This is a genomic window from Acinetobacter sp. SFA (genome assembly GCF_001647535.1).
Taxonomy (GTDB): domain Bacteria; phylum Pseudomonadota; class Gammaproteobacteria; order Pseudomonadales; family Moraxellaceae; genus Acinetobacter; species Acinetobacter pecorum.
The window spans coordinates 1-57,671 of the sequence record NZ_LSZI01000001.1; the positions used below are offsets into that span (position 1 = coordinate 1).

Annotated in this window: 48 protein-coding genes and 1 tRNA gene (1 of these 49 running past the window's edge); 26 read left to right on the forward strand and 23 right to left on the reverse strand. The window is 42.0% G+C overall.

Annotation, left to right across the window (positions count from 1 at the left end):
- On the reverse strand, positions 1-409 hold a 409-nt coding region (locus AY607_RS00005), incomplete at its 3' end, for an acyl-CoA dehydrogenase family protein (protein ID WP_171255249.1).
- Positions 410-654: 245 nt separating this feature from the next.
- On the opposite strand from AY607_RS00005, the gene AY607_RS00010 reads away from it, so the two are divergent.
- The 8 genes from AY607_RS00010 to AY607_RS00045 all read left to right on the forward strand — a co-directional run bounded on the left by AY607_RS00010 (position 655) and on the right by AY607_RS00045 (position 12,272).
- Positions 655-1,605, forward strand: coding sequence for a LysR substrate-binding domain-containing protein (locus tag AY607_RS00010; RefSeq protein ID WP_064101371.1), 951 nt, complete (start codon positions 655-657; stop codon positions 1,603-1,605).
- Between the two features lie 543 nt (positions 1,606-2,148).
- Positions 2,149-3,351, forward strand: coding sequence for an SfnB family sulfur acquisition oxidoreductase (locus tag AY607_RS00015; RefSeq protein ID WP_064101372.1), 1,203 nt, complete (start codon positions 2,149-2,151; stop codon positions 3,349-3,351).
- 10 nt (positions 3,352-3,361) lie between these two features.
- Positions 3,362-4,579, forward strand: a complete 1,218-nt coding sequence (locus AY607_RS00020) for an SfnB family sulfur acquisition oxidoreductase (protein WP_064101373.1) — start codon at positions 3,362-3,364, stop codon at positions 4,577-4,579.
- Complete coding sequence (locus AY607_RS00025; protein ID WP_064101374.1) at positions 4,579-5,985, forward strand: LLM class flavin-dependent oxidoreductase; 1,407 nt, start codon at positions 4,579-4,581, stop codon at positions 5,983-5,985. Before AY607_RS00020 ends, AY607_RS00025 begins: the two co-directional genes overlap by 1 nt.
- Positions 5,986-6,032: 47 nt before the next feature.
- On the forward strand, positions 6,033-6,863 hold the full coding sequence (locus AY607_RS00030) for a MetQ/NlpA family ABC transporter substrate-binding protein (protein ID WP_064101375.1): 831 nt from the start codon (positions 6,033-6,035) through the stop codon (positions 6,861-6,863).
- A gap of 10 nt (positions 6,864-6,873) precedes the next feature.
- Positions 6,874-7,944, forward strand: a complete 1,071-nt coding sequence (locus AY607_RS00035; protein ID WP_064101376.1) for a methionine ABC transporter ATP-binding protein — start codon at positions 6,874-6,876, stop codon at positions 7,942-7,944.
- Positions 7,925-8,584: a methionine ABC transporter permease gene (locus AY607_RS00040; protein WP_064101377.1), complete on the forward strand. Its 660-nt coding sequence runs from the start codon at positions 7,925-7,927 to the stop codon at positions 8,582-8,584. The genes AY607_RS00035 and AY607_RS00040 overlap by 20 nt, the downstream gene beginning before the upstream one ends.
- A 622-nt stretch (positions 8,585-9,206) precedes the next feature.
- On the forward strand, positions 9,207-12,272 hold the full coding sequence (locus AY607_RS00045; RefSeq protein ID WP_064101378.1) for a tyrosine-type recombinase/integrase: 3,066 nt from the start codon (positions 9,207-9,209) through the stop codon (positions 12,270-12,272).
- 665 nt (positions 12,273-12,937) lie between these two features.
- Here AY607_RS00045 and AY607_RS00055 read toward each other — a convergent pair.
- From AY607_RS00055 to efp, 9 genes are all read right to left on the reverse strand, one after another.
- Positions 12,938-14,134 (reverse strand): tyrosine-type recombinase/integrase, encoded by a 1,197-nt coding sequence (locus AY607_RS00055; protein ID WP_064101558.1) that lies wholly within the window; start codon positions 14,132-14,134, stop codon positions 12,938-12,940.
- 103 nt (positions 14,135-14,237) lie between these two features.
- A complete protein-coding gene (locus AY607_RS00060; RefSeq protein WP_064101380.1) occupies positions 14,238-15,437 on the reverse strand; it encodes a tyrosine-type recombinase/integrase in 1,200 nt (399 codons plus the stop codon).
- Positions 15,438-15,617: 180 nt separating this feature from the next.
- Positions 15,618-15,694, reverse strand: a tRNA-Val gene (locus AY607_RS00065).
- Positions 15,695-15,741: 47 nt separating this feature from the next.
- On the reverse strand, positions 15,742-17,733 hold the full coding sequence (locus tag AY607_RS00070) for a transglutaminaseTgpA domain-containing protein (RefSeq protein WP_064095805.1): 1,992 nt from the start codon (positions 17,731-17,733) through the stop codon (positions 15,742-15,744).
- Positions 17,734-17,749: 16 nt separating this feature from the next.
- Positions 17,750-18,655, reverse strand: coding sequence for a DUF58 domain-containing protein (locus AY607_RS00075; protein WP_064095458.1), 906 nt, complete (start codon positions 18,653-18,655; stop codon positions 17,750-17,752).
- Positions 18,656-18,667: 12 nt separating this feature from the next.
- Positions 18,668-19,630, reverse strand: coding sequence for an AAA family ATPase (locus AY607_RS00080; RefSeq protein ID WP_171255250.1), 963 nt, complete (start codon positions 19,628-19,630; stop codon positions 18,668-18,670).
- Between the two features lie 398 nt (positions 19,631-20,028).
- Complete coding sequence (locus tag AY607_RS00085) at positions 20,029-20,331, reverse strand: YbdD/YjiX family protein (RefSeq protein WP_171255254.1); 303 nt, start codon at positions 20,329-20,331, stop codon at positions 20,029-20,031.
- A 7-nt stretch (positions 20,332-20,338) separates the two neighbouring features.
- On the reverse strand, positions 20,339-22,438 hold the full coding sequence (locus AY607_RS00090) for a carbon starvation CstA family protein (protein WP_064095460.1): 2,100 nt from the start codon (positions 22,436-22,438) through the stop codon (positions 20,339-20,341).
- 171 nt (positions 22,439-22,609) lie between these two features.
- A complete protein-coding gene (gene efp / locus AY607_RS00095; protein ID WP_064095461.1) occupies positions 22,610-23,179 on the reverse strand; it encodes an elongation factor P in 570 nt (189 codons plus the stop codon).
- Between the two features lie 381 nt (positions 23,180-23,560).
- Between efp and epmB the strand changes: the two genes are divergently transcribed.
- The 3 genes from epmB to AY607_RS00110 are packed head-to-tail and all read left to right on the forward strand — an operon-like array spanning position 23,561 to position 28,485.
- Positions 23,561-24,583 (forward strand): EF-P beta-lysylation protein EpmB, encoded by a 1,023-nt coding sequence (gene epmB, locus AY607_RS00100; RefSeq protein ID WP_064101382.1) that lies wholly within the window; start codon positions 23,561-23,563, stop codon positions 24,581-24,583.
- Between the two features lie 9 nt (positions 24,584-24,592).
- A complete protein-coding gene (locus tag AY607_RS00105; protein WP_064101383.1) occupies positions 24,593-26,338 on the forward strand; it encodes a hypothetical protein in 1,746 nt (581 codons plus the stop codon).
- On the forward strand, positions 26,320-28,485 hold the full coding sequence (locus tag AY607_RS00110) for an EAL domain-containing protein (protein ID WP_064101384.1): 2,166 nt from the start codon (positions 26,320-26,322) through the stop codon (positions 28,483-28,485). The genes AY607_RS00105 and AY607_RS00110 overlap by 19 nt, the downstream gene beginning before the upstream one ends.
- Positions 28,486-28,584: 99 nt before the next feature.
- On the opposite strand, the gene rpmE is transcribed toward AY607_RS00110, so the two are convergent.
- The 4 genes from rpmE to AY607_RS00125 all read right to left on the reverse strand — a co-directional run bounded on the left by rpmE (position 28,585) and on the right by AY607_RS00125 (position 32,720).
- The gene (rpmE, locus tag AY607_RS14745) at positions 28,585-28,809 is read right to left on the reverse strand and encodes a 50S ribosomal protein L31 (protein ID WP_081406336.1); all 225 of its coding nucleotides are present in this window, start codon (positions 28,807-28,809) and stop codon (positions 28,585-28,587) included.
- A 195-nt stretch (positions 28,810-29,004) separates the two neighbouring features.
- Positions 29,005-29,997, reverse strand: a complete 993-nt coding sequence (locus tag AY607_RS00115; protein WP_064095465.1) for a bile acid:sodium symporter family protein — start codon at positions 29,995-29,997, stop codon at positions 29,005-29,007.
- Positions 29,998-30,148: 151 nt separating this feature from the next.
- The gene (gene gloA / locus AY607_RS00120; RefSeq protein ID WP_064095466.1) at positions 30,149-30,550 is read right to left on the reverse strand and encodes a lactoylglutathione lyase; all 402 of its coding nucleotides are present in this window, start codon (positions 30,548-30,550) and stop codon (positions 30,149-30,151) included.
- Between the two features lies 1 nt (position 30,551).
- Positions 30,552-32,720: an AmpG family muropeptide MFS transporter gene (locus tag AY607_RS00125; protein ID WP_064101385.1), complete on the reverse strand. Its 2,169-nt coding sequence runs from the start codon at positions 32,718-32,720 to the stop codon at positions 30,552-30,554.
- A 197-nt stretch (positions 32,721-32,917) separates the two neighbouring features.
- Here AY607_RS00125 and AY607_RS00130 point away from each other — a divergent pair, with 197 nt between their 5' ends.
- Entirely contained in the window at positions 32,918-35,572 is a 2,655-nt protein-coding gene (locus AY607_RS00130) for a Lon protease family protein (RefSeq protein WP_064095468.1), read from the forward strand.
- Between the two features lie 89 nt (positions 35,573-35,661).
- Here AY607_RS00130 and grxD read toward each other — a convergent pair whose 3' ends face one another.
- Complete coding sequence (grxD, locus tag AY607_RS00135) at positions 35,662-36,003, reverse strand: Grx4 family monothiol glutaredoxin (protein ID WP_064095469.1); 342 nt, start codon at positions 36,001-36,003, stop codon at positions 35,662-35,664.
- Between the two features lie 160 nt (positions 36,004-36,163).
- Here grxD and AY607_RS00140 point away from each other — a divergent pair, with 160 nt between their 5' ends.
- The gene (locus tag AY607_RS00140) at positions 36,164-37,375 is read left to right on the forward strand and encodes an aspartate aminotransferase family protein (RefSeq protein WP_064095470.1); all 1,212 of its coding nucleotides are present in this window, start codon (positions 36,164-36,166) and stop codon (positions 37,373-37,375) included.
- A gap of 58 nt (positions 37,376-37,433) precedes the next feature.
- On the opposite strand, the gene AY607_RS00145 is transcribed toward AY607_RS00140, so the two are convergent.
- The 3 genes from AY607_RS00145 to surE all read right to left on the reverse strand — a co-directional run bounded on the left by AY607_RS00145 (position 37,434) and on the right by surE (position 40,168).
- Positions 37,434-38,363, reverse strand: a complete 930-nt coding sequence (locus tag AY607_RS00145) for a LysR family transcriptional regulator (protein ID WP_064095471.1) — start codon at positions 38,361-38,363, stop codon at positions 37,434-37,436.
- Positions 38,364-38,454: 91 nt separating this feature from the next.
- On the reverse strand, positions 38,455-39,285 hold the full coding sequence (locus tag AY607_RS00150; RefSeq protein ID WP_064101386.1) for a peptidoglycan DD-metalloendopeptidase family protein: 831 nt from the start codon (positions 39,283-39,285) through the stop codon (positions 38,455-38,457).
- A gap of 94 nt (positions 39,286-39,379) precedes the next feature.
- Complete coding sequence (gene surE, locus AY607_RS00155) at positions 39,380-40,168, reverse strand: 5'/3'-nucleotidase SurE (RefSeq protein WP_064095473.1); 789 nt, start codon at positions 40,166-40,168, stop codon at positions 39,380-39,382.
- 112 nt (positions 40,169-40,280) lie between these two features.
- Here surE and AY607_RS00160 point away from each other — a divergent pair, with 112 nt between their 5' ends.
- From AY607_RS00160 to AY607_RS00220, 13 genes are all read left to right on the forward strand, one after another.
- Entirely contained in the window at positions 40,281-40,652 is a 372-nt protein-coding gene (locus AY607_RS00160; protein WP_064095474.1) for an MCR_0457 family protein, read from the forward strand.
- A 162-nt stretch (positions 40,653-40,814) separates the two neighbouring features.
- Positions 40,815-41,189, forward strand: a complete 375-nt coding sequence (locus tag AY607_RS00165; RefSeq protein WP_064095475.1) for an MCR_0457 family protein — start codon at positions 40,815-40,817, stop codon at positions 41,187-41,189.
- A gap of 134 nt (positions 41,190-41,323) precedes the next feature.
- Positions 41,324-42,472, forward strand: a complete 1,149-nt coding sequence (gene dacC, locus AY607_RS00170; RefSeq protein ID WP_064095476.1) for a D-alanyl-D-alanine carboxypeptidase PBP5/6 — start codon at positions 41,324-41,326, stop codon at positions 42,470-42,472.
- Positions 42,473-42,577: 105 nt separating this feature from the next.
- Positions 42,578-43,111 (forward strand): gamma carbonic anhydrase family protein, encoded by a 534-nt coding sequence (locus AY607_RS00175; RefSeq protein ID WP_064095477.1) that lies wholly within the window; start codon positions 42,578-42,580, stop codon positions 43,109-43,111.
- A gap of 51 nt (positions 43,112-43,162) precedes the next feature.
- Positions 43,163-43,444 carry an antibiotic biosynthesis monooxygenase gene (locus AY607_RS00180; protein ID WP_081406337.1) on the forward strand — a complete coding sequence of 94 codons (282 nt, stop codon included), beginning with the start codon at positions 43,163-43,165 and terminating at the stop codon, positions 43,442-43,444.
- A gap of 305 nt (positions 43,445-43,749) precedes the next feature.
- Complete coding sequence (hdeA, locus tag AY607_RS00185) at positions 43,750-44,058, forward strand: acid-activated periplasmic chaperone HdeA (protein ID WP_064095478.1); 309 nt, start codon at positions 43,750-43,752, stop codon at positions 44,056-44,058.
- A gap of 449 nt (positions 44,059-44,507) precedes the next feature.
- Entirely contained in the window at positions 44,508-45,713 is a 1,206-nt protein-coding gene (locus AY607_RS00190) for an alpha/beta hydrolase family protein (RefSeq protein WP_064095479.1), read from the forward strand.
- A 293-nt stretch (positions 45,714-46,006) separates the two neighbouring features.
- Positions 46,007-46,492 (forward strand): NUDIX hydrolase, encoded by a 486-nt coding sequence (locus tag AY607_RS00195; protein ID WP_064095480.1) that lies wholly within the window; start codon positions 46,007-46,009, stop codon positions 46,490-46,492.
- A 4-nt stretch (positions 46,493-46,496) separates the two neighbouring features.
- Complete coding sequence (gene mnmA, locus AY607_RS00200; RefSeq protein ID WP_064095481.1) at positions 46,497-47,636, forward strand: tRNA 2-thiouridine(34) synthase MnmA; 1,140 nt, start codon at positions 46,497-46,499, stop codon at positions 47,634-47,636.
- A 7-nt stretch (positions 47,637-47,643) separates the two neighbouring features.
- Positions 47,644-48,375: a high frequency lysogenization protein HflD gene (gene hflD / locus AY607_RS00205; protein WP_064101387.1), complete on the forward strand. Its 732-nt coding sequence runs from the start codon at positions 47,644-47,646 to the stop codon at positions 48,373-48,375.
- 54 nt (positions 48,376-48,429) lie between these two features.
- On the forward strand, positions 48,430-49,818 hold the full coding sequence (gene purB / locus AY607_RS00210) for an adenylosuccinate lyase (protein ID WP_064101388.1): 1,389 nt from the start codon (positions 48,430-48,432) through the stop codon (positions 49,816-49,818).
- Positions 49,819-49,906: 88 nt separating this feature from the next.
- Complete coding sequence (locus tag AY607_RS00215; RefSeq protein ID WP_064101389.1) at positions 49,907-50,542, forward strand: DUF2238 domain-containing protein; 636 nt, start codon at positions 49,907-49,909, stop codon at positions 50,540-50,542.
- A 345-nt stretch (positions 50,543-50,887) separates the two neighbouring features.
- Entirely contained in the window at positions 50,888-51,484 is a 597-nt protein-coding gene (locus AY607_RS00220) for a DUF1269 domain-containing protein (protein ID WP_064101390.1), read from the forward strand.
- Positions 51,485-51,616: 132 nt separating this feature from the next.
- Here AY607_RS00220 and sohB read toward each other — a convergent pair whose 3' ends face one another.
- The 5 genes from sohB to AY607_RS00245 form a co-directional block, all read right to left on the reverse strand.
- On the reverse strand, positions 51,617-52,579 hold the full coding sequence (gene sohB, locus AY607_RS00225; RefSeq protein WP_064095486.1) for a protease SohB: 963 nt from the start codon (positions 52,577-52,579) through the stop codon (positions 51,617-51,619).
- Between the two features lie 545 nt (positions 52,580-53,124).
- Complete coding sequence (gene pstB, locus AY607_RS00230; RefSeq protein ID WP_064095487.1) at positions 53,125-54,036, reverse strand: phosphate ABC transporter ATP-binding protein PstB; 912 nt, start codon at positions 54,034-54,036, stop codon at positions 53,125-53,127.
- 14 nt (positions 54,037-54,050) lie between these two features.
- Entirely contained in the window at positions 54,051-55,442 is a 1,392-nt protein-coding gene (gene pstA, locus AY607_RS00235) for a phosphate ABC transporter permease PstA (protein WP_064101391.1), read from the reverse strand.
- Positions 55,442-56,821 (reverse strand): phosphate ABC transporter permease subunit PstC, encoded by a 1,380-nt coding sequence (gene pstC, locus AY607_RS00240; RefSeq protein WP_064101392.1) that lies wholly within the window; start codon positions 56,819-56,821, stop codon positions 55,442-55,444. Before pstC ends, pstA begins: the two co-directional genes overlap by 1 nt.
- Before the next feature lie 104 nt (positions 56,822-56,925).
- Positions 56,926-57,671, reverse strand: partial view of a substrate-binding domain-containing protein gene (locus AY607_RS00245; RefSeq protein WP_064095490.1) — the 3' portion only. Its footprint extends 286 nt past the window's final position; the window shows 746 of its 1,032 coding nt (coding positions 287-1,032); its start codon lies off the right edge, out of view; it ends in the stop codon at positions 56,926-56,928.

Here is a 57,671-nt window from a genome sequence, read left to right on the forward strand (position 1 = left end):
CTAATTTTGGTAAATACTTCTGCTTTTGCTCTTCAGAACCAAATTCATTAATAGGCACCATCACCAGAGAGCTTTGTACGCTGGCCATTGAGCGATAACCTGAATCGACACGCTCGACTTCACGGGCAATCAGACCATAACTGACATAATTTAAACCTGCACCGCCGTACTGTTCAGGAATGGTTGGACCGAGTAAACCCAGTTCACCCATTTCACGGAAAATAGCCGGATCGGTTTTTTCATGACGGAACTGTTCCAGTACACGCGGCATCAGTTTATCTTGACAGTACGCTGCCGCTGCATTGCGAATCATGCGCTCTTCTGACGTCAGTTGCTGTTCGATTAAAAACGGGTCTTGCCAATTAAAATTTGATTGATTTACTTTCTTTGTATTTACCATCTGATTCATAGTGTCCTACCAGTCCCTTGTATCCATACGTTGTATTATTCTGGAACTGACTGTATGCGTGAATAATCTTTCTTTCAAACAATAAATATGCATGCAGTTATGCAAAAACCGCATATCTTATTAAAATTAACAACTCTCAAATATAAATGACTGACCTATTGGGGCATTTTTAACACTAATGTCTTATAGTCAAAAAATACTCATATGTAATTTATTAATATCTTAATATTTTCAAGGATGAATTTATGCGCCGTAAAATTCCGCCTCTACAAGCACTTTTATGCTTTGAATCAGCAGCACGGCATGCGAGTTATACCCACGCATCACAAGAACTATTTCTAAGTCAAAGTGCGGTTTCTCGACAAATACAACAATTAGAAAGTTATTTAAATGCTCTCTTATTTACCCGCACTCGTCATGGCGTAGAATTGACTTATGTAGGAAAACAATATTACAAAAGTATCACTCCTTATTTAAAGGGATTGGAACAAACCACTCTGGATGTCATTGCGCATAAAGGACAAGGAGGTACTCTAAAATTAGGTGTGGTACCAACATTCGCTACCCGGTGGTTATTACCCAAATTACCAAGCTTTAACCAGCTTTATCCTGAAATCACGATCCATCTAGAAACGAGCACACGACCTTTTTTATTTAATGACCATATTTTAGATGCTGCTATTTATGCAGGCACCCCTCAACAAGTTGAACAATGGCCTGGTACACATAGTCACTTTTTAATGTATGAAGATGTGGTTGCCGTATGCGCACCTAGACTAATCAAACACTACTTTCCGGATGCGACTATGATCAATACCAATAGCTTTGATTTAAGTGCACAACAATTAATAGAGCTCCCTTTATTACAACAAACGACAAGACCACATATTTGGGAGGAATGGTTTAATCTCTATCCCATAAAACATCCAAACCCTAATCATGGTCAACGACATGAATTATTTTCAATGTTAGCGGTTGCTGCCAATCATGGTATGGGAATGGCATTAATTCCACAGATGCTGATTGAAAAAGAGTTACAGAAAGGTGAACTGGTTATGGTTTCCACCAAGAAACTGGAAAAAAAGCGCGCTTATTATTTAATGCATTCCAATCAGGAAAATTCACCACTGATAGAAAAATTTGTAGAGTGGATTCAGAAAGAATTAACTAATGAATATGCTCTGGACCTAAGATAACCTAGGAACTCTGTAGTCAAAATCCGGGGTGTTTACACAGTAAATCGGTTAAAATAGTGGCTGAAATTATGGCAATATTTAATATCTCCCCAACATCTCAACCACTCATTTTTAAAGCAATATCAATTCATTGAAAACAATACACCACCGAATTCAAATCGTTCGACTAAATATCTGGACTTAAGCCTATTGACGTATAAATCTTCAAAGAAACATGAGAGATTGCACAAAGCTCATTCATAATCCATAAACCAATACGATGACAATCCCCTTTGTACCCGCACCCATATAATTAAAAATAGATTTATTTATTGAGGCACTATGCTTTTTATATTCCAAAAATATCTAAAATATTGCTATATAACACATTTAAAAAAATAATAAAATAAATACATATATTTCAAATATTTATATTATGAAAAAATAGACTAAATTTAGCTCATTTTTTATTAAATACTTATCTTCATATTCTTCTCAGAATTCATTCCTTATTTATACATAGCTTTCAACGTAACTTAAAGACATTCGTTTAGAGGTGTCTTTATGTCTTATCTCATTGCCAAACATACACATGTCATTGAACACGATCATGAAGCTATTCATGCAGCCTATCATGTTGCTGATTTTGCACTGAGCGGTCGTAACCAACGTGATCAGAATCGTGAGTTACCTTATGCAGAAGTAGATCTATTTAGTCAAAAAGGTTTGGGTGGAATTCGCATTCCACGAGAATTTGGCGGTGCATTTGTGTCCAATAAAACCTTGGCACAAGTATTTCGTATCATTAACAAAGCTGATTCAAGCTTAGGACAAATTCCGCAAAATCAAATTGCCCTATTAAACATGATAAATATCATGGGCACACAACAACAAAAAACCTTTGTCTTTAATGAAATATTACATGGCAAACGTCTTGCCAATGGCGGCCCTGAGCGTAATACCAAAGATACTAAAACCCTCAACACGCAATTATCGATCGAAGATGGGCGTTACTTTGTCACGGGTGAGAAATTCTACTCGACCGGCAGTAGTTTTGCAGACTGGCTTGCGATTAAAGCCATCCATCCTGAAGGACATGTTGTCCTCACTTTGGTAGAACGAGAACGCCAAGGGGTTGAGGTAATTGATAACTGGAATGGTTTTGGTCAGCGCACCACCTCAAGTGGCACTGTCAAATTGGACCATGTCGAAGTTAATCCTTTATTAATTTTTGACGAACGTTTATTGGCAAATCAACCGAATTACCGCGGTGCATTTTCTCAGTTGATGCAAGTGGCTATTGATGTGGGGATTGCGGAAGCTGCACTTGAAGATACGATTTCTGCGGTTAAACAGGCACGTCCCATCATTGATTCGGGTCTAGACAAAGCCAGCTTCGAACACTACACCCTGCAAGAGGTGGGTAAATCAATCGTGCTACTCGATGCCGCGATTCTATTACTTGATGAAGCGGCAGAATATTTAGATGAGCTTGATCAACTTAAAGAAGCCAATGCAGAACAAGCCGCTCTAGCCTCGATTCGTGTCGCAGAAGCCAAAGTCTATGCCAATGATGCAGCTCTACACATTTCAGAAAAACTATTAGAACTGGGTGGCAGCCGCGCAAGTTTGCAGCAGCACAATTATGACCAGCACTGGCGTAATGCACGTGTACATACCTTACATGATCCGATTCGTTGGAAATTGCATGCCCTAGGTGACTACTACCTCAACAACACCCTTCCTGCCCGCCATGCTTGGATTTAAGGATCGCGTCATGACATCGTATCAAAAAAATATTTACTTACAGAAAAATCAGCCTATCCATGTGATTCATTCGGATGCAGAAGCATTAGCGATTGCAGAAAAACTGGCTGCACAGTTTAAAGAAAATACCATTCAACGTGATGCAGAGCGGATTTTGCCGTTTAAGGAAATTGGAGCCTATAGCCAGTCAGGTTTATGGGCGATTACTGTACCGAAAGAATTTGGCGGTGCAGATGTTTCCAGCTATACCGTTGCCCAAGTCATTGCACTGATGAGCGGTGTCGATGGTTCGATTGGACAGATTCCTCAAAACCATTTTTATGCCTTAGAAGTGTTACGTAATACCGGTACGCTAGCGCAAAAACAAAAGTTATATGGCGAAGTCTTAAAAGGTGCACGTTTTGGCAATGCGCTTGCAGAATTCAAAACTAAAAATTCCACGCAAAAACAGACGATATTACGCAAAACCGAACACGGCTATGAAATCTCTGGTGAAAAGTTTTATTGCACCGGCAGTTTGTTTGCACACCGCATTCCAACATTAGTAAAAGACGAGCACAATCGTGAATTTTTGGTCTTTGTACCACGCGATAGCCAAGGGCTAGACATTACGGATGACTGGACTGGTTTTGGCCAAAAAACCACAGGCAGTGGTTCAGTAAAATTTAATCGTGTCAAAGTGGCTGAAGAGGATATTGTTCCTTTTGATGTAGCATTTTCTTCACCCACACTGGTTGGCCCTTTTGCACAAATTATGCATGCTGCCATTGAAACAGGAATTGCACGTGCAGCTTTTGAAGAAACCTTAATTCGTGTCCGCCAAGCACGCCCTTGGATTGACTCTAAAGTCGATGCCGCAACCGATGATCCTCTAACTAAGTTCGAACTAGGCCGTTTAATTGCCGATGTTCGTGCCAGTGAAGTCCTACTGAAACAAGCAGCGCGTTCGATTGATTCAGCCAAACCTGCACCAACAGAGGAAAACATTGCAACGGCTTCTTTAGATGTTGCCAAAGTACGTGCACATAGTACTGAAACGGCGTTAAAGGTGTCTTCTAAACTGATCGAGCTTGCCGGTAGTCGTGGCAGCCAACGAGAAGATGGCTTGGATCGTTTTTGGCGTAATGCACGAGTACACACTCTGCATGATGCATCACGTTGGAAATATTACTTTATTGCCAATTATGCCGTGAATGCCATTCTGCCACCACGCCGAGGAACACTATAATGCCGCATCATTCATCTTCAATCCCAACTAAAAAAATACTGCTCAATGCCTTTGACATGAACTGTGTCGGTCATATTAACCATGGTTTATGGGCACACCCCAATGATGAGTCACATCGTTTTAATGAACTCAGTTATTGGACAGATTTAGCCAAAACTCTCGAAAATGGTTTATTTGACGGGTTGTTTATTGCAGACATCACAGGCAGCTATGATGTCTATCAAAATAATTTGGACCTTACTTTAAAAGAGTCAATTCAACTACCGAGCCACGATCCAACCACACTGGTCTCAGCCATGGCAGCAGTAACGCAGCATTTAGGCTTTGGCATTACCGTCAATTTAAGCTATGAATCGCCTTATCAATTTGCACGTCGTTTTGCCAGTCTCGATCATTTAAGCCAAGGTCGCATAGGTTGGAACATCGTCACAGGCTATTTAGACAGTGCCGCACGCCTAGTGGGTCAAAAGAATTTGCAAGAACATGACACCCGTTATGAACAAGCCGAAGAATTCTTACAACTGTGCTATCAGTTTTGGGAAGGCTCCTGGGAAGATGATGCGATTCGAAAAGATAAAATCAATCGTATTTTTACCGACCCAAGCAAAGTGCATATGATTAATCACCAAGGCAAATTTTATCAAAGCCAAGGTGTATTCCAAGTTGCTCCATCTATTCAACGTACGCCTGTCTTATTCCAGGCAGGTGCATCACCTCGTGGTTTAGCTTTTGCGACTCAGCATGCTGAAGCGATGTTTATTGGTGCCGATACTGCTGAAAAAGTCAAAGCGCAAGTCACAAAAATTCGTGCCTTAGCTGCACAACAAGGATGTGATCCTGAAGCGTTAAAACTGTTCGTTGGCATCACCGTGGTCTGTGCTGAAACCGATGTACTCGCTGAAGAAAAATTGGCGGAATATATTCGCTATGCCAGTCCTGAAGCGGGTCTTGCACATTATTCAAGTTCCGTGGGTATCGACCTTTCTCAATATGCCCCGGATGAAGCTATTCCTTATCAAAAGAGCAATAGTATTGTTTCAGTCAATGAAAAGTTTAAACAGCTAAAAATCACCCCTAATGATTTAAGCAAACAACATATTTTAGGTGGTCGTTATCCCCTATTTGTAGGTAGCGGTAGAAAAGTTGCTGAGCAACTCATTCAGTTTCTTGATGAAACTGGAATTGATGGTTTTAACTTGACACGTACCGTTGCTCCTGAATCACATCATGATTTTATCCGTTATGTCATTCCTGAATTGCAACAGCGTGGTCGTTATAAAACGGCTTATCAAGATGGCAGTTTGCGCCACAAGCTGTTCCAAAACGGTGATCGACTGCCTGAGCAGCATCCTGTGCAGCAATTCCGCTACGGTACAAAGACAACCGCACAAAAACAACGTGCTTAAAAATGAATCTCAATAAAAACTGACTTAATAAAATATAGAGGTGTGCAATGGCACAAACAGCAAAAACAAAATGGACACTGATTGGTGTGGTGGCTGCGGTCATCGTGATTGTTTTAATCATCTGGAATCAACAAAAATCAAACCCTTCCAATGAATTGGTGATTGGTCTAAGCCCTTCCTTTGCTAAACCTTTACAAGTCGCGGCAGAAGAAGCCAAGGTGCAAGGATTAAATGTTAAATTGGTTGAATTTTCAGATTGGAATACGCCGAACATTACCTTGAATCATGGTGATATCGATGCCAACTTCTTCCAGCATCAACCTTTCTTAGATAACGCAAAAAAAGAAACTGATTTTAAAATTAAAGCCTTCGATGTTGGTGCTGCAACTCATGTCGGTCTGTATTCAAAAAAATACAAAAGCTTTGCAGAACTACCTGATCAAGCAAAAGTGGTGATTCCAAATGACCCTGTCAATCAAGGTCGTGCGCTGCAACTGTTACAACAAGCAGAGCTGATTAGCCTGCAACAACCGGATAATTTTCTATCAAATCTAAAAGACATCGCAACTAACCCGAAAAAATTGCAATTCATTGAAGTGGAAGGTCCACAAACCGCACGTGCCATTGATGAAGCGGATCTTGCATTTGGCTATCCACATTACCTACGCCTTGCAAAAACGGCAGATCCTGAAGGTGCTTTATTGTTCGATTCAAATACCGATAAACGTTTTGCGATTTTATTTGCCGTGCGTGAAGACTATGAAGACGTCGATGGAAAATTGCGTAAGTTTGTCGATATTTACCAAAATTCACCGAAAGTAAAAGCTGCTTTAGATGCTGACTTTGGTTCGAAACTTTGGTTCCCGGGCTGGAAATAAGGAAAATACGATGGTTAGTTTCGGTTCATCGGTTGAGTTTGCCATTCCGCATATCAAAATTCATCAACTGAATAAATATTACAATGTGCAAGGCAAACAAGTACATGCTCTCAAAAACATTAATCTAGACATTCCGGAAGGCAAAATTTTCGGCATTATCGGTAAAAGTGGTGCAGGAAAATCCTCTTTAATCCGGACCTTAAATGGTCTAGAGGGCATTTCTGATGGGCATATTCATATCCATCAGCAAGATTTAGCCAGCTTAAATCATGAGCAATTAATCCAACTGCGCCAATGTATTGGCATGATTTTCCAGCACTTCAATTTGATGTCGGCAAAAACCGTACGTGAGAATGTTGCCCTACCGCTCAAAATTGCCAAATATCCTGCTGCTGAAATCGATGCACGTGTCACCGAGGTTTTACAACTGGTTGGCTTAGAAAATAAAGCGGAGCACTACCCCTCACAACTTTCAGGCGGGCAAAAACAACGTGTCGGTATTGCACGTGCCTTGGTTCATCATCCTGAAATTCTACTTTGCGATGAAGCAACCTCAGCTTTAGACCCAGAAAGCACCTCCGTCGTGCTTGCGCTGTTAAAAGAGATCAATCAAAAATTAGGTATCACCATTGTTCTGATTACCCACGAGATGCAAGTGATCCGTGAAATTTGCGACCAAGTCGTGGTGATTGATCAAGGGGAAATTGTCGAGTCAGGACAAGTGTGGTCGGTGTTTTCTAATCCACAGCAAAAAATTACCCAAGAGTTGCTGAACTTGGAACAGCTCGAATTACCGATTGAACTTTCTGCTGACAAAACTGAAGCCACAACACACAGCGTTTTAAAGCTGCGATATGAAACTACATTGGCGAGTGCACCGAATTTAACCGATTTAACCGCAGCATTTGGTCAGCCGGTGTATTTATATCAAAGCCATGTCGACAGTATTCAAGGTCATTTAATTGGTTCCTTTATTGTGGTGGTGGAAAACACCCAACTCGACCTGGCGGCACTTACAAGCCTACTGCAACAACACATTGTAAACATTGAGATTCTCGGCTATGCAAAATCAACTCATTGATCTTCTGATTACCGGAACAACAGATACCTTGTTGATGGTGGGTGTTTCGGCATTTTTGGCTTTTTTAATTGGTTTACCTTTGGCGGTGATTTTGGTGTGTTCATCCGAACATGGGATTTACCCATCCAAAAAAATTAATCATAGCTTGGGCTGGATCGTCAATATTACCCGCTCGATTCCATTCTTAATTTTGATGGTAGCTTTAATTCCGATTACTCGTTTTATCGTCGGCACTAGTTATGGGGTTTGGGCAGCAGTTGTACCTTTAACCCTTGCAGCAACACCTTTTTTTGCCCGTATTGCTGAAGTGAGTTTACGTGAAGTCGATCAGGGCTTGATTGAAGCAGCACAGGCAATTGGCTGTAACCGAAAACAAATTATCTGGCATGTGCTGTTACCTGAAGCACTGCCTGGCATCGTGGCTGGATTTACCGTCACGATCGTCACCATGATCAACTCATCGGCAATTGCAGGTGCCATTGGCGCCGGTGGCTTAGGTGATATTGCTTATCGTTATGGGTATCAACGCTTTGATATGCAAATTATGCTTGCAGTGATTGTTGTGCTCATTATCATTGTCATGCTGGTACAAGCATGTGGTGACATGCTTGCCCAGAATCTTGATAAACGTAAAATTTAAATTGAATTATATAAATGAGGAAAAGATTTTAATTCAAAGTGTTTCCTTGATTGGTCTAGGTGCCAGAGGATGGCATATGGCCTCACATTTATCCAAACTCGGCATGGAGGCTAGACATCTTGCAACGAGTTCAACAGCAGTTTAATTGCATTGAAAAGCATCAAGTACAGCAGCTTTATGTTTCAACAGCCATACAAACTTTGGAACAAGATACAAGGCTCATACTTCACGTTTAAGCTCAAAAACCGAAGCTGATGCTTCGGTAATTTATATTTATTTAAAAATACAATACGGCTTAGAACCAATAAGTTTTATGAGTTTAAAACATATTTTTTTTCATAATATTAATTGGTTTTCATAAAAAAAATCTTCTTATTTACCTATAAAAACCATGATTTTTTCAACAAAAACCCGTCCCTTTATTCCCAAGTTTTTGAACATACGGTCATAAAGACAATTTCAGTTTTATCATAGAGACAGGTCATAAAAATAATGAAGATACCTCTATGTACAAAAGAATAAGATCTGCGTCTCATCCTCTAGTGTTATCTCAAGCGATAAAGATTGGCGTGACAGACATAGTGCAAGGTACTGCTCTCTTTTTAATTGACGGGATGTGACGATGTCAAAAATTGCTAAATTCGCCAGTGAGCGCCGTCATACAGAACGAAAACAGGTCATACAAAAGGAGATGCAGCAGGCTCAAAGCTTTATCCAAACACATCTGCCTTTAGATGATTTGTTTGAGGCTTACCAGAATCATCAACACATAGGACTGTTAGAAAAACTCGAAGCTGCCATTGAACGTGAAGCCTCCTCGGTCCGTTATAAAAAAATGCTGTATCACTGCTACCGCAAGCAGATCATGCTGTTTAACCATACCCATGAAATCGAACTGGATCTACCCTCCCGCCAATTCCTGAGCATTGAACGGGAGACCATAGAATTCAATCGGGAATGGTTAGAACGATCCAAGTATGTTCAAATGATCCATCAAAAGCTGTGGCGTTACTGGAACACTGCACAGCAATTCACAGATATAGAAGTCATTGGTAATATCCTGATCTCTAGCATTCTCTTTGCAGGAATCTCTACACGCAATACCTTGGATGCGTTTCTCGATCAGGTACAACAGGGACTGATAATCCAGCATCTTGGCGCTGTGGATCTCCATTTCATCTTTCTTGAACCCTTATCTCCGGGTTATGGCGATATCTACCATCCAGAAGCACCGCTGAGAAAATCACGCACACTGGTTTTAGATCGCATCACCCAGCTCTGGCTGGCGCGTTACCTTATGCAGCCCCCGCCTGTACACATGAATGCCTTCGACTATCTAAGTATCATCTTCAGAAAAATGGGGTTTACCGGTCAATATTCTGAGATCTCGAAACTTCTAGCTTCGGCAAGTAGTCACTGGATGCAACTGGATAATGTCACACTGGATCCCGCCTTAAGTCACTGCCTGGAAGAAAAAAATGAGACCTGTGGTTTAAACATAGAATCATTCAAAAACTACTTGGATCCCCAACTGTTTTCAGCACAGCTAAATGATGGTCTTATCTCGAATAAACCTTCAGTAAAATACTCTACTGCAGTGAAGAATGAACAATCACTGGCCAACATTAAAAAACTGCACAGGTACTTACTTAAGACCATTCGGCATCATCAAGACGGTTTGACTGAACTCATCGATTACATGAACCAGGAACATGCGGTTCTGTCTGAAGCCTCGATCCGGATCTGCCTGTGGCTGATCAGTCTGTTCCATCCTGGTAAAGCGCAAGTACAGCACTTGAGCCAGCTTTTTAACCTGGACGCAGAGGCATGGCTCAAATATTTAGGCTATCAACAGAAATTAAGGCGATCCTCGATATATAGCTACTATGCCAAATTTGCAGAAGCTTGGTGGTTGCATACGCTTCCCTATATGGAAGATCCTGATTTCAATGCACACCTTGAGAATATCTATAGCAGGATTATGGGAGAAAATACCAGGTCCTCGCATCAGAAGTTTGATTTGTTAAGACGATTTCATCATTTCCAGAAAATTCTGTTTAAAACAGAAGATTTTCCTTTATACCGTGATATCCAGGCATCCTCCCATCCCAAAACACAAATCATCTCTGCCAAAGTGTTTTGCGCTGTACTTGATCTTCTTCCTGCCTATGCAGAACGTGGCAGCTATGATCAGCATGATGCCGAGATGCTGAAACTTATTTTTACCCTCGCCTTTCGAACCGGTATGCGGATTAATGAAATTTTAGGCCTGCGAATTAAAGATCTCGAAGGCCCATCATGCACATCTCTCTGGATCAGGCCCTACCGCTCCAGCCAGCAGGAACATACACTGAAAACGGACAGCGCTGAACGCAATATTCCAGTCAGTACGTTGTTATGTTCCAAGGAACATGATGCTTTTAAGGACTACTGTTTATCCAGACGGCTCAGCTTAAACAAAGATGACTATCTGTTTACCCTTTGGAATAGCAGTGAACGTTTATCCTCTCATTTTGTCTCCCAGATTTTCTCGAATCTGACCAGTAGCGTATTACCAGGTCATCCCTATTCTTTTCATACCCTCAGACATTCTGCTGCAAATCATTTAGCCCTTGTCCTGAATATGCCCTATGAGCTGGTTAAGGTCTTTAGCAATTACAGTCAGCAAGATTATGACCGTATACGCAGCGATCTACTACGTTCCACTGCTGCTCAGGACATCTGGTATATCCTCGCCCATTTACTTGGACATATCACCCCCAAAGAGACCTTTAAAAGCTATCTGCACTTATGTTTTATCATAGCGGGTTATCAGCTCATACAATATGACCCACCAATCCCAGCCCAGACCCTTAAAACCATTCATCCTGGCCTTTCGATCAAACCTACCTCGAAAAACATTCATACAAGTAGTTTAAGTCCGATGCTTAGGCTAAGCCTGGCATCCGAACGCTTAAAACATAGTTCCTCCTCTAGGAGAAACGCTAAAAAGCCCAATCCATCAATTCGCCTGAAAACAGACCGTGGTAACGAGAACAGTTATCCGGGTACAGTTCAATCCAGTATCTCCGTCCATATGGCCGTCCAGGTGATCAGACACTGTGAACGCTTTGACGACATTGATTACATCGCTAGAAAACTGAATCTACCACCTGCGCTCATTCAAGGATGTAAAGACAACATCTGCAAATTACAGATGCTGAAAAATCAGAAAGGCAGATCACGTTTTATGCTGGACCCTGACAAAGGTGGACGCATATTGCCCTGCGTAGAAACCTTTGAAGAAAAGAAATTGATCACTTATTTTTTTAAACAACTCGCTAATTATTCTAAAGAGAATAAAAATCTCATCAGGGCTTTAAAAATATTTATTCACAAGGTAAATACATCGGAGTCTGGATTAATTTTCAACATTAAAGAATGGGATCAACTTAATACTTTCCTAGAGGGGATCCACCCTCTTTTCCCATCTCAATATTGGGCTATTGAGATGCCTCATATAATCAAAAACAAGGATTTAGGCCAAGTGTTATGGCTAAATAAGATTAATCAAAGCAATCCTATATATGGAAACTTTAAAAATTCTTTCCGTATATGTTTAAAATCTAAAAAATCTGATAAATCATTAAGTTTTCTCAAGTACAGTCTTATCCTTTTATGCATATTTAATCAAAAAGTATTTATTTAGAATAAATACTTTTTATCGTTAAACTTCAGTTACACATTTGAATTAGACAAGGCATTATTTTTATATTAAAAAGAAGAATAAGTCCTAAAATAAGAGAAATAGAAATGTTTAACCGACCAAAGATCAGTAGAATATTAAGCACATTGATTCATGAATACCAAATCCGTGATGAATATAATATTGGTATTTTTTTTGGAGATGATGGAACAAATAAAGATCATAGAGTGATCTATTTATGGCTTGAAAAGTTGATAGATAACACCCCTGACATCAGTTTTGATGAAATTAGAACTACTTTTATACAACATATACCTGAGTGTTATTTCAACTAAAAATTAATCATTAATAATTCTTAAATAGAATATTTAAGAGAGAACATCTTGCCTAGTTATGTCCATTTCGAATGACTTTTGAAAGGCCGGATGCAACTTCATTAGTTTCTGTGAAGCATGGCTTTACACTCCTAATATTTCATAAACTTAATTGAGCGTAATGTGTATAGTATGTAGGTCTTGAATATATTTACTATTTTACCCTCACTCAATACATGATTATCTTTATTCATTTTAAAATACATAGAACCTCTATCTTAATTTAGTCTCGCCGAATAAATAAAATCAAAATTTCAAATATATAAACTCGTAAAAAATAAAAAGTATCCTTTATCAAGAATAATATTCATTATATAAGATATCTATATAGTTTCCCCACCACTGCATCAACTCCTCCCTTTCCTCAAAGTGTTCAGCTCGATCATATATACCTTTTGTTCCTTTTTTAACATGTGATAATGCTGCTTCGATGGCTTGGACCCTACTACTAAAGACTTTATTAAGTGCAGTAGATGATAGATGGCGAAACCCATGTGCATGTTGTTTTTTTTGATACCCCAAACGCTTTAAGGCTGTATTAAAAGTTGAATCACAGATTGGTTTATTGGGATCATTCCTCGCTGGAAAAAGATAGTCCGATTGTCTTTGTATTTTCTTCAATTTATATAAAAGATTTATCGCCTGATCAGATAACGGTACTTTATGGATTCTTCGGTTTTTCATCAGTTCCGCTGGTTTGGTCCATATTCTCTTGTCTAAATCGAAATGCTCCCATTTAGCTACGCTCAACTCACCAGGCCGAGGAAAAAGTAATAACATTAGTTCAAGCCCAATACCTGTTGTTTTATTAGAATAGGATCGTATGCTTTTTAAAAGCATTGGCAGTTCATGTATTTCAACAGAGCAGAAATTATTACCTTTGTGGTTATCTAAAAACTTTTTCACCTTAGTGAGAGGATTGATTTTTATTCCATGAGAAATTTCTGCCCATTCATATACTTCAATCATATAAGAAAGTAACTTATTCACCTGCGTCATGATTTTCAAATTACGCTGTAAACCTTGGAAAAATTTGAACCATTCTCCCGCTGTAATATCTCGAAAATCCCGCGCTCCAAATTTCTGACAAATATGCTTCTGAATGGATTTAACAGCCTTCTCATAAGTCTTATCAGACCATTTTTTTATTTTGGTATCAAGCCATTCCTCGATCAGTGAACTTAATCGATATTTTTGGTATTCCGTCTCTCTATTAGTAAAAAAAGTATTGTTCTCTATTTCATTCTGATAAGTACGTGCAATTTTTTTAGCCTGACTAATATTGACTAAGGGGTATGCTCCAAGTCCTTTCCAAGTCCATACCCCGATAATATTTTTATACCTTAATTGCCAGCTTTTATGACCTGTGCTTTTTACAAAAAAATAAAGCTGGTCTTCAACAACAATGCGGTAGTCTTTACCCTCAGGTTCAAGCCCCATGAGCTTTTTATCATTCAGCTTTGGTCTGCTATAAAGATTGTTTCGTTTCATGTGATTTATCACGTGCATTGAAATTACACAGAGAAATATCACAAGAAAAAAAATGGCATCTCCAAACATATAAAACGAAGAAAAAAATGCTAAATTTTTTTCATTAGGCCCTTAACTGGTTCAAATAGTCTGCCCACCACTGCATTAGCACACGGCGCTCATCTAAATGCTGTGATTTATCATAGACACCCTTCACACCCTTTTTCTTATGAGCCAGACAAACTTCAATGACCTGTTCCTTATCACTGAATCGATCATTCATCGTGGTACTTGCCAAATGTCGGAACCCATGGGGATTCTGCTTTCCTTCATAACCTAGACGGTTTAAAGCTAAGTTAAAGGTCATATCACTAATAGTTTTGTGTACTGATAGGCGGCTTGGAAACAAAAACTCAGATTCGGGCTGAATCTCCTTGAGTTCTTTTAGAAGTGTGATTGCTTGATTAGGCAAAGGTACTTGATGCTCCAGACGGGTTTTAGTCGATGCAGCGGGTTTGCTCCACAATGCGTTCTTAAGATCGAACTGTTCCCACTTAGCACACCTTAATTCACCAGGGCGTGGAAAAAGTAGAATCATTAACTCTAAACCAATTCCAATAGCACGTTTTTTATTGTCGCCGATTCTTTGCAATAAAACTGGAAGATCTTCAATACTAATAAAATTCATATTTCCCGATTGATATGTATCTAAATGCTTAGTGATACCTTCCAGCGGGTTGGAACTAATTTTTCCTTGAAATTTGGCCCAGTCATAACAGCCTCGAACATAGGACACCAGTTTCTCAATTTGTGTATGAATGCCTAAATTACGCTGTAAGCCCTGGAAGAAATCAAACCACTCTTTCGCACTAATATCGGTATAACTACGCTTTCCAAAGCTGGGGATGATATGTTTATAGATCGATTTCTCTGCTTTCGTATATGTTGCTTCTCCCCATTTCGTCGACTTGGTATCTAGCCAATCCCGCATGAGATTCTGAAAATACAAACTCTCTAGTTCTCTTTTCTCATTCAGCAATATTTTCTTTGGTTTTAATTCTTCGCCTTTTGACAAGGCTACATTATATTCCTGTGCTTTTTGACGAGCGAGTTTTGCACTGACTTTAGGGTATGCGCCAATGCCGATCCATGCCCATTTCCCTTCAGCATTTTTATATCGAAACTGCCAAGACTTCGTACCAGGTTTCTTCACCACAAAATACAAACCAGCGCCGTCAAGTTCACGGTAGTCTTTGTCCTCAGGTACTAAAGTAGCGAGAACTTTTTCACTAAGAGGCCGTTTTTTTATGTCTTTCCGAAACATGCGCTTCACCTTGTATCACGAGTTAGATTATTAGACAGTGATACACGTGGTGATACAAGATAGCGTCAGTTTTGGAGAAACATACCAAACCACCAGAAACAAAAAAACCTTCTAAATTGTTGAATTTAGAAGGTTTTCTGCTTTATACAACCCTATAGAAAGCTGTATAAAAAGTAATCTTGGTAGGTATATCCAGACTCGAACTGGAGACCTCTACGATGTCAACGTAGCGCTCTAACCAACTGAGCTATACACCTAGAATGCTTGGCATATTATAAATTTTTTCTCATGAAGACAAGCCTTTTCATTTAGTTTTTAAAACATCCGCGCAAGTTTTAAGCAAATCCTTGAATTTTTTCATTTCTTGCTCCGTCATTGTTATTCCTGAATACAGATTTTTTTCAAAAACCTTTATGGCTTGAATAAAGGCAGTCTGGTTTTCAACCTGAACCTGCTGGGATAAACGTAACATCCACTGATGAAAGGTTTCAGCTGGCTGTTTTTTGAAATCGTCAGCTAAAGATTGATTCAACTGTTGAATCATACGATCATATGGAGCTTGAGCTTGTCTTGCCTTCAAATAAATTCTCAAGATGTAGAGGAATATTAGTATGCTGATACCAGATATTAGTATAACGACGCTGGAATAGATTGAATCTAGGCCCAATTTCGCTAACCAGCCCTGTTGTGATTCTGCATTATAACCCACCACCTTACTTTGCCATTGGTAGCTGGCATAATCGCTCCAAACGCGCATCTTCGTCATCCACTGATTATTCTGTGATGCCCAGGTTAAATTATTTGCCGATACACGTTCATCTTGAGACATTAGATTTTGCATTCCGTTGTCTATACGCTGTGGAGCAATCTTAGCGGTTGGATCAAAGCGCTGCCATTTCTGATCAATCCAAACCTCTGTCCAAGCATGGGCATCCATTTGCCGAACCTCCCAACTCATCCGATCCGGGGCCAACTCTCCCCCTTGATAACCTGTGACCACCCGTGCAGGAATTCCAACATAACGCATCAACATTACGAAACTCGATGCATAGTGTTCACAAAATCCCTGACGGGAATTAAACAGGAATTCATCAATCCGGTTTTGTCCCAATTGACCCGGTTTTAAGGTATAAACAAAATTATTCTGCTGATACCAGTTCAAGACTTGTTGCACATAACGACGTGGCTCTTTAGCACTTTGTTCATATAGATGTAATGCCAATTTCTGTGCTCGAGGGTCTAGGCTACGCTGCACTTGAGTATTCATTCGCTCGATATATTGGCTTGGCAGTGTTTGAGGCTCGTATTTTGTACCGACCCATTGTAATGTAATCGGTTCAACGCGTTGCGTAAGCCGTCGCGGTACAATACTCCAGTCCTGACGGTTATAATAACGGCGTTCCACAGGTATCGATTTTTCCAGCCCCATGATCCAGAACACCGAAGGATCTGCAGCCAGATATTGATAATTCCAGCCTGTAGACACTGCAGATGTATCCATCGATGGTTGCATTAAAGGCTGTTGATTGCTGAAATTGCTGGTCCAGCGCTGCCCATCATATTCATCTAGTACCAGGGCTCGCCAATACAACTCTGAACGTGATGGGAGCTTGCTCACATCACCGATAATCCGGAAAGCAAGGGCACTGGATTGGGACAATTCGGCAATATCACCGGGCGACATGCTGTCGCTAATGCCTGTTACACCTTTGTTTTCTGGAATAGGAATATACCAAAGCGGAGGCAAGCGCGGGAAGAAAATAAATAACAGTATGAAAAATGGAACGGCGTAGAAGACAAACTGGCCCACATGTTTGGCATCCTGTTGCAATGCTGTGCCCAGAGTGGTCTGTTCCTGTTCAAATTCGCTGGTCTGAATCCGGTACAGGCCAATCAGACAGCTGATTAAACACAGTACAATCACGATTGCCATCCCAAATGACTGACTGTATAAGAATGAACTTGCAGCGACAAACAGGGCAAAATTAAACAGGATAATCAGGTCTCGTTTATTTTTGCTTTCCAGTGATTTGGCAAATAAAAATGTAGATAAAACAGCCACTCCTGCATCTACGCCAATAAAACTTTGATAATTCAAATAAATACTGCCCAGTGCCAACGCCGTCAGCAGAAAAGTACCGATTTTTGGAAATGGCTGCTGACGCTTCTGATAAATCCAGATACACAGAATACTGATGGCAAAAATTATACTGAGTAGCACAGGAATAAATGCCATTTGGGCGATGAGAATCAGCCCCAGAGTCAGTACAATCGAGGTACAGATTTTTGCGTTCATCGTTTCTTTATCCACTTTAGGCCTGCGCCAACAATTGTTTGGCTTTCCGTAGTTGTTCTTCCCCTGCTCCCTGTGGCAACTCAGCCTGTGGCAAATGCAGGCTATAGGCACATTGCTGCTGCTCGCACTGCTCGACCAGCCCCATTACAAATTCAAGTTTTTCTTCATGTGACTGGCTTGGCATATGCTCATAATGAATCTCGATACTGTGTTCATCCTGATATTGTTCAAAGACTTTGACATACAGGCCTTGCCCACGCGCAAACTGCTTCCAGGAGACAGCCTGCAAGGAATCCCCAGACTGATAATTGCGTAATTCACGAAATTCATCCATATCCGGTTCAAAGCGGTTAAAGTAATATTTATTTTCAGCCGTAAAAGCTTCAGCCTTAGGAGCAATCCAAGCAGAATGCTGATGATAAAGATAGGTCCAGGCTCGAACCAGACCAAAGGGATAAACCGAATAAATCTGAATGATCGGGTAATCAAACTTGCCACGTTGCTCTGTGTAAAATGGCAGGATAAATTGCTGCTTTGCTGCATTCAGATAAAATTTTGCTATCTGATCTCCTGCCTTGATATATACATATCGTGGACGAAGCTGCTGCTGTTGAAAATAAAAATGTAGATTCAGGCTATTCCCTACCTGACCAATATCATCTGCAATTAATTCAATTTTCAGGTCATGCAATTGTTTGAAAGTCAGATAGAAACTAACACACAGCACGGCACTGATTAAAAAACAAAAACCTAAAATCAGGTTATTGGCATAATTCACTCCGGCCACAAAGGTGATCAAGATCAAAACAAGATACAGATAACCCTGCCGATAAATAAATACCAGAACATCTTTCTGTGAGAGCTGTTTCTGCTGTGAAAATTGAAAGCGTTTGGCCAGCCATTTTTGCCAGGTTCTATCCAAGAGAAAACTCCTTTAGCTGACCGCAACCTGTTGCATGACATTAAAGGCTTCTGCCTCACTTAAACCCAGACGATGTGAAGTCACCGCAACAAATACGGCCTGTACATCATCGGGCGTGACAAAGGCACGTTGCTGAATCAGGGCATGTGCTTGTGCTGCACGCTTCAGGGCCAATAAGCCACGTGTGGAAAGTCCATGTCGTTTTTTACGGGTTTCTTCTGCCAGATCGAGCAGATATTCCTGAATGGCTTCACTGATAAATACCTGATGCGTCAGGCTTTGTAGTTCCAGTATCTCATCTTCAGTGAAAATATGGGTCAGGCTCGCAATCAGGGCAAAACGGGATTCCTGCTGTAATAAAAGTTTTTCTGCATGGCGCGATGGATAACCCAAGGATAAACGCATCAGAAAACGGTCAAGCTGGGATTCAGGTAAAGCATAAGTACCACTTTGAAACAGCGGGTTTTGTGTTGCAAGCACCCAGAAGGGTTTGGGCAAGGCATAGCGCACGCCATCAATGGTGGCATAGCCTTCTTCCATGGCTTCAAGTAAGGCACTCTGGGTTTTGGGACTGCAACGGTTAATTTCATCTGCCAGTAAAATCTGGGTAAAAATCGGCCCTTGTTTAAACTCAAACCGGTGTTCTTTCTGATTAAACATATTAATGCCGATCACATCACTGGCCAGCATGTCATTGGTAAACTGGATCCGTTGGAACTTCAATCCTGCCAGATGTGCCAGACTGCTGGCTAATGTGGTTTTTCCCAGCCCGGGTAAATCTTCAAACAGGACATGTCCACCCGCAATCAGGCAACAGAGTGCCAGTTTGGTCTGAGCCTGCTTGTCCAGCACAATGGCATTAACTTCTTCAAAAAAATGCTGGATCTTGGGTGAATAACTTGCAATCTTTTGTTCAAGCCCTGTATTGATGTATGCAATGTCGTTATTTTCCTTTTGTTTCATGCCCCAGATCACAGTAAATTCCTTAATAAAACATGGTCTAGGATTAACATACACTGAAATTTAAATTTTCCCAAAAGATCAATCATCTGTCTATGTAACTGAATAAATACACTCACTAGAAAATACCGGAATAGAAAGAACATACAGAAATGAGATCTAGAAAATAAAAATGACTGCTACAGACAGAGATATTTTTTGATCAAATATCAAAATACTTATAGGACTTTGCCGTCTCTTGAAAAGACTTATACATAAAAATTCATACTTAAAAGGTATATACACCCAGATCATTTTTTTGATTTTTATAATTTTTTTGGAAATAGCTCAACTCATGCAATCAGGGTTATTAGGTGGCCTATTCTTTTAGAGAAAAAAAAGCGCCCCGAAAGGCGCTTGCTGTTACTTAACCATTAACATGGACATTTCTTCATACCACCTGCGGATGGATAACGCGAATCTACACAGTGGCGATAGAAAGTCTTAGGATCCATGGGTTCCAGATCCGGGTGATGCTTGCGCATATGCTCCACATAGGTCTGATAATCAGGTACACCGACCATCAAACGGAAACTTTGCTGCAAACGTTGCCACAAGGTCGCAATCCGTGACCAGTTTTTCGGATTCAGGATCAAATCCTTCTGCGACATCACGGTCATCTTGATGATTTTATAAATCATCGTTTTCCCGCTTTTGGCAAACTTCAGATTCATAATATTCTCCTTAATGACCTTTCGCTGGCTGAATCTCTTCAGGATCGCGATAAATCGCTTCTGCCTCATGCACGGTCGGTACCGGACTTGCCAAGGCACGGCGAATCACACCAATCGCAGCGAACAACATCACAAAGGCTACAATCATGAAGAAAGCACAAAGTGCAGCATTGATCTGGTTCGACATCGCTACCGTCTGCATTTCAGCCATGGTTTTCGCTGGCGCCAGGATTTCATTATTGGCAATTGCCGTGTTGAAACGGTCAGCTTGCGCAAGGAAACCAATCTTTGGATTTTCGTGGAAAATCTTCTGCCAGCCTGCTGTCATGGAAGTAATGAACAGGAACACTGTCGGGATAATTGTCACCCAGACATATTTCTGTTTTTTCATCTTGAACAGAATGACGGTACCGAGAATGAGCGCCATCGCAGCCAGAATCTGGTTACCGATACCAAACAGTGGCCATAAGCTGTTAATCCCGCCCAGTGGATCGACTACGCCCTGATAGACGAAGAATCCCCAGCCTGCCACTGCAACCGCAGTACCCAACAGGTTTCCGAAGAAGTTATGCGACTGTTTCACCGCAGGAATCACGATACCTACGGTATCCTGCACCATAAAGCGACAGGCACGGGTACCAGCATCTACAGCAGTCAGGATAAACAATGCTTCAAACAGAATCGCAAAGTGATACCAGAATGCCATCATTTCACGACTGTTGAAAATTTCGGTGATGATATGTGCCATACCAATTGCAAAGGTAGGCGCACCACCAGTACGTGACAAAATCGAGTTTTCACCAACTTCTTGTGCCAGTAAGGTCAAAGCTTCAGGCGTTACCACAAAACCAAGGGTTCGTACTGCTTCTGCTGCACTTTCGGCTGTAGTACCGAGTAATGCGGCTGGCGAGTTAATGGCAAAGTAAATTCCTGGATCCAGAATTGCAGCACAGATCAAGGCCATGATCGCCACAAAAGATTCCATCAACATACCGCCGTAACCGATCATGCGGATATCGCGTTCATTGTTGACCAGTTTTGGTGTCGTTCCTGAAGACACCAAAGCATGGAAACCGGAAATCGCACCACAGGCAATGGTAATAAACAGGAATGGGAACATAGAACCTGCAAATACAGGACCAGTACCATCAACGAATTTGGTAATTGCTGGCAGTTTCATTTCAGGCATGGCAAACAGGATACCCACAGCCAGACCTGCAATCACGCCAATTTTCAGGAAGGTCGACAGATAATCACGTGGAGCAAGCAATAGCCAGACTGGCAGTACCGATGCAATGAATCCATAAATGATCAATGCCCAAGTCAGCTCAGTGCCAGAAAGCGTAAAGAATGGGCCCCAATATGGATGTTGTGCGATGTTTTCGCCGTAGATAATGCCCAGCATCATCAGGACAAAACCAATAATCGAGACTTCAGCAATTTTACCTGGTCGGATAAAACGCATGTAGATGCCCATAAAGATCGCAATCGGAATGGTCGCTGCGATACTGAATACACCCCAAGGACTGTTGGTCAGTGCTTTTACCACCACCAGTGCCAGTACTGCCAGAATGATAATCATCACGCCTAAGGCACCGAGCATGACCACAATCCCGGCAAAAGTACCCAGTTCCTGCTTGGCCATTTCACCGAGTGATCGACCGTCACGACGGGTGGAAATAAACAGCACCAGAAAATCCTGGACTGCACCGGCAAGTACCACACCGACCAGTAGCCAGATCGTGCCCGGCAGATAACCCATCTGCGCTGCCAGGATTGGACCTACTAGCGGACCTGCACCGGCAATCGCTGCAAAGTGATGGCCAAACAGCACGCTTTTATTGGTCGGCACATAGTCCAGACCATCAGCCAGACGATGCGCAGGCGTTAAACGGCGTTCATCCAGCTCAAATACTTTATTGGCAATAAATAAACTGTAAAAACGGTAAGCAATGCTATAGACGCAGGCGGCGGCAAGTACCAGCCAGACTGCATTGACATGCTCACCCCGACTCAGTGCCAGCACTCCAAAGGAGACTGCACCCACAATGGCTACCAAAAGCCAAATCATTTTCGAAGTCAGCGTGGACTTCTTCTGTAAAGTTTCCATTCAATCCCTCATATTGTGATGCATACAAATCAGCGTGATTGTTGTTGTTCGAGGTACTGCTGTTTTCCCTTGCGACTTTACGCCTGTTCTTTTGCTTTTCCTCTAAGACTTTGGCATAAAAAAAGGGATGATCTAAATCATCCCTCTCGATAATAGTCTATTTTCAAACCATTATGCACGTTCTAAATAGTCACCAGTACGGGTATCTACACGAACGCTTTCTTCTTGCTGTACGAATAATGGAACACGTACTACAGCACCTGTTTCAAGTTTCGCCGGCTTACCACCACCGCCAGAAGTATCACCACGAACACCTGGATCAGTTTCAACGATTTTTAATACCACGAAGTTTGGTGGGCTCACACTAAGAGGCACGCCATTCCACAACATGATGGTACATTTTTCGTTAGAATCGTCTTTTAACCATTTTGCAGCATCGCTCATTGCTGTTTTATCAGCTGCGATCTGTTCAAAGGTAACAGGATCCATGAAGTTCCACATTTCGCCATCGTTGTACAAGTATTCCATTTCTACTTCAACGATATCAGCAGCTTCTAGTGAGTCACCAGACTTAAATGTTTTTTCTAACACTTTGCCTGATTTAAGGTTACGTAATTTTACGCGGTTAAAAGCTTGGCCTTTACCTGGTTTTACGTATTCATTTTCCATGATTGAACATGGGTTGCCATCAAGCATAACCTTAAGGCCTGACTTGAAATCATTCGTAGAATAATAGGCCATGACTGGCGCACTCCAAACTTACTAACTTTAATCTATAGATGCTATGGGCTGTTGCGATGTCATTTAGCAAGTCTGACACGAACATGATTTGCCACATGCACATTCATTTAATGTTGCGTATTCTAAATGAGCAATACGTCTTGCCGCAATGAAAAAATCCGCTTTTACCTGCTCAGGCTGTCTAAGTTACAATCAGATATGAAAATCCTTTGTTTATTCATGTCTTGCTCAACGTTAGACTGTCATCAGCTTATCATGAAGATCAGCATATCTGAATCGCACCCTATATTAGAGCACAGCGAGTCATTCTGCTTTCTTACAAACTGTTAAACTGTTTCCATCAGGATGTGTCCTCCCACTTAATATTGTTAATCTTCCAGCATGACGAACTATCTATATCAAGAACAAAACTGGCAATCACAACTCAGCGACCTGATCACTGATCCACGCGAACTACTTGAAGTACTGCAGCTTGCACCGGAGCAACTGCTCTCAGGCGCTATCTTGGCTTCCAAGCAGTTTAAATTACGCGTACCACGTGCTTTTGTGGGCAAAATGCAGACCGGAAACCCTTTAGACCCCCTGCTTTTACAAGTGCTGCCCCATCATCTGGAACTGGAAGAGCATCCGGGATTTGTCACTGATCCCTTGGGCGAAGAACAGGCCAATCAGCAACCTGGCGTACTGCACAAATATAAATCCCGTTTCTTGCTGACACTGACTGGTGCCTGTGCTGTCCATTGCCGTTATTGTTTCCGTCGGCATTTTCCCTATCAGGAAAATCTGCCTAAAAATGAAGACTGGATAAATATCAAGCAATATCTGGAAAGCCAACCCGATATTAATGAAGTGATTTTGAGTGGTGGTGATCCACTGACCTTATCGAACCAAAAATTAAAAACCTGGATTGAACGACTGGAATCAGTACCACATCTCAAATTCTTAAGAATACATTCACGAGTTCCTATTGTGATCCCCAACCGAGTCGACGAAGAGTTACTTAGCATGTTAAAAAACAGTAGGCTACGTATTATTCTGGTGGTACACTCAAACCATGCATCGGAGTTGGACGACTTCACTTGCACGCGTTTAAACCAGCTGGTTCAACACCAGATTACTGTATTGAATCAGGCGGTTTTATTAAATGGGGTTAATAATTCTGCTCAGGTTTTAGTAGATTTAAGCTATCGCTTGTTCGATGCCGGGGTCATGCCTTATTATTTACATGTACTTGATAAAGTAAAAGGTGCCCATCATTTTGATTTGGCATCTGACCATATTAATGAGATTTATACAGAAGTTTTAGCGAGCCTACCGGGGTATCTGGTTCCTAAACTGGTTCGAGAAATAGCGGGCGAGAAGAATAAGACACCGCTTTTTGGGGTTTCAACATTTTTGAGTTAAATAATAAAGATGAGCACGCATACTTCAGACATTTTTCAGACACCGACTGAACTAAAACGAGAGCAGTTGAGCTTTTGCCCAACCACTGCCAAAGCTTTACAGGAATGGGTTGCAGGAATTTCAATTCTACAACTGGGGAATTCATCCAAATCCCTGTTTAATGCCCTATTGGAAGTTTCTGAGCTAAAATGTACAGAAACCCAGCGCTTTGACCTGATTCAGATTTTACATCCAACTCTTGAAAATGTTCTGACCAGCCTGGAAAAGCATTTCGTCAATCAGGGACTGATAACATCGGATCGTAATGACCAGATTATTGAGCTGGCCATGCTGCTGCGCAGTCATTTTGCCAAAATTTATATCGATATCGTTAAGCGCTGCAATCATCAGCTGACGCATCAGAAGTTTTCGCTGTTCTCTCTGGGTAAAAAGAAAAGCATTCAAACTGCCCGGATGGTCTCGATTTATTATGCACTGCAGCAACTTACACTTCTGTTATATCAACAGCATATGCTTTATAGCACGCCAGGACTGGGACAATGGCTGGCCGCTCACCAACTGCTTGAATGTGCCATAGATAATAATTTCTATCAAACCAATATCAATCAGGTATTGGGCACCCAGCATGAGATCCAGAATATTGCACATGCCTATTCACAACTGATTTTACTGGATATTTTCAATACTCATCAAATCCGGCCTGCAGAAATCCAGGGGCTGTATTTGTGTAGTTTTGACTGGGCCAAACTGGTACAGATCCTGCCAAAGGAAACCACATTATCCCGTTATGTGGTTGATGCCAGCAAAGATCATCCGCCGATCTTTAATTCCCATCAGGAAGCCCAGTTTCAGCCAAGCTTCTATATTTCCACCCAGAATCTGATGGATCATTTAACCGGCACCCAAAGCAAAAATGCCCAGTATCTGTCACGTAATGAAAAACTGTTTCTGACCCCTGCTCTGCATTTTCATATCTATAACCTGCTTTCCAATAATGTCGAACGTCGTCATGAACGTTATGAGTATTCAGCGCAGATCAATATCTGCTTTGGCTTAACGGTAGCGCATTTTTACCTGTCTAAAGGCAAAAATTTTAACGAAACACTCGAACTTGGTGCCAATTACAATTTCCAGAGCGAAAGTAGTTTTGTCAGCTCGTTGGAAAATGCCATTCCAAGTGGTTTTAGCAGCATTAAGGCGCTCGATCGTGAAACCAAACAGATCCATAGTGCTGAAGTTCTGGATATTAGTGTCAATGGTTACCGGATTAAATGGACCGACGTTACCCCTGCCAACCTGAAAACCGGTGAATTCATCCTGGTTCAGGAAAAAACCCAGAGCCAGTGGCGTGGCGGTGTGATTCGCTGGATCAAGCAGTCAACGGATAAAAGCCTGGAAATTGGCCTGGAAATTCTGGCACAAGAGCTCTTCCCTTGTGCTGCCTATACCCGTACCGAACGCCATCATGTCAATTATCAACCGGCACTCCTGGTGAAAATGACGCAACTAGATGAGGTTTCGACCAGTCTTATTGTTTCTGGCTCACAGATGTTTAGGGAAAAACAAACCATTCATTTACGTCTCGGTCAGGAAGAAATCAAAATCTATCTGACCAAAGCACAACTGATTACACAAAGTTTCATCCGTTTCGATTATGAATTACTCAATGATCAGGAAGAAGAAATGATCGAAAACTTTATCGATCAGCATATGAATGAAAGCAGAAATCATGATTTATGGGAAGCATTGAAGTGAGAAATCCATTATTGTCTAAAAAGTTAAAACGTACTGAAACACGTTTACTCATTATTGATGATAATCAAATTAGATATAACCAAATCTGTGATCTTCTGACGAATAATGATTATCAGGTCAATGCTGTTCTGCTAGATGACCTGAAATCTTTTGAAAAGCAGTTAAATTTCAACTGGGATCTGATTATTTTTGGCCGTGCATATGACCTTAAATATGAACAGGCCTTAAGTCTGGTGCGTCTTTCGCAGCAACCCAATCTGCCGATGATTTTGCTTAAACCAGATGATTACCGCGCTGAACAATATGCACAATATATCCATAAAGGGATCTATGACATTCTCAATTTCGATTACCTGGAACGCTTTTATGTGGGACTGGTTCGAGCATTGTCATTCAGCCGTTTATCGCAGACCCAGCAATATTTAATGAATGAACTGGAAACGGCACAGATTCAGGCACAATCTTTAGTAGATGACAGCAACCGGGCTGTCGCAACCATTCAGGAAGGGATTCATATTCAAGCCAATGCAGACTACCTGAAACTGTTTGGCCTGCAAAATGAAGATGAAATTATTGGGTTACCACTTCTGGATCTTCTTCAGCCTTCAGACTTAAATGATTTCAAAACACGTTTCAAAAAGATTTCTCAAGGTCAGTTTGATTTAGGTCGGGTCGAAATCCAATCCCTTAATCCGCAGGTATCAGCATCGGGTCCTTTAAAACTGGAATTCTTGCCCTCAACCTCTGAAGAAGATGCAGTGCAAATTAGCATTGATACCCAGTCGCAAGCCGTTACTACCGAGAAGACTGCAGGAAAACCAAGCACCTTCCAGTTACTTAAGCGCGAACTGAACAAGCAGTCTGCACCTGCTAATGCCTTGGTCACTTTCTCCTTCGGTGCTTATGACCCGGAACTTCTGCAATCTGACTGGACCACTTTTAGTGGGTACTTTAATACAGTCAAAGAGTTCCTCATGGAGCAGACCCGACTTCCACTATTTAAACTCGAATATGACGTCATTGTTGGTTTGTTCCAGGCAGATTCTAAAGCAATTCTTGAATCCAAACTGATCAGTTTAAATGCCTTAAGCAAGCCACAACTCATTACAGTAGGACAAAAGTCATTCCCTCTGAATTTACGCTTGGGCTATGTCATGCTTGAACAGGGATTGCAGGATGAAATACATTGCAATACATTGATTGCACAAGCATTCTCTACTCCATTACCTCAAGCAGAAGTGGCGTCTGAATTTAAACTCGACATTCCACCTTCATCGAGCACTCCAAGCTCTTTAGATATGCCGAGTATAGACTTCAGTGTTGCTGACAAACCAGTTGCCAGCCCAACAGTTGCGACGATCAGTCCAGCAGTCACCTCTCTTCCGAGCACCACACCTTCTATTTTAAAAACTTTAAGTGAATGTCTGGAACGTGGTGAAATTCATCTGAAATATCAACAGCTTTATGATAAAGAAGATACTGATCTGTACACGTATGAAGTGACCAGCGGCTTTATCTTTGAAAATAAATGGCAGGATATTTCCAATCTTGTAGAACTTCGTGAAGATGATGAGCTGTCCATTAAACTGGACCGCTGGATTCTGGTAGAATCCAGTAAGCAGCTACATAACTTTATTGTTCAGTATCCAGATGCCCGTTTAATCGTGAACTTAAACCGTGCTGTACTGTTTAAAGACCGTACTTTCCCTGAATTTATTTCCAAACTGATTACGATCATCCGCAGTAAGCAGCAGCATCCGCTCACCCTACAGTTTTCTGAAGAAGATATCTTGATGAACCAGCAGGATGCCCAGAAATACCTGAGAAATTTACGCGAGCATGGTGCACGAATTTCACTGCGTGACTTTGGTCATTCTATGTACAGCGAGACTTTATTGCGCGAGTTCGATATCAATGCCCTGTCCTTGCACACCGAATTGACCCAGATGCTCAACAGTGACACCGGTATTGAGCAATTGCAAGAAAAAATCACCGGCTATAATGATATTAAGCCAGTTAATATTGTGATTCGTGAACTAAATGACATGACCTTGTTTGCCAATGCCTGGAATGTGGATGCCCGCTTTATTGAGGGTAATTATTTCCAGAAAAAACTGGATCATTTAATAGATGTACAAGAGCATTAACTACTTCTCCACACCTGAAATTCAGAAAATGAGCTTATAGTTTTCTGAATTTCAGGCACAAAAAAACGGGCTTGAAGCCCGTTTTTTTCATTTTGGGTATTAACGTTTAACAGAACGTGACATACCAGCAAAACGTTGTTTGAACTTGTCGATACGACCGCCAGTGTCAACATTCTTTTGCTTACCAGTATAGAATGGGTGGCAAGCTGAACATACGTCTAGATAAAGAGTTTCTTTACCAAGAGCTGAACGAGTTTCGATTACGTTACCACATGAACAAGTAGCAACTAAAGTATCATATTTTGGGTGAATATCGGCGCGCATCGTCGATTACTCCATTAGGTTCAAGAAGGTTTAGCTGTCATCGCTATTGATCACTCTCAACTGAGGAAGCAGGAACAATGTTCATGCAGATCAACACCACAACAGACCATTCTTTTGGCCCACCGAGACGGATACCGTCAGAGCTAAGCACAACAAGTGGGCATTATTATACGTGAAACGAATGCAATATGCGAATTATTCTTCTGCTTCTGCTGCTAATTCTGATTCATCCTCTTTGGCCCACAGATTAGCAATAATTCCGCACACCATTAGCTGAATCTGATGGAAAATCATGATCGGCAAAACAATCATACCTAATGGCTGACCAATAAATAAAATTTGCGCCATCGGCACTCCACTGGCCAGGGTTTTTTTAGAACCACAAAAGAATGCCGTTTTCTGATCAGCGCGGCTAAAGCCCAGCCAGCGCGGAATATAAAGTGATAACAGCATTACAATGGTAAGCAATACCGAGCAGGCCAGTAATAGCAATAACAGGGTACCCAGGCTAACCTCATTCCAGAGTCCGGCCACTACAGCACTGCTGAAAGCCCCATAAACCACCAAAAGAATCGAGCCTTGATCGAAAATCTTGACGATTTGTGGCACCTTCATCATGTAAGGATAAATCCAGGGACGCAAGACCTGCCCAAGAACAAACGGCACCAGTAGCAGCAATGTAATCTGGATAATCGAGGTGGTCGGATCAAAATCATGTTCAGATTGGCCAAGAATAAAAAATGCTACCAGGACCGGAGTAATAAACATACCAATGAGATTGGAAAAAGAGGCACTACACACAGCCCCGGCGACGTTACCATGTGCCACTGAGGTAAAGGCAATCGAAGACTGCACCGTAGAGGGCAAGAAACACATAAACAGGAAGCCCCAATACAGCTCCTGCCCGAGCATCGGCAATAAAATTGGCTTGGCTAAAAGTCCTAAGATTGGAAACATGACGAAAGTCAGTGCAAACACTAAAGTATGTAATCTCCAGTGCATAATGCCTTCTACAACTGCCTCGCGAGATAATTTGGCACCATGCAAAAAAAACAGGATGGCAATGGCTCCTGTTGTTATCCAGCCAAAGACTTCAGCCGCTTGCCCCGAAACGGGCAATACACTGGCCAGCAAGACCATCACAAATAACAGTATCGTAAAACGATCCAATGCCAAGAATTTAAGCATATCCCTTTAATCCCTCAAATTTTAGATTTTATTGTTTGATATAAAAATGCCCGGCTATCTTAACAGATGCCGGGCTGATACTACGCATTCAGCTTGATGTAATATTTTCATCTATACATGAATATGTTTCATATATTTCACCACACCACGCTTAGTTGTTACGTGCATCCTGATCCTGCTGGATCAGCTCGATTTTATAACCGTCTGGATCTTCTACAAATGCAATCACAGTCACGCCACCTTTCATCGGGCCGGCTTCACGTACGACGTTACCGCCACGCGCTTTAATTTCTTCACATGCCTTGTAAGCATCATCAACTGCAATCGCAATATGACCATAGCCATTGCCCAGCTCATAGTGGTCTGTATCCCAGTTATGCGTCAGCTCCAGCACAGTATGATTTTCTTCATCGCCATAACCGACAAAAGCCAGGGTAAAACGACCTTCTTCGTAATCACGCTTACGAAGCAGAGTCATGCCAAGTACTTCAGTATAGAACTTGAGAGACTGTTCTAAATTGCCTACACGTAACATGGTATGCAGCATGCGCATATTAATCATCCTTTTGTACAGATTGTTGTTGGTGTTCACCGAGCAATTTTGCAACCCAGACTACCAGAATCAGAATGGGGATCCCGATTAGAGTAGTCATCAGGAAGAAGTTCGGATAACCGATATGGGTGACTATAGTACCCGAATATCCGCCTAAAATCTTAGGCGTCAGGGTCATGAGAGAGCTAAAAATCGCATATTGAACGGCGGTAAATGAGACACTGGTCAAGCTCGACAAGAATGCAATAAATGCAGCACCTGCAAGCCCGGCGGCCAGGTTATCGACAATAATGGCAAAATAAAGCCACTTGTCGCTATACGGTTTAATTACCTTACCACTGACCTCGACTGTATCTGAACTGTTGCTCTCTACCACTGCTAAAGGTTGGATATCAATATCCAGATTCGGGGTATGGGTCAACTGTTCATTGACCTGATAAACATGGGTTGTTTGTTGCAGTGCCTGACCATCTTGCATCAAGACTGCACTGATAATATGTGCGGGTGACTGGATCAGTTGCTGTGCTGGAATCGCGGCAGTAAATATGCCCTCACTTTCCAGTTTCGCATCAATATTCTGGTCGTTAATCTGCAACACGATCTTTTGATTTTCTGGCAGTGCTTTACCGACATACTGGCCACGCACCACAATGGTCTTGTCCTGTTCAGCAGCTGTAAGCGTATTATCACTCGTAATCGGCAGGATCTGTAACTGGGTGCTGCCCGGTTTTTCAGTTAAATACGGCATACTGACTTGTACCGGGGCCTGATCAGTAACATCTCCATCCAGATAAGCAGCCGATACTTGTAACTGCTTGCTTTGCGCCAGCACGGCACTCGGTAGCTCCAGCTTCCAGTAACCAACTTCATCTGTATCTGCCTGATAAACCTGATTAGCCACCCTAACTTCAACAGCGGCCAGTTGTTCACCTGACTTGACCAGCCCAATAAAAATGAGATTGGTCAAACAGGCCAGTAGAGCACCGACAAACATCAGTTTCATGATATTCATTTTCTGGGCCAACAACCCACCCAGAAATCCACCGATCAAAGAGAAAATAACGCCATAAACTTTGACCGCCTCAGCGATTTGCTCTTTACTGAAATTCAGGTCCTGATAAAAGACATTGGAAATCACCCCGGCAATAATATCGGAAACCCGATAAAAACCAATCAGCAATAACAGCACCAAAGCCAGCTTCAAACCATACCGTTTAAAGAAATCGGCAACCGGATCAACCCAGGTTTCATAGGCCATCTGCTTGTTGACTGCACCCATTTTTACCAGGCTGGTGCCAACGGCAAAGGCTACTGCACCCGAGCCAATAAAACGTAAAGCTTCAAAACAGAACAAGGCAAAGGTATCTTGAATGGCAAACTGTTCCGTGACGCTGGCCACCAGATTGCCCGAATAGACATAGCTCAGTACAAAACTGATGACCGCAACAAAAAACACTGCGACCAGACGAAAATAGTCACTGCGTACATAGTGCTTGCGTACCCGGTTAACCTGTGGTTCCCGGATGGACAGTGTGGTGACAATACCCACCATCATGACCGCAGCCATCGCCATATAGGTCCATTTCCAGGCATCATAAATATAGTTGCCTTTCGCCGTACCCAGATAGGCAGCCAAAAATAATGCCCCGGCACCTGCAACAATCATCCCGATCCGGTAACCGGCATTATAGGTGGCAGCCAGCACAGTCTGCATCTGGGTTTCTGCCAGCTCGATCCGGTAAGCATCAATCACAATATCCTGCGTTGCTGCGGAAAAGCCGAGCAGCACTGCCCCCAGTGCCATTTGCTGTAAATGGGTCGTTCCTAGCGCAGGATCAGAAAATGCCATAATCAGAATGGCACAGACAATCAGAATCTGGGCGATCAGCAACCAGGCACGACGGCGTCCCAGGGCCTTGGTCAAAAAGGGCACTGGCAGTTCATCAATGAGCGGAGCCCAGACAAATTTAAAAGAGTAGCCCAATGCCGCCCAGCTAAAGAAAGTTACAGCACTTTTGCTGATTCCGGCCTCACCTAACCATAAAGACAGACTGGAAAAAATCAGAAGAATCGGCACACCAGCCGAAAATCCCAAGAACAGCATAATCAAGGCACGTCGATCTAAAAATGCTGTAAATGCGGATTTCCAACCCGTCGTTTGTGTTGTCATTGCTTTATTATTTTCCGCAGAAAAACCAATTGCTGCTATTCAATCCTGTAATAGCGTATCTTTCAACAAGATTTATATATTTATCACATTTCCGGTTTTTATTTTCTGGGAAAAGCGACATGTTGGCTTGAATTTTTCAAGTAAATCTGTATACCTTAACTCTCATCAACGTAATATTTCGTTTTGGATTTTCAACAGTGACCCAGAGACTCGATCAAATTAATTCTTCTATCGCCAGCAACAATACGACAACACCAGAAAATATCCGCTCAGATTTACTCATCTCGGCATTTGAACAAAGTGAAATTCAAAACACCCTTGAGCATACCCGCTTAAAATCAATACAACTGACGCATATTCCTAATCTAGAAAAAATTCCTGCGTCTACCAAAAGGATCAAGCCCCTGAATAATTTTCTGGGCCAAGATCGTGCACGTGCTTCAGTCGAGGCCGGGATTGCCCTGCCTTATTCCGGTTATAACATTTTTGCCGTCGGTACAGCAGGTCTCGGTAAACGCACTATGGTGAAGCGTTTGCTACAGCAGCATGCCAAAACCATGGATACTCCTAACGACTGGGTCTACGTCAATAACTTTCAGAACCAGCGTCAGCCGCTTGCACTGGAACTGCCTCCTGGGCAGGCACCAAAATTTCAGGCGATGTTAAATCAAAGCTGGCAAACCATCCTGAAACAGCTTGAGCGCCGTTTTACTGCTGAAAGCTATCACAACCGCATTGAAATGATTCGCCAGGAAACCGGGGATGAACAACAACAGGCACTGATTGAACTCACCAAAGAAGGTGCAGAACTGGATCTGAAGCTGATCTCGCGACACGATGAGCACTGTTTTGTACCTGTGCATTTGATCGATGACAAATTGCAGGAAATGTCTCAGGAAGATCTAAACGCATTAAGCAACAAAGATCGTGCCGAACTCGCTTCCAACATGCGCTATATGGATAAAAAGCTGGAACGTCTAGGGCTACATCTAGGTGATCTGGAAGATGATGCACGCGATCGCGTACAGGTGCTAAATCGTGATATTGCCAAGCAGGTGGTTCTGCCACGAGTAGAACAGATTCTGGCAAAATTCAAACATGTGGAAGGTCTGGAAAACTACCTGAAATATTATGCTGAAGATATTATTAACAATGTCGAAATTGTGCTGGAACAGGAAGAAGACGATTTCACTCCGGCACTGTTCAGTCGCGTTCCGGCACGTTATCAGGCCAATGTGATTATCACACACAAGCCGAACAGTGGTGCGCCGGTGATCTTTGAAGATTTTCCAACCCATTACAACTTGCTGGGTCATGTAGAACAGCTGACCCAAAATGGCACGATCACGACTGATTTTACCCTGATTCGTCCAGGCAGTTTACATAAGGCCAATGGCGGCTTCCTGATGCTGGAAGCAGAACAACTGCTGGAACAACCTTATGCATGGCAAGGTTTGAAACGCGCGCTTAAATCCGGGCATTTAAAACTGTCTTCACTTGAACATATGATCACGCTGACCGGCAGTATTTCGATCGAACCTGCATCGATTCCTTTAAATATCAAGGTGATCTTGCTGGCAGAGCCTGAAATTTATTATGAAATTTTAGAGCTTGAACCTGAACTGGGCAGCATCTTTAAAATCCGCGCTGACTTTACCGATACATTACAACGTAATGACGACAACGAGCAGGCCTATATGCAACTGATTGCCGACTATGTGCAATCCGATAAATTACTGCCTTTTGACCGGTCTGCTCTGGCCGCATTGCTTACCGATTCCAGCCGTCAAGCTGAAGATCAAAGTTCATTGTCATTACATGCCCTGACACTGGGTGATCTGATCCGTGAAGCACATCATCATGCTTTCAAGGCAGGTGACAAGATGGTTTCAGAAAAACACATCAATACCGCACTGGATCACCGCAAATATCGTCTCGGCTATTTACGTGAACTATACTGGCAGGATCTGACCCGTGGTACCCAACTGATTGAAACCCGTGGCCATCGTCTGGGACAGATTAATGCCCTGTCGGTGATTCATTATGCTGATGTTGAATTTGGTCTGCCTTCACGTCTGACGGCTTCGGTTTATCAGGGTGGCGGTGATATTCTGGATATCGAACGCAGTGTAGAACTCGGTGGATCTCTGCATGCCAAAGGTGTGTTACTGATGGCGTCTTTCCTGAAAGCACATTTCGGTCGTGAACAGACCTTGCACTTCTCTGCCGCATTGGCCTTCGAGCAAAGTTATGGTCAGGTTGATGGTGACAGTGCCACAGTGGCAGAACTTTCAGCTCTACTTTCGGCCATCAGCCAGTTACCAATTGATCAGTCCTGGGCCATTACCGGGTCTATGAACCAACTAGGTCAAGTACAGCCAGTAGGTGGCGTGAATGCCAAAATTGAAGGTTTCTTCGATGCCTGCAAGCTACAAGGCCTGACCGGTAAACAAGGTGTAATTATTCCGCGACAAAATATGCAGCATCTGATGCTGCGTAAAGATGTCACCCTTGCCGTGGAAGAAGGTCAGTTCCATATTCATGCAATTGATACCATTGATCAGGCATTAGAAATCCTGATGGCTCGACCAGTGGGTACGCTGGATAAAAAAGGACGTTATAGCAAAAATTCAATCTATGCCGCAGTGATGGCACAGCTGGATTATTGGCAAGCGATTGAAGATGGTGCTGAACTGGTTGAAGTACCAAAGAAAAAGAAAAAAAAGAAGAAGAAAAAGCAAAAAGATAAAGCACCTGTACAAGAGGTCCAGGCCGATTCAGAGGTCCTCGCTGCTACCTTGGCCGCTGAATCAAAAGAACTTGAAAAGACTAAGGAACAGCCAGAAGACTGATTTTGTTCTGCTTGCATTTCTCACTCATAAAAAAAGCGCTTCTGATATGAAGCGCTTTTTTTATTTCTTGGACTTAATTTAAATCTAAATTAAGCTTCAGGTGCCGGGCTGTACTGTTCAACCAAAGGCTTTAACTCACCTTTCTGGAACATGTCGAGCATGATATCACTACCACCGATCAATTCACCATTGATCCAAAGCTGTGGAAACGTCGGCCAGTTGGCGATTTGCGGTAACATCGCACGAATGTCCGGGTTTTCCAGAATGTTTACATAAGCAAACGGACGACCAATCTGACTGAGTGCTTCTACTGCACGAGCAGAAAAACCACATTGTGGAAATTGCGGTGTGCCTTTCATGTAAAGAAGTACTGCATGTTTTGCAATTTGGTCACGAATTAACGCTTCGGTATCGCGTGCTTGTTCAGTCATTGATAAATCCTCAACTCATCTGTCTCGCATTATACCCAAATCCAAGCAAAACAGTATGTCTAAAGCAATATTTCCAATTTTATTTACAATTGCCCTTTAAATCTGAGCGAGTTTTTGCTTATATAAGTTTTTCTTTCCACCTAACAGTTAAGAGTTAGTCATGAATAATATTACCCTCGCACCGGTACAACCTGATCAACCGTCTCACTTGATGCCCGTTTTTGGCCGTCAACCGATCAGCTTTGTCCGAGGACGGGGTGCATATCTTTATACTGAAGATGGTACAGAGTATTTTGATGCCTTAACCGGAATTGCAGTATGTGGTTTAGGTCATGCGCATCCTGTGCTTGCCGAAGCGATTGCCGACCAGGCAGCGACCCTAATTCATACCAGTAACCTGTTTGAAGTGCCTTGGCAAACCGCCGCTGCACAAAAACTGGCTGAAGTAGCGGGGATGGAAGAAATATTTTTCTCGAACAGCGGTGCAGAATCCAATGAAGGTGCAATCAAGATTGCGCGTAAATTTGGTCATATGCAAGGTATCGCTTCTCCAAAAATTATTGTAGCGGATCGTTCTTTCCATGGCCGTACTCTAGCCACCCTGTCTGCCACAGGTAATAAAAAAGTTCAGGATGGCTTTGGTCCGCTAGTTGAAGGTTTTATTCGTGTACCTTTTGGTGATATCGAAGCGATTGAAGAAGCTGCAATCAACCATCCGGATATCGTAGCCATTTTGATTGAACCGATTCAGGGCGAAGGCGGTGTTAATACCGCACCTCAAGGTTTCAGCTATCTGGAAGAGATTCGTCACATCTGTAACCAGCACAACTGGCTAATGATGCTGGACGAAGTTCAAACCGGTAATGGTCGTACCGGTAAATACTTTGCTTATCAGCATACCAATATTGTTCCGGATGTACTTACCACTGCTAAAGGCTTAGGTAACGGTTTCCCGATTGGTGCAGTCATGACCCAAGGTCGTGGTGTTGGTGTACTAACTGCAGGAAATCACGGTTCAACTTATAGCGGTACAGCACTGGGTTCGCGTGTGGTCTATACCATTATCGACATCATGCAAAAAGAAAATATCGTGGCCAATGCTGCTGAAAAAGGTGCCTATATTGTTGAGCAATTGCGTAGCCAGCTTGCAGATCACCAAGTAACTGTACGCGGTTTTGGTCTGATGATCGGGATTGAATTGCCTAAAGACTGTGGAGACCTAGTTAATATTGCACGCGATGAATACAAGATGATTATCAATGTCACCGCAGGCAATGTCGTTCGCCTGTTGCCTACCCTGAACATTACCCAAGAACAGGCGGATCAGCTGATTGAACGTCTGGTCACAATGATTAAAGCTTATTTGGCTTAATACACCAGCCTGAAATTAAAAAAGCCGCTTTAAAGCGGCTTTTTTATTATTCTGCATTCTATGAGGCATTTTGTAACATACGTCCACCAGAAATCTGGCCAAAATATTGTTTCAAGGTTTCAAGGCAACGAAGAATTTTTGTAGGTTGTTGTTCACGTTTCGGCATGACTGCATAAAGGGTAATCTGAGGAAGTCTCCATTCAGGCAAAACTTCAACCAAGGTACCATTCAGCAAGTCTTTCTTAGCATCAAGATATAGAATTTTAGCAATACCATTCCCCTGCAAGCACATTGCTTTTGCGACCAGACCATTATTGGTACTGAAACGGGATTTCAATTCAAACTCTGCTTTTTCCGCGGTATTGACATGCTGAAAATGGAAATACTGGTGGTTTTTGATATGCGTTAAAGGCATCACGTCATGATTTTGCAGATCCTCAGGTCGTGAAATAATCGTACTCTGATTAATATAACTTGGTGCAGCCACCAGAATCTGCTCAATCTGCATCAATGGCACAACCTCAAGGTTATGCTCATCGATTTTTTGTTCGAATCTCAGGGCGATATCAATACGTCCTTCTAACAAATCAACCTCATGATTGTTTGTTTCCAGATGTACTGCCAGGCCACGATGTGCGGATATCCAGTGAGAAAGTGCAGGAATCACATGATTTGCACACAGTTCTGGTAAAGATACAATGCGCAGTTCACCCACAAGATCATCACGTAACTCATTGATCCGGACTTTACCACGTTCAGCAGCAGATAACATTTCTTGACAGCTATGAAAAAAAGCTTGTCCCGCTTCGGTCAGACTTAATTTTCTCGTCGAACGATTTAAAAGTATGACTTCCATATCTTGTTCTAATGAGCGAATCTGTTGACTAACGGCGCTGGTCGTAATTCCTAATTCACGGGCAGCACCGCTAAACGAGTTTTTCTCCACAACACAAGCAAAGACACCCATTGCTCGAAGCTGATCTAACATAAATTTCCCTCTAAACTTATGAGGCGCTCCATCATTTGATAAAAGCAACTTATTGTATTATACGGTGAAATTTTCAGTTTGCATTATTTTTTTAATTGTTTGGCAGCACTGTAGCTGGATTAATAGGTTTGCCGTCTAAGCGCACCTGAAACTCAAGCATGTTCCGGGTGGTCCCTGTCGATCCCATTTCTGCAATTTTTTGACCTGCAGTTACATTTTGACCGCTTTTCACATTCATTTTACTATTATGTGCATAAGCTGTGATATAGCCATTGACATGCTTGATCAAAACCAGATTACCATACTCTTTCAGGCCGTCTGCAGCATAAACCACCTGCCCGTCTGCTGCTGCAAATACCGGATCACCGACATTGCCAGCATAGCGAATGCCCTTGATATTAGACGCCAGATTATACGGTTGTAGAATCGCCCCATTAGACGGTTTTACCCAACGCAGGCCTGCTGCGGTAGATACAGGTGTTACCGGCGCAGCTGTACTGACACGTGGTGTCGTCTGTACTGTCGTTGCGGGCGCGACTGGTGCTGGTGCAGGCACTGCAATTGTTTGGCGCTGGATTGGCGCTGCCTGTGTCACTGCCTGTGTACTAGTACTACGGCGTGCAGTATTATTTTTCAGACGAATCGACTGTCCCACATAAATCCGGTAAGGTGCACTGATGTCATTCATCTCGGCAACACTGATATAGTTCAACCCATAACGTGCTGCAATACCACTCAATGTATCTCCTGAACGCACCGTATAGAAATCAGGAGCCGTTGCATAGCGTGTCGCATTATTCACCTGAGGTTTGGTGGCACAACCGGTAAATATTCCTGTAGAAATAACAACAGTCGATAAAACCAGGGTTTTAATCAGGGCGGCAGGTGAAGCTACGACACATTTCGGTAACACCAAGAACATTATCTTCCTCTCTAATGCTATACGGTTGCAAAATTTCGTTAAGATTAGCAAAGTTTTACGGCAATATACTTGTAATCGCGAGTTTTTCACAAAGTTATAACACTAAGGATGCATTTTCTGCTAATTGTGTTTGCAAATTCCGCAAACTCTCATAATTGGTGGCATCCATCTGGATGGGGGTAATACTGACATAGCCATTGGCTACTGCAGAGAAGTCTGAATCAATCTCGCTATATCCTGGTTTAGGTTCTGCGACTGCTTCTCCGGAGAGTCCAATCCAGTACACTTGGCGACCGCGCGGATCCACATGATTCATCACCGGTTTAGACTGACGGCGACGACTTTGATAAGTGACCTTTTCGCCCTGTAATTCAGCCACATCTGGAATATTAATATTAAAAATATGACGCTCAGGCAGAACAGGCAAACCGCGAGCAATAAAATCATGTACCCATTCGGCGGCCAGCTGATAATCCTGCGTATATTGATAGCTGCGTACATTCGGCCCACTCAATGATACGGCAATCGCAGGGTTTTTACTTAAACGGCCTTCAAAAGCTGCACCGACCGTACCAGAGTACAATACATCATCGCCCAGATTCGCACCGCTATTAATTCCACTGACCACCAGGTCAAACTCAAAATCAAACAGGCCGTTCATTGCCAAGTAGACACAATCTGCCGGTGTGCCATTGACAGCCCAGACATCTGGGGAAATCTGGATGGGGCGTAGAGGGCGATCCAGAGTTAAAGCACTGGAAAATCCGCTGCGTTCACTTTCGGGTGCCACAATCACTACCCGCCCCAGAGGTTTTAAAGCTTTTGCCAAAGCCTGAATACCGGGTGCCAATACACCGTCATCATTTGAAACTAAAATATTCACTGAAAAAATCTCGTTACTTTAAAAAATGACTAGTTAGGACATTTCATTGTATTAGTACAGGAATTATATATATTTATGGCTCGACATCCATCTTTATAATATGTGGCTCAAGATGATTAAAAAATTCCCTTTATTTGGTGCTTTAACTTTAAGCCTGACAGTATTCATTTCCCCTTCCGTCCTAGCGACCGATCTGACTGTTGAAGAAAACGATACCATCGTCAAAGAAGATATTGCCGCAGCACAGGTCATGACCGAAGTTTGCCCGGCCGTGATTGGTCAAAATGCAAAATTGGACAGTACAATTCAACAATTGATCCAGTCTTATCTTGCAGAATATTCAGATAAAGGCATGAGCTATACCAAGTTGCAGGCTGACAGCGAATATAAATCCTTGCTTGAAGAAGCGCGTCAGGGTGCCAAACAAACTGCAAAGGACGAGCAAAAAACAGTATGTGAAGAGGTCCTAGACTACCAAGGCTAAGTAATTTACTTTTGAGAAATAAGATGATGTGCACATCATCTTATTTCGCTTACAGATTTCTTCACATTTCTACAGCTTCGCTACATTTCCCCACTTTTCAATTGCAAAAATAAGTTTAAGCTAGGCAAATTATTGTTCTAAATCTTTTTTTTGAGTTTTTTAATGAAAAGTCCATTATTTCAGGCTTTGGCCTTCTGTACAGTTTCCGCAGCAACTTTTTTCGGAACTTCCGCCTTCGCAGCCGATGAAAATATTAATGTTACTCCAACCCAGAAAGTGACCAAAGAGGAACTGGCTGCAATTTATGTTCTTTCAGAAATCTGCCCAAGCGTGGTTAAAGACAAGTCACAATTCAATCAAGGCTATAATAAGCTGGTGACAGAATATATGCCGGGTCAAAGCAATCCGGTGGAACGCTTAAATCAGATGGCAAAACAGAAAGATTTCCGCAATATTCTGGCTGAAGCACAAGCAGATGCCAAAAAAGCTGGGAAGCAAAAAAATCAGGTGATTTGTGACGAATTAACCACATATTAAAATTAAGCGATATTTGTGCCGATTACTTACAATACTTTTGAAATTAGACTGGGTTTCCCATAGAAGTCAGCCTAGCTTTGTCCTAAAATGCTAGGCTCTTCGTGCTTACATCAAGATATTGGAACCCACTAGAAATGACCCCAAAAACTGCCCTTGCTGCATTATTATTAATTCCTAGTTTCAGCTTTGCAGCAACTGTCTTATCTGCACCACCAGAATTGAATAATAAATCTTATGTGCTGATGGACTTCGAAACAGGGCAAATTCTCGCATCTAAAAATGAAAATGAAAAATTAGCCCCTGCTTCCATGACCAAGATGATGACCAGCTACATCATCGAGCAGAAACTATTGAGTGGTGAGCTGACTGAAGACGAACAGGTCCGTATGAATGAATCTGCATGGTGCCGCGGTAGCAGTGCGGAATCATGTATGTATGTACCTTTAAACGGTACGGCAACTGCGCTGGAAATGCTGCGCGGAATTATTATCCAGTCTGGTAATGATGCCTCTAAAGCAATGGCCGAACATATTGCAGGGAACGAGGGTACCTTTGCACATATGATGAATCAGGAAGCCAAACGTATTGGCATGACCAATACCAGCTTTATCAATTCAACCGGTATGCCTGCTGAAGGACATTATTCGACTGCCAAAGATATGGCTACATTGGCACAGCACATCATCAAAGACAGTTCAAAGTATTATCCGATTTATGCGGAAAAAGAATTTACTTTTAATGGGATTAAGCAAGGTAATCGTAATGCACTGCTATATACTGACCCAAGTGTAGATGGTTTAAAAACCGGTCATACCAATGAAGCTGGTTATTGTTTGACAACTTCTTCAAAACGTGGCCCTACCCGATTAATTTCAGTAATTTTTGGTGCACCAACCATGCAGGAACGTGCGACTCAGACACGTGAGCTGCTTGCCTGGGGTTATGCCAACTTCGAAACCAAAAATGTTCAGCCTGCCAAACAGGTACTCGCCAAAGCCAAAGTCTGGTTCGGCAAAGAAGATGAAGTCCAGATTGGCCTGGCTGAGAACTTTAATGTGACCATGCCAAAAGGTCAGGCCAACGCAATAAAAACCCAACTGGTGGTACAGCCTAAACTGACTGCACCTTTACAGCCAGGTCAGATAGTAGGTAAATATGTAGCCACTCTAGATGGCAAAGTAATTGCTGAAAAACCACTGGTTGCACTACAGGCAGTTGAAGAAGCAGGCTTCTTTGCACGTATGCTGGATCATATCAAGCAATTCTTTAGCAACCTGTTCTAAGTATTAATTTATAAATACTGTTTCAGACTAAAGCCAAAGCATACATTCCTGGAATGTATGCTTTTTTATTTTATAATGATCATAAATTTTCAGGGTAGTACTGACATGAGCCAAAATATTCGTTCTTATCTGAATACCACTCCGCAAGTGGCAGATTCCTGTTATATTGATCCCATGGCCGTAGTCGTGGGTGATGTAATTTTGGCTGAAAACGTCTCAGTCTGGCCTTTTGCCGTGATTCGTGGAGATGTTAACCATATCCATATTGGCAGAAATTCTAATATACAGGATCATGCCATGCTGCATGTTAGCCATAAGAAAGCCGACCAACCGGAAGGTTCACCCCTGGTTATTGGGGAAAATGTGACAATTGGTCATCACGTAACGCTGCATGGCTGTACCATTGGCAACCGTGTTCTGATCGGGATTAATAGTATTATTCTGGATAATGTGGTAATTCCGGATGATGTCATGATTGGTGCAGGAACTTTAGTACCACCGAATAAAGTTTTGGAAAGCGGCTGGCTCTATGTGGGGAGTCCTGCAAAAAAATTAAGACCTTTAACTGAAAAAGAAATAGCATTCTTGCCCTATTCAGCACAAAATTATGTAAAAGTTTCCCGAAACTATCTTGGATAAATAAAAATATTTATATCTCAATATATTATTTTAATCCTATTAGTTTAATGCTTGTTTAAAAACAAGCATGACTGGAGAATTAAAATATTTATTGCGGTCTATTGTTTCAAAATTAAACCAGCGACAGATGAAGCTTTCGTGCAAGCATGGAAAACACGTACAGAAGGGATTCATCTGGTTCTAGGTTCTTTAGGCTATCGCCTCCACAAAAACAAAAAGACCGGTGATTATATGGGTTATGCTCAATGGCCAAGCAAAACACAGTGGGAAAATGCCGGCTTTAACTATCTCAATTCACAAGAATATTTAAGTATAAGAAATCAGGGGAAGTAATGCGTGAAACCGTTATTTCAAGTATATTAGAATTAATCTCGGCATCATCCAAAATCAAATTCTTAAAATTTACTTGAAATATACCATTTCTCAAAATTGTAATATTAATTTTCAAACAATTTAATAAATTAATATTAATATTATATCTATTAAATACTTACTATGATTAAATTAATTTTATATAAAATTAGATACACATTATTAATATACATCCTATCAAGTATCAGTTAATTTCACCAAATAAGATTATAATTAAATATTATAATCTCAGATAATTTCATAACCGTCATAAGAGATTAATTAAAATGAAAAAATTATCTATTATCATTTTATCTTGCGTAGCATTATCTCCATTTTTTGTAAATTCTGCTTCCGCAAAAAAACCGGTAAACCAATGGACATGTGAGGACTTTCTTGTATTGGATGCTAAGTACCAACCAACTGCTGTTGGCGTAACTATAGCTTTAAATATGAATAATAAAGGTGTAGAAAATCAGATTATTGATACACAAGGTATTGAAAAGGTTACACCTATTATGGTTCAAGAGTGTAAGAAAGATAAAAAACAAAGCTTTAGACAACGTTTGGCTAAAGAATGGGCTAAAATAAAATAAGCCCTTCATCTGTCTTTTTATATAAAAAACAGTAATTAAAACTAATTACTGTTTTTTAGCTCTTTACGATTGATCATTATATTTTTTTCACCAATCATTTTAGGTTAATTAAATCCAGTGATTTAAACCATGAAGCATATTCTTAACCCTTTATTAAATACAATCCCTCCTAGATCTTTTATAGTTTTATAAAATATAAATTTAAATTAATAAAAATTTTATTTACAGCCCCTCATTTTATTACTTTAAAGATAATTAATTCATTAAATCTAATCCATTCATTTACATAAATTATTAAATATAAGACACTTCATTTCAGGGGCCTAAATCTTACAAAAATAAATATTTAACTGTTTAAACTTATTGTGAAATTGTCTATATTTTCACCTAGATCATCCTAAAGATTTAGAATATTTTAAATTATATAAGTAAGAGTGGAGAATACTTCCATGTTGAAAATAAAAAATCTGATTTCAAAAACCATAGTCAGCTGCATATGCTTGGGTTCCGCATATGTGTTCGCTTCTCCCGCTCCAGCCAATCAGGATAAAACCCTGTTTTCTGATATTGCAGCAAAAACACCAGGTACACTGCTGTCTATAAAAGAGCAAACTCCCGATCTCTTTACCAATGCTTCACAACGGTTTTTAATTAATTATCGCAGTCGTGGAGTAAATGCCGAGCCTATCGTCACTTCTGGATTCATTTTATTGCCTAAAGGCAAGGCACCCAAAGGAGGCTGGCCTGTACTAGCCTGGGCTCATGGTACAACTGGGGTGGCCGATACCTGTGCACCCTCTGAGGATTATGTGGGCGGGCCAGTACATGTCTACCAGCAAATTGCAGCAACGGCCCTAAATGCCTGGCTTGCGCGTGGTTATGCAGTAGTCGCACCCGACTATCAAGGTTTAGGTACGCCCACCTTACATCCCTATATGAATGCCCAGAGCCAGTTGCATACTGTAGTGGATGCTGTAAGAGCGGCCCATTTTTTAAAGCCCTATCAGTTTAGTAAAGACTGGTATGTCATGGGACATAGCCAAGGTGGTGCTGCCACTATTATGGTAGCCGCACATGGGCAAAAATATGCACCAGAATTCAAGCTTCGGGGAGCAATTGCTCTTGCGCCAGGAGGGTATCAATATCAGGGAATTGCTGAATATGTAAAAACTCATCCACAGATTTCATCGAGTGTTGCTTCGTTTTTTCCTATTGTTCTTTTAGGTGCTGAAGCAGCAGATCCAACGCTTAACCCTACGAATCTCGTTAGCCCCGAGATGAATAAAATTCTTACTTTTGCACGTAGTCGTTGTTTGTCAGAATTGCAAGATGACTTAAAGCAAGCGCCCAAAACAGTTTTCAAGCCCGATGCCAATCTGACACCTTTGATTACCTATCTAAAAAAACAGTCAATTGAAAATATGATCCCTACCGTACCTGTGATGCTGGTACAAGGTGATAAAGATCAACTGGTCGATCCTCGTGGAACTTATGCTTACTTTCAGCAAATTTGTAAAATGAAAAAACCTATCGAATTCCATGAAGTTAAAGGTGGAGATCATCGTGATTCCCTAAGACAGAGTCCCACCCTGATTGGCAACTTTATTAATTCTGTGGACCAAGGGAAATTTCAAAGTAACTGTAATCTAAAATAATATAAAGTATTGAGCCGTCTAGTCAGAGCTCAATGCATAGATGCGATTGAAAATATATTAAAGCTCCTTTTTCAAAGGGGCTTTTTTACAAACACATTTTCGCATATTTCAGCCAGGTGTCAGCCTATAACCTTATTTAATAGCGAGAATTTTAATGTTTTTCCTTTATTTATACCGCTCGATTCCTTTTTAAAATCTCGATTATTTACAGAATCAAAGAAATCCTGCCCTTCACATAGCCACACACCCCAAAATTTTATACAATAGTGCATCCTTTTCCATGGTGCTGCCTTATGACCGCTTGGACTGCTCACGTCACTGTCGCAACTGTTGTTGAAAAAGACGGAAAGTTCCTGTTTGTAGAAGAACATGCTGAAGGTGTGATGCACACAGTTTTTAATCAGCCAGCAGGTCATGTCGAATGTGGTGAAAGCATTATTGAAGCTGCCATTCGTGAAACTATGGAAGAAACAGGTCATACCGTGGAAGTAAAACACTTGTTGGGTATATATACCTATACTCCACCGATGTTCCCTGACCGCACCTATTACCGTTTCTGTTTCTTGGCCAATTCCATCGCCTATGATCCGAATGCCACTTTAGATACAGGCATTGTCGGTCCAGTGTGGATGACGCTTGATGAACTGATTGAGTCTGCTCGCGCACGTAGCCCACTGGTAATTAAAGCCGTGCAAGATGCACTTTCAGGTCAAAAATATCCTTTATCGCTCATTTACGAGCACCAAAATTCTCCCTTAATTTCAAATTTGGATGCCTAATCCTATGCAACAACGTGTCATCGTCGGTATGTCTGGTGGTGTAGATTCATCTGTGTCTGCAGCACTCCTACTTCAACAGGGTTATCAGGTTGAAGGTCTTTTCATGAAAAACTGGGAAGAAGATGACGGCACAGAATACTGTACGGCAATGGAAGATCTTGCCGATGCACAAGCCGTTTGCGACAAGATCGGGATTAAACTGCATACTGCCAATTTCGCGATGGAATACTGGGATCGCGTCTTCGAGCATTTCCTGGCAGAATATGCAGCCGGACGTACGCCTAACCCAGACATTTTATGTAATAAAGAAATTAAATTTCGTGCCTTTCTCGATCATGCAGTGAACCTGGGTGCAGACTTTATTGCGACAGGTCACTATTGTCGTCGTGGTGAAACCATGACCAACTCACGTGGTGAAGAATATGCACCGCTACTGCGTGGTGTGGACAATAACAAAGACCAGACTTACTTCCTGCATGCTGTCCATGGTCGTGAAATTAATAAGACTCTGTTCCCTGTTGGCGAAATTGAAAAGCCACAAGTCCGTAAAATTGCAGAAGAATTAGATCTGGTTACGGCCAAGAAAAAAGACTCGACTGGGATCTGTTTTATTGGTGAACGTCGTTTTAATGACTTCTTGAAGCAATATTTACCCGCTCAACCCGGAAAAATCGTACTGGAAGACGGTAAAGAGGTTGGTGATCATCACGGCTTAATGTACTATACGCTCGGTCAACGCGGTGGCATTGGTATTGGCGGTATGAAAGGAGCTGCTGAAGGCGCCTGGTTCGTATTGCATAAAGATATCGAAGGCAATCGTCTGGTGGTCGGCCAAGGCCATGAACATCCTCTCATGCAAAGTACTACACTTTGGAGTGAGGCAATTGACTGGGTGGCAGGTGAGCAGGATATTCCTGAAACAGGTTTCCGTTGCACAGCCAAAACCCGTTACCGTCAGACTGATCAGGCATGTACTGTGTATCAAGATTCAGAAGCGCCGAATGGTGTTCGTGTTGAGTTTGATGAACCTCAACGTGCGGTGACCCCAGGTCAAAGCGTAGTGTTCTATTCAGGTGAAGTTTGTTTAGGGGGTGGTGTGATTCATCATACCAATGCGCCTAAACCTGATTTTATAAAAGGATGAATTCGGCATGACGGAGTTACCATTTCAACCAGCCACAACGTTGAATACTCGTCAAAATCGTGCTTTGGCATTAGCGGGTGTGTTTCAGGCCACCCAGCTAACCCATATGACAGCGGTGACAGGTCAGCAAAGCATTGGTGAAAGTGGTAACTTCTATTTTGAACAGTTAATTAAAGCCAGTCTTAATATCCGCCCCGGCAGCAATCAGAACGCCCAGACATTAGACTTTTTTAACCAGTTGGCCGATGTTTCCTTAGGTTTAAAAACATTAGAAAGCAGCCTGATTCAGCCCTTCAACACTTCCCCCAAATCCAGAATTCCAAAACTTTCCAGTACAAAACTTCCAATGACCTATGCAATGGCACTTCTTCAGTTAGAAAAGAAGGTCTATAGCAATCCCAAATTTGTTGAAATTATTGAACAGTCCCAACAGAAAATTCTCAGACAGCTTTCTTTCTTTGATAATAATTATCTGCACCCCAGCATCATTGCCAATCTAGCTCAAACCTATGTCGATACTGCCGGACAGATTAATCCGCGCATTATGGTACGTGGCAATGCCGAAGCCTTTAAAGATGCCGGACACACCAATCGCATTCGTGCGTCTTTATTTACCGGTTTGCAAATGGCACACCTGTGGCGTCAGCTCGGTGGCAGCTCTTGGGGCATGGTATTTGGCAAACGCAAGTTGCTACAAGATATTCAGAATCTAGCGCGTTTACAGTTTCAGGTGGTTTAACTGATGCTGCACGTGTTTCGTTTTACGTTTAATTCCAAAATCTAAGGAATCGATATGAACGCTTTAACTGCACTTTCTCCATTAGATGGACGTTACGCGAGCAAATGTGATGCTCTACGTCCCTTTCTTTCTGAGTTTGGTTTAATCCATGCTCGTGTGACTGTTGAAGTGCGTTGGTTACAAGCGCTTGCAAACCACCCGGAAATTACTGAAGTTCCGGCGTTTTCAGGCGAAACTAATGCAGCGCTTGATGCGATTGTGAGCGATTTTTCTGAAGATGATGCCAATCGCATCAAAGAGATCGAACGCACCACCAATCACGACGTTAAAGCGGTTGAATATTTCCTGAAAGAAAAAATCGCTGGTATTGAAGAACTTAAAAATGCCGGTGAATTCATTCACTTTGCATGTACGTCTGAAGATATTAACAACCTGTCACATGCCTTGATGCTGAAAAGTGGTCGTGATGTACTGGTTGCATCTATGCAGCAAATCATTGATTCAATCGTTGCGCTTTCTGAAAAACATGCAGACCAGCCAATGTTGTCTCGTACTCACGGTCAAACTGCAAGCCCGACGACTTTGGGTAAAGAAATGGCGAACGTGGCTTACCGTCTTGCACGCCAAATCAAACAGTTCAAAAATGTTGAGCTACTGGGCAAAATCAATGGTGCAGTCGGTAACTACAATGCGCACTACTCTGCTTACCCAGACATCAACTGGCCTGCGCATTCACAAGCATTTGTAGAGTCTTTGGGTCTAGATTTCAACCCATACACCACTCAGATCGAGCCACATGACTACATGGCAGAACTGTTTGATGCGCTTCGTCGTTTCAACACAATCCTGATCGATTTTAACCGTGATGTTTGGGGTTATATTTCGCTTGGTTTCTTCAAGCAAAAGCTGAAAGATGGCGAAGTCGGTTCTTCAACCATGCCACATAAAGTGAACCCGATTGACTTCGAAAACTCTGAAGGTAACTTAGGGCTTGCCAATGCTGTACTTGCCCACTTAGGTGAAAAACTTCCAATTTCTCGCTGGCAGCGTGACCTGACTGACTCTACTGTGCTTCGCAACATGGGTGTTGGTTTTGCGCAGAGCTTAATCGCGTTTGAAGCGTGCTTAAAAGGTATTGGCAAACTTGAGTTGAACGCTGCGCGGATCAATGAAGATCTGGACAATGCACAAGAAGTATTGGCTGAACCAATTCAAACTGTAATGCGTCGTTACAACGTTGAAAAACCGTACGAAAAACTAAAAGCACTTACTCGTGGTCAAGCCATGACTCGCGACATGATGGTTGATTTCGTAAATGGTAACGAGTTGGAAGCTGTTCCTGCTGCTGAGCGGGCGCGTTTAGCAGAAATGACTCCTGCTACTTACACAGGTAATGCTGCAGATCAGGCAAAACAAATTAAGGACTTGATCGCTAAAATTTAATTCAGACGATTAAGACTAAAAGCGAAGCTCCGGCTTCGCTTTTTTATTTATAATTATGATCAGTTTAAAATAATTGCATAAGACGCCGATGATAGATCATCAATTAAGTAGCAAGCATTTTGTCAGTTTAGCGATTCTGGCAATCGCAGTTATAGTGGCCAGCATTCAACCTTTAGAAATAGAGTCATATTTGCTCCATCAAGCGGGCACAGTTTTTATGGTGCTGATGCTACTCCTCTGCTTATATAAGATTGGAATAAATTTTCTCAGTTTTAATCTTTATATTCTTTTTCTGCTGATCCATGTGGTGGCAGCCCATTATCTGTATTCTTATGTGCCATATAACCAGTGGATTGAGCAAATTTTTGGTTTTAATCTGAATGAAACAATGCATTGGTCACGCAATATGTTTGACCGTTTTGTTCACCTGGCCTACGGATTATTACTTTATCCTGTTTTTTATCGTTTGTTTCAAGTCTGGATTCCACAGCAGAAACCACTCACGATTTTTCTTTTGGTTATTCAATTTGTGATGGCCGGCAGCCTGATTTATGAATGGCTTGAATGGTTCATTGCTATTCGTCTGTCTGCAGAGGATGCGGAAAACTATAATGGACAGCAAGGCGATATCTGGGATGCACATAAAGATATGTTACTTGCAACCATTGGTGCCATAATCACAGGTAGCATCATGTTAATACAGTCGGATAAACAGTCTTCCTGACACTATCTTCTAATTTTATTAAAAAAATCATTTATATAGAATTTTATTTTCCACAATTAAATTTGACTTAAAATTGATATTAATTTTTAGCATAAAAATATTTATAGGAGACTCCCTGATAATAAAATGCTCTATTAATGGAAAGTTAAAATAAAATTTTAACTTTATTAATTCAATTTAATTCTGAGCAAGATAAAAGTAAAACCAGGACATCATTTTCCTTATTTGACTATACATGATCATATATAACTAAACACACCTTAATATCAACAAAAATTAACCCATTTAATAGACCTGAGATTGTATGATCTTCGATATCGAATAATTAAAACTAGGTAATAAGAAATGGCTCACAATATTATTCTGATCACATGGAATGAACCCTCAAAAGCCTTTGAAGGTTTTAATAAATTAAAAAATTCACCTATCCAAAATATTAACGAAATTACCCTTCTCAAACGTCACGAAAATGGAAATTTCAAAATTGAAGAACAATTAGATCCTAGGCAGGATAGCGGCTTGGTAGGCGGAGGCCTGCTTGGTGCCTTAATTGGAATATTAGGCGGCCCACTCGGGATTGTTCTAGGCTTTACTGCGGGTGCATTACTCGGTGAGTCTTATGACATTAATCATGAGCAGGACGATATGGCTGTATTGACAAAAATCAGCCAAGCCTTACCTGAAGAAAGCACAGGCTTGCTCATTGATGCTTATGAAGAATCTGAAGATTTTATTGATGCTTTATTTGACAAAACCGGTGCGACCATTTATCGCTGGAGTTTTGATGATGTGCAATCAGAAATTGAAGCGAGCGTTGAAGCCTGGCATGAATCGCAGCGTATCGCCAATGTAACCCTAAAAGAACAAAAAAAGGCTGAACACAAAGCAAGACGTCAAGCAAAATGGGAAGCTCTTAAATCCCGCTTCCATCTGTCCAAATAACCCGGCGAACAGATAGTCCAATCTTGAATCAATATCCTGTGATTACATCTTCAATGCAGGACATTATTGTATAGATAAAAAAAGCTCACAGAATATGAGCTTTTTTTATTCACTAACTTTTATAACCAATGATTACAGTTTTGGATCACGCATTTGTACCAAGTTTGCATTGGCTTTGCTTAAGCTTTCCATGACTTTATTCATGACAGTCGGCACAAGTGAATCAGCAATTTGCGCTGCTTGCAGGCCCAATTTTTCACCCAAAGTTGGTTTCTTGCGAGTCTGCAGTAAATAAATATCATGCTGAGTTAACACATTAAGCAAGTATTCATCCGAGGTTTGCAGGGTATCAACAAGATTAAGATCCAGCGCATCCCGACCATACCAATGCTCCCCAGTTGCTACTTTTTCAATATTGAGCTGCGGGCGATACTTCTCAACAAAATGTTTGAATAAAGCATGGGTTTGCTGCAATTCTTCCTCAAACTTGGCTTTACCCTCTTCGGTATTTTCACCGAACATAGTCACAGTACGTTTGTACTCACCTGCGGTATAGAGTTCAAAGTCAATTTTGTTATCTTTCAACAGACGGTTAAAATTTGGTACCTGAGCAACCACTCCAATTGAACCCACAATTGCAAAAGGCGCCGAAATAATTTCATTAGCGATACATGCCATCATATAGCCACCACTAGCGGCTACTTTATCGACACAGATGGTCAGATGAAAACCTGCTTCACGTAAACGCACCAGTTGCGCTGCAGCAAGTCCATAACCATGCACCATACCGCCTGGACTTTCCAGACGCACCACAACACGGTCACGGCCTGCTTTGGCAGTGGCGAGAATCAAAGTGATTTCTTCACGCAAACCTTCTACTGCGGAAGCAGCCATATCACCTTTAAAATCGAGTACATAGATTTTCTGATTGGTTTTCTTACGCGCACGCGCCTCTTTTGACAGTTGTTGTGACAACTGTAAAAGTTCCAGTTTAGAGCCAGTAGTTTGCGCTATTTTTTTTCTTTGTTCATTGATACGCGCATTGAGATGACTAATACGGATTTCAGCGGACAGTTTTGGAGTATGAAATAACATAAAAAATCAGTTCTCTATTTAATTAGTTCGGGCTTCTTACTTTAGATTAGGTCAATTTATGTTTTTTTCAATACAATATTGTTGCTTAATTGATTAGTATTACAAAAAACCTATTTCCTACTGATAGTCGGTCTTGGCAATCATACCCACTAACAGGGCATAATTCGCATATAAAGCTTTGTGCTGTTTTGTCTTATTTATATAGAGATTCAGACTTATCCCATACAGCAAGCAGATCCAAATAAAATATGCTGTCCTTTTACAGTTGATGCTATAAACCACCTACGATTACACTCAACGTAATCAGCAACATCAGAAAGACTGACATCTTTTTTATCATTTCCATAGACTGTACAACCTTTTCCATATTTATTTTTTGGTAGCTCTGCCATTTTCTAAAATTTAGTAGGCTAAAGGAATTTTGGAAAAACTAGATTCTCTTTATTTTTCCAAAATTTAATGACCCTATTCCTTTATTCTATATACATTCATTCTGTCCAGAGATAAAAAAAGAGCTATATAGCTCTTTTTTCAGAAAGTAATAATTAACCAAAACGCCCTGTAATATAGGCTTCAGTCAACTGATGATCTGGCTGGGTAAAGACTTTTTCGGTCGAGTTGACTTCAATCAGATCACCCAGATGGAAATACGCAGTGCGGTCAGAAACCCGTGCAGCCTGTTGCATGGAGTGAGTTACAATCGCGATGGTATATTGCGTAGACAGCTCAGAAATCAACTCTTCCACTTTAGCGGTTGCAATAGGATCAAGAGCTGAACAGGGTTCATCCATCAGGATCACTTCAGGTGATACTGCAATTGTACGTGCGATACATAGACGCTGCTGCTGACCACCTGACAAACCTGTTCCCGGCTGATTCAAACGGTCTTTCACTTCTTCCCACAAACCGGCTTTACGCAAGCTGCCTTCAACAATTTCCTCAAGATCATACTTGTCACGTGCTAAACCGTGCAGTTTCGGGCCATATGCTACGTTATCAAAAATTGATTTCGGGAAAGGATTCGGCTTCTGGAACACCATACCGACTTGGGCACGCAACAATACCACATCCAGGTTTGGATCATAAATATCCTGATTGTCCAGCATAACCTTACCACTCACCCGACAACTGTCGATAGTGTCATTCATGCGATTTAAGGTACGCAGGAAGGTTGATTTACCACAGCCTGAGGGCCCAATAAAAGCAATCACTTCATTTTCATAAATGTTCAGGTCAATACCCTTAATCGCTTCCGCTTCACCATAGTACACATGCACATCGGAAGTACTAAGTTTCACATTCGTCGCCTTTACATCTTTTTTGCTGCTTTGCGTATCGAACTGGGAAACAAACGGAGTTGTCGGCTTTTGGGTCGCCTCATCCGAGCTAAATTGTGTCTGTTGTGAATTCACGGATTGATCCTTTTCTAAGGAATTTTGAATAATAGTTGTGTTCATGATTCTGCCCCCTATTACCAACGGACTTCAAATTTCTTACGTAGCCAGATAGCCAGACTGTTCAAGCTGATCATCATGGCCAGAAGTACAATAATTGCCGCTGCAGTACGACCTTCAAAGAAGTTACGCAATTCATTGCCTTGCCATAAGAAAATCTGCACCGGTAAAGCCGTTGACTGATCAAATGGAGTAGCTGGAACGCTGGCAACAAAAGCACTCATTCCGATCAATAATAATGGTGCTGTTTCACCCAAAGCTTGTGCAACTCCGATGATTGCGCCCGTTAAAATACCCGGCAAAGCCAATGGCAATACATGATGGAATACTGTCTGAATACGGGAAGCGCCGAGTCCTAAAGCTGCCTGACGAATCGAAGGTGGAACAGCTTTAAGTGATGCACGTGTGGTAATAATCACGGTCGGCAAGGTCATCAGACTCAGAACCAGACCACCCACCAATGGTGCTGAGAGTGGCAAATGCATCCAGCCAATGAAAATTGCTGCACCCAACAGACCGAAGACAATTGAGGGAACGGCTGCCAGATTGTTGATATTGACTTCTACGACATCGGTAATCCAGTTTTTCGGTGCAAATTCTTCCAGATAGATCGCAGAGGCTACCCCGATTGGAATCGAGATAAAGATCACGATCATCATCATGAACAGCGAGCCCATGAAGGCACCTGCCAGTCCGGAAGTTGCCGGCGAACTGCGCGAATCCGGGCTAGTAAAAATATTGGTATTGAAACTATTCTCGATTACACCAGCGGCTTTCATTTCATCCGCCACCTGACGTACTTCAGGACTTAGTTGCTGCTGTTCATCTGGAAGATCACGGTCAATATTTCCAGCTAACCAGACATCAACATTAGCATCAGCCAGAATTTTCACTTCTTTGCTTTGACCGACCAGAGCTGGATCTTTCATAACCATGTCACGCAAACGGTAAGCTTCCGAGCTAGTATATATAGAACCCAGTTCATCACGTTGACTTTCCAGCTTGCGGTCTTTGGCAATCATGCCGTTGATAATCAGGGCATCCCAATCCACCATGCCCACTTCGGTCTGCCATGCAATAAAGCGATCTTCAAACTGCGCCGGAGATTCTCCTGCAAGAGGCTTTGGTTTCGGGCCAATATTCACAATGGCAGGATCGAAATAGATCGGCAAATTCATACTGCTTTGCCAGAATGCAGGAAGACCTTTGGACAAAATGCTACCGAACAGCAATACCACAAAGAACAAACCTGCAAGTACCGCAGAGAAACCAAATAGACGGAAGGTTTTTTCTTTACGATGACGTCGTGCCAAAGAGCTTTGAATGGTCTTCTTACGCTTTTCACGCAGCTCGGCAGCGACGGATGGATCAATACGCTGATCCACAGGCATTGTATTTGAAGTACTCATTAGTCGTATTGCTCACGATATTTACGCACGATGATCAGTGCAACAATGTTCAAACCTAAGGTAATGACGAATAGCGTCAATCCTAGTGCAAAGGCCACCAGTGCTTGCGGACTAGCAAAATCAGTATCACCAGTTAGCTGATTGACGATGGTAATCGTAACCGTAGATACGGCTTCAAGCGGATTGGCATGCAGCTGCGGACTGTTACCGGCTGCCAGGACCACAATCATGGTCTCACCAATCGCACGTGACGCTGCCAACAGGAACGCACCAATAATACCGGGCAAGGCTGCAGGTAAAACCACCTGACGGATCGTTTCAGATTTGGTGGCACCCAAACCCAAAGAACCATCACGTAAAGCACGTGGTACTTGAGTAATAATGTCATCTGACAGAGAAGATACGAACGGAATAATCATGATACCCATGACCAGACCGGCTGTCAGCGCACTGGTGGCATTAATTTCGAGTCCAACCAGAGCACCCATGCTTTTAAGGAATGGACCGATAATCATCAAGGCAAAGACCCCATAGACAATCGTAGGAATACCCGCTAACACTTCAATGGTTGGTTTTGCCCAAGAGCGGAATCTCGGTGAGGCATACTCTGCCAGATAGATCGCAATCATCAGGCCAACTGGAACCGCAACCAGAAGTGCGATCCCGCTGACCATGAGCGTGCCCCATAACAATGGCAATAAACCATAACTGCCCTCAGCACTGCCTGAGGTACTAAAACCCGGGTTCCATTCGGTACCAAAGAAGAAATCCAGTGGGCTGACAAAGCTGAAGAAGCGCATCGCCTCGCCAAACATCGACATCACAATCCCGAGGGTGGTCAGAATTGCCACACCAGAACACAATGCCAGGCCGATATTAATCATTTTCTCGACCTGGTTACGCGCACGAAATTCCTGGCTAATATGTTTCTTGGCCCAGACCAGACCAGCCAGCGCTGCCGAAATCACTACTGCCAGTTTGGCAAAGGTACCGATGGTTGAAAATTTAGCCAGCTGTTCTGCCGCTGCGACCTCATAAGCTGCAGGGGTATCACTCACCCCAAAACCTGAAGCTAGTGCCTGAACACGATCGATGACAACACTCAGACTTGCCGAATCCAGACTGGCCGAAACATTTTCTGGCAAATGCTTAAGTACCACCTGCTCCAGAAAACTTGGCTCAACCATGTTCCAAACAATCAAAATTAAAAACGCAGGGATACCACACCATAGTGCAACCAGGGCACCATAATATCCGGGACGCGAGTGTAAGTTTGCAGAATTGCTTCCCTTACCTGCTAAGTTACGGCTTTTACTTAATCCGATTTGATAGGCTATGGCCATGATGGCCAATAACACACCTATAAGTAGCAGATTCATGTATTCTCCACTGTTTTTTCAATTTTAATGGTTTGAAAAAACTTGTTTATCGCAAAAAGCCGATGGCAGGTTGACCCTACCACCAGCATTTTCAAAATCAGTGATTACTTCACTACAACCACTTTACCCGCCTTGAAATTTGCCAGAACTGCTGCACGTTCTTTATCAGACATTGAAATCAGACCTGCTTTTTCCAGCTTAGAGCCTTTGCCAGACACTTTTTTGTTCAGGAAGTATTCAGTAAACTGCGGTAAGCCTTTGATTGATTTTAAGTGTTCACCTTTAACGTAGAAGAACAGTGGGCGGGATACCGGATAAGCACCATTTAAAATGGTCTTTTCAGAAGGTGCTACATTGTTCACCGTCGCAACACGCAGACGGTCACGATTCTGGTCATAGAAACCTAAACCAAACACACCCACCGCACTTGGAGAAGTTTTCAAACGTGCCAATGTTTCGGTATAGTCACCGGCAATCTCAACTACACGGCCATCTTTACGGAATGTAGAACAGGCTTTTTTCTTGGCATCTTTGTCTAGAGACTTAATTGCAGCGTACGTTTCACAACCTGCATCCACCATTTTCTCCTGGAAGACTTCGCGCGTACCATGATTCGAAGCCGGGATTACCAGTGTGATCGGTTCATTCGGCAGGTTTTTATCAATCTGGTTCCAACGCGTATAAGGGTTAGCAACCATTTTTCCATTGGATGGAAGCTCTGCAGCAAGTGCAGCGAAGACATGCTGTGGACGCAGTTTATAAGCAGCTTTGTTGGCATTTGACGCAAATACAATACCGTCGTAACCGATTTTGATTTCTAATACCTGATTAACGCCATTCTTTTTACATT

Excerpts from the sequence above, each read along its gene's own strand:
- AY607_RS00010 (WP_064101371.1), top strand. The coding sequence starts at position 655 with ATGCGCCGTAAAATTCCGCCTCTACAAGCACTTTTATGCTTTGAATCA.
- AY607_RS00015 (WP_064101372.1), top strand. The coding sequence starts at position 2,149 with ATGTCTTATCTCATTGCCAAACATACACATGTCATTGAACACGATCAT.
- AY607_RS00020 (WP_064101373.1), top strand. The coding sequence starts at position 3,362 with ATGACATCGTATCAAAAAAATATTTACTTACAGAAAAATCAGCCTATC.
- AY607_RS00025 (WP_064101374.1), top strand. The coding sequence starts at position 4,579 with ATGCCGCATCATTCATCTTCAATCCCAACTAAAAAAATACTGCTCAAT.
- AY607_RS00030 (WP_064101375.1), top strand. The coding sequence starts at position 6,033 with ATGGCACAAACAGCAAAAACAAAATGGACACTGATTGGTGTGGTGGCT.
- AY607_RS00035 (WP_064101376.1), top strand. The coding sequence starts at position 6,874 with ATGGTTAGTTTCGGTTCATCGGTTGAGTTTGCCATTCCGCATATCAAA.
- AY607_RS00040 (WP_064101377.1), top strand. The coding sequence starts at position 7,925 with ATGCAAAATCAACTCATTGATCTTCTGATTACCGGAACAACAGATACC.
- AY607_RS00045 (WP_064101378.1), top strand. The coding sequence starts at position 9,207 with ATGTCAAAAATTGCTAAATTCGCCAGTGAGCGCCGTCATACAGAACGA.
- AY607_RS00055 (WP_064101558.1), bottom strand. The coding sequence starts at position 14,134 with ATGAAACGAAACAATCTTTATAGCAGACCAAAGCTGAATGATAAAAAG.
- AY607_RS00060 (WP_064101380.1), bottom strand. The coding sequence starts at position 15,437 with ATGTTTCGGAAAGACATAAAAAAACGGCCTCTTAGTGAAAAAGTTCTC.
- AY607_RS00070 (WP_064095805.1), bottom strand. The coding sequence starts at position 17,733 with ATGAACGCAAAAATCTGTACCTCGATTGTACTGACTCTGGGGCTGATT.
- AY607_RS00090 (WP_064095460.1), bottom strand. The coding sequence starts at position 22,438 with ATGGAAACTTTACAGAAGAAGTCCACGCTGACTTCGAAAATGATTTGG.
- efp (WP_064095461.1), bottom strand. The coding sequence starts at position 23,179 with ATGGCCTATTATTCTACGAATGATTTCAAGTCAGGCCTTAAGGTTATG.
- epmB (WP_064101382.1), top strand. The coding sequence starts at position 23,561 with ATGACGAACTATCTATATCAAGAACAAAACTGGCAATCACAACTCAGC.
- AY607_RS00105 (WP_064101383.1), top strand. The coding sequence starts at position 24,593 with ATGAGCACGCATACTTCAGACATTTTTCAGACACCGACTGAACTAAAA.
- AY607_RS00110 (WP_064101384.1), top strand. The coding sequence starts at position 26,320 with ATGGGAAGCATTGAAGTGAGAAATCCATTATTGTCTAAAAAGTTAAAA.
- rpmE (WP_081406336.1), bottom strand. The coding sequence starts at position 28,809 with ATGCGCGCCGATATTCACCCAAAATATGATACTTTAGTTGCTACTTGT.
- AY607_RS00115 (WP_064095465.1), bottom strand. The coding sequence starts at position 29,997 with ATGCTTAAATTCTTGGCATTGGATCGTTTTACGATACTGTTATTTGTG.
- gloA (WP_064095466.1), bottom strand. The coding sequence starts at position 30,550 with ATGCGCATGCTGCATACCATGTTACGTGTAGGCAATTTAGAACAGTCT.
- AY607_RS00125 (WP_064101385.1), bottom strand. The coding sequence starts at position 32,720 with ATGACAACACAAACGACGGGTTGGAAATCCGCATTTACAGCATTTTTA.
- grxD (WP_064095469.1), bottom strand. The coding sequence starts at position 36,003 with ATGACTGAACAAGCACGCGATACCGAAGCGTTAATTCGTGACCAAATT.
- AY607_RS00140 (WP_064095470.1), top strand. The coding sequence starts at position 36,164 with ATGAATAATATTACCCTCGCACCGGTACAACCTGATCAACCGTCTCAC.
- AY607_RS00145 (WP_064095471.1), bottom strand. The coding sequence starts at position 38,363 with ATGTTAGATCAGCTTCGAGCAATGGGTGTCTTTGCTTGTGTTGTGGAG.
- AY607_RS00150 (WP_064101386.1), bottom strand. The coding sequence starts at position 39,285 with ATGTTCTTGGTGTTACCGAAATGTGTCGTAGCTTCACCTGCCGCCCTG.
- AY607_RS00160 (WP_064095474.1), top strand. The coding sequence starts at position 40,281 with ATGATTAAAAAATTCCCTTTATTTGGTGCTTTAACTTTAAGCCTGACA.
- AY607_RS00165 (WP_064095475.1), top strand. The coding sequence starts at position 40,815 with ATGAAAAGTCCATTATTTCAGGCTTTGGCCTTCTGTACAGTTTCCGCA.
- dacC (WP_064095476.1), top strand. The coding sequence starts at position 41,324 with ATGACCCCAAAAACTGCCCTTGCTGCATTATTATTAATTCCTAGTTTC.
- AY607_RS00175 (WP_064095477.1), top strand. The coding sequence starts at position 42,578 with ATGAGCCAAAATATTCGTTCTTATCTGAATACCACTCCGCAAGTGGCA.
- hdeA (WP_064095478.1), top strand. The coding sequence starts at position 43,750 with ATGAAAAAATTATCTATTATCATTTTATCTTGCGTAGCATTATCTCCA.
- AY607_RS00190 (WP_064095479.1), top strand. The coding sequence starts at position 44,508 with ATGTTGAAAATAAAAAATCTGATTTCAAAAACCATAGTCAGCTGCATA.
- AY607_RS00195 (WP_064095480.1), top strand. The coding sequence starts at position 46,007 with ATGACCGCTTGGACTGCTCACGTCACTGTCGCAACTGTTGTTGAAAAA.
- mnmA (WP_064095481.1), top strand. The coding sequence starts at position 46,497 with ATGCAACAACGTGTCATCGTCGGTATGTCTGGTGGTGTAGATTCATCT.
- hflD (WP_064101387.1), top strand. The coding sequence starts at position 47,644 with ATGACGGAGTTACCATTTCAACCAGCCACAACGTTGAATACTCGTCAA.
- purB (WP_064101388.1), top strand. The coding sequence starts at position 48,430 with ATGAACGCTTTAACTGCACTTTCTCCATTAGATGGACGTTACGCGAGC.
- AY607_RS00215 (WP_064101389.1), top strand. The coding sequence starts at position 49,907 with ATGATAGATCATCAATTAAGTAGCAAGCATTTTGTCAGTTTAGCGATT.
- AY607_RS00220 (WP_064101390.1), top strand. The coding sequence starts at position 50,888 with ATGGCTCACAATATTATTCTGATCACATGGAATGAACCCTCAAAAGCC.
- sohB (WP_064095486.1), bottom strand. The coding sequence starts at position 52,579 with ATGTTATTTCATACTCCAAAACTGTCCGCTGAAATCCGTATTAGTCAT.
- pstB (WP_064095487.1), bottom strand. The coding sequence starts at position 54,036 with ATGAACACAACTATTATTCAAAATTCCTTAGAAAAGGATCAATCCGTG.
- pstA (WP_064101391.1), bottom strand. The coding sequence starts at position 55,442 with ATGAGTACTTCAAATACAATGCCTGTGGATCAGCGTATTGATCCATCC.
- pstC (WP_064101392.1), bottom strand. The coding sequence starts at position 56,821 with ATGAATCTGCTACTTATAGGTGTGTTATTGGCCATCATGGCCATAGCC.